Raw genomic sequence first — 47,063 nt, 5'->3', positions numbered from 1 at the left:
CCCCCGCCACGCCCGGTGGGCGTGGCGGGGGCGGCGTCGGTACTCGGGGTGTTGGCGCTCATCAGTCCTTGATCTCGGCGATGACCGCGCCATTGCTGACCGTGGCGCCGACCTCGGCGGACAGGCCGGTGATCGTGCCGGCCTTGTGGGCGTTGAGAGGCTGCTCCATCTTCATCGCCTCGAGGACGACGATCAAGTCACCCTCGGCGACCTCCTGGCCCTCCTCGACAGCGATCTTGACGATCGTGCCCTGCATGGGCGCGGTGAGGCTGTCGCCGGAGGCCGCAGCAGCGCCGCCACCTCCGCCGGAGCGCTTGGGAGCCTTCTTCTTCGCCGCGGCGCCGCCACCGCCGAGCGAGAGACCGCCCGGCAGGACGACCTCGAGGCGCTTGCCGCCGACCTCGACGGTGATCTTCTGGCGCTCGCCCTCGTCCTCGGCGGCTTCGCCGATCTCGCCACCGTAGGGCGCGATCTGGTTGTCGAACTCCGTCTCGATCCAGCGGGTGTGGATGGAGAAGGGCGCGCCGTCCGCCGGCGCGAAGGCCGGGTCGGACACGATGGTCTGGTGGAAGGGCACGACGGTCGGCATGCCCTCGACCACGAGCTCGGACAGGGCGCGGCGGGAGCGCTCGAGGGCCTGCTCACGGGTGGAGCCGGTGACGATGAGCTTGGCGATCATCGAGTCGAAGGCACCGGCGACGGTGTCTCCCTCGACGATGCCGGCGTCCCATCGCACGCCGGGGCCGGTCGGCACGGTCATCTTGGTGACGGTGCCGGGGGCCGGCATGAAGTTGCGTCCGGCGTCCTCGCCGTTGATACGGAACTCGAAGGAGTGTCCGCGGGCGATCGGGTCGTCGTAGCCGAGCTCCTCGCCGTCGGCGATGCGCAGCATCTCGCGGACGAGGTCGATGCCGGTGACCTCCTCGGACACGGGGTGCTCGACCTGCAGGCGGGTGTTGACCTCGAGGAAGGAGATCGTGCCGTCCTGGGCGACGAGGTACTCACAGGTACCGGCGCCGACGTAGCCGGCCTCCTTGAGGATCGCCTTGGAGGCGCGGACGAGCTCAGCATTCTGCTCGTCGGTGAGGAAGGGGGCCGGGGCCTCTTCCACGAGCTTCTGGTTGCGGCGCTGCAGCGAGCAGTCGCGGGTGGAGACGACGACGACATTGCCGTGCTGGTCGGCGAGGCACTGGGTCTCGACGTGACGGGGCTTGTCGAGGAACTTCTCGACGAGGCACTCGCCACGGCCGAAGGCCGTGACGGCCTCACGGACAGCGGACTCGAAGAGCTCGGGGATCTCCTCCATGGTGCGGGCGACCTTGAGACCGCGACCGCCACCGCCGTAGACCGCCTTGATGGCGATCGGCAGGCCGAACTCCTGCGCGAGTGCGACGACCTCGTCGGCGTCCTTGACCGGGTCCTTGGTACCAGGAGCAAGGGGGGCATTGGCCTTGACGGCGATGTGCTTGGCCTTGGCCTTGTCGCCGAGGGCGTCGATGGCCGCGGGGCTCGGGCCGATCCAGATCAGCCCGGCGTCGAGGACGGCCTGGGCGAACTCGGCATTCTCCGCGAGGAAGCCGTAGCCGGGGTGGACTGCGTCGGCGCCGGCGTCCTTGGCGACCTCGAGGAGCTTGTCCTGCAGGAGGTAGCTGTCGGCCGGGGTCTGACCTCCGAGCGCGTACGCCTCGTCGGCGACCTTGACGTGCAGGGCGTCGCGGTCGGGCTCGGCATAGACGGCGACGGAGCCGACTCCGGCGTCGGCGCAGGCGCGGGCGATGCGGACGGCGATCTCGCCGCGGTTGGCGATGAGGACTTTGCTGATGGCCATGGGTCGCAGACTACTGGGTGGCCGGACCACTTGATGGCCGGCCCGCATCGTGGCCCGCGCCACGTCGTGCATCGCCGGGTGCGCAGAGGAAGGGCTTCTCACCCCTTCGTCGAGCTCGGGCGGCGGTGGCAGCATGACTTGAGCCATTCCCTTACCTAGGTACAATGATCTAACTACTATGCCTGTGCCTGCCCGAGTCGATCGGACTCGAGGCCGACCGGTGAGGCAGCGGTGCGGGCCGATGGGTCCCGGAAGGAAGATCATGAGCCGAGACAACAGTGGTCTGACCGACCGCGTGGCGATCATCACCGGCGCAGGGCGGGGGCTGGGCAGGACCTACGCCCTGTCACTTGCTCAGCGCGGCGTCCGCGTCGTCGTCAACGATCCCGGTGCGGGCGTCGACGGTGCCGGCCACACCGACGACGCGGCTGGGGAGGTCGTCGCAGAGATCAGGGCTGCCGGAGGGACGGCGATCGCGAACTACGGCAGCGTGACGGACCCGTCAGCCGTGGAGTCGATGGTGGCCCAGACGGTCGACGAGTTCGGTCGCGTCGACATCCTCATCAACAACGCCGGCATCCTGCGTGACCGGTCCTTCCACAAGGTCGACCTCGCCGATGTGCTGAGCGTCCTGGATGTCCACCTGAACGGTTCACTGCGCTGCACGCATGCCGTGTGGCCCATCATGCGTGAGCAGGGTTTCGGGCGCGTCGTCCTGACGTCCTCGCAGAACGGGACCTACGGCAACTTCGGACAGGCCGGGTACGCCACGGCCAAGGCCGCCATGCTCGGGCTGATGAAGGTGCTCGCGATCGAGGGCGCGTCCAAGAACGTCAGGACCAACACGATCGTCCCGGTCGCCACGTCGCGCATGACGATGGGAACGATCATCGGCGATGCATCCGATGCCGAGCGCCTGCCGCCCGAGGCCGTCGCCGCGGGAGTGCTCTTCTTGGTGGGTGACGACGCTCCCAACGGCACGATCCTCAACGCGGGTGGCGGCAGCTTCTCGGTCACCGAGCTGCCGGAGACACGTGGAGCCTTCTTGGGCGTCGACGTGACACCGGAGGACGTCCGTGCCCGTTGGAGCGACATCACGGCGGGTGGCTTCGTCGACGTCCTCCCCGACGGTCCGGCGCAGTTCACCAAGTTCCTCGGTATGCAGGACGCGGGGGGCACGGTCACTGGGTGATCAGCGGGCGATCGTTGTCGCTCAGGTCGCACCCGGGGCGAAGGGGGTAGTCCGCGCGGATGTCGTCCGCGCGGGAACGGGCGAGGTTCCACTCCGGCCAGGCGCTGTTGCCGTCGCGGGTCGTGGAGCGGGAGATGACGCAGGCCTTCAGGTCGGCGGGCAGGTCGCTCGCGTGGATGGCGGGGACGGCGTCGTCGCCCAGCTGTGACAGGTACAGGGAGTCGATCTCTCCGGTCTGCTGGTACTGCGCGATGTTGCGCTCGGCGACGAAGCCGTTGACATTGCCCAGCGACAGGCCCGCGACGAGGACCGCGGCACTCACCAGGACCGTGCGGCCGAGCCACCGTCGACCGACGAAGAGGGAGACGAGCACGGCGAGGACGACGATGCCCAGCCAGATCTCGAAGACGTCGACGTTGACCCGCAGGGTCGTGTAGCCGAAGGCCTCCTGGTAGAGGGCCATGCGCCGCAGCGCGGAGGCGACGACGAGGAGGGTGAGGACGCAGAGGACGGCGTTCATCGCGGTCATCGTGCGGCGGTCGCGGAGGCTGTCGACGCGTCCCCAGGAGCGCACGCCGGCGATGAGGAGGAGGACGAGTGCCGTGGCCAGGGTCAGCTGGCCAAAGCCCTGGCGGGCGGACTCGGCGTAGGTGACGCCGGCCGTGCGCATGACGTAGTCGTGCCCGCCGATGGTCGCGGCGGCCTGCGCCGCGATGAAGACGGCGAACACCGCGATGACGACGCCGAGGGGGACCTGCCACTCGCGCACGGGGATGCGGGCCTGCGTGACCCGGTGGGCCTGCAGCTCGTCGACCGCCGGCGGGTTGATGGCGAGGTAGAGGCCGGTCAGGGTGATGCCGGCGAAGAAGACGAGCGTGAAGACGCGGAAGACGAACATGTCGCTGATGTCGGGGACGATCGCCGACGCCCAGGAGCCGAGGACGGCATCGGCCGAGGCGAGGAGCCCGCCGAAGACGAGGAGGAGCACGAGACTGACCGCGGCGGTGCGCAGGACAGACCAGGCCTTGCCCTGCCGGGCGAGTGCGCGGATCGTGCGGTCGAGCAGGGGCAGACCGCGCAGCGCGGACGCGGGCCAGGCCACCACTGCGGCGACCATGCCGCTGACGCGCCGGGCGTCGGTGCAGGCCGCCGCCGCGAGGATCCCGGCCATGAGGACCGCGAGGACGACGAAGCCGGGGTGGGCCCGCACGATCGTCGTCAGCCCGAGCGGCAGGGCGAGCGTCGCGGTGAACCACGACCATCGCGTGTTGCGTCGGGGCGAGGCCAGCCACAGCGCGCCGCCGCCTGCGGCCAGCACGATGAGGAGACCGACGCCGAGGTCGTTGTCGGGCAGCAGGAGCGCCGCGAGCAGGCCGACCGCAAGGGCGGCGCCGAGCAGCCGTGGCTGGCCCTCGGTGGTGCGCTCGGGCCACCACTTGGCCAGTGAGGGCGAAGGGGGCGACGCCGCCGCAGTCGGGGTGGTGGGGAGGGGCGGCGCGGACATGGTGGTCTCCTGGATCGGTGCGGTGATCGGCCGGTCGGCGACCAGTGGTGCGGGCGAGGGGGAGGGGGAAGGCAGGACCAGGGGCAGCGTCATGCGGAGCACGGCGCCCCCCGTGCCCGCTCCCTGCCCTTCGAGACGGCGCTGGCGCGCCTCCTCAGGACCCGGAGCTTGCGCAGCAAGCGTCTCGAAGGGAACCGCCTCGATCGTGCCGCCGTGCATGGTCGCGACCCACGCAGCGATGGCCAGGCCGAGGCCGGTGCCACCCCCGTCGTCCCCGCCGGGACCGAAGCGGTGGAAGAGGCGCTCGGCGCGCTCCGGCGAGAGGCCGGGCCCGTCGTCGGCGACGGTGAGGGTCCACTGGTGGGCATCGGTGCGTGCGGACAGCGTCACCGTGCCGCCGCTCGGGCTGTGCCGGACGGCGTTGTCGAGCAGGTTGGCGGTCACCTGGGCCAGGCGCGACCGGTCGCCGGCGATGGTGAGGTCTGCCGGCTCGACGTCGACGACGAGGGAGACGTCACGCCCCTGGAGGGCGGCCTCGTCGACGGCTTCGTCGAGCAGGTCCTGCACGCGGACTCGACTGGGGGAGAAGGGGACTCCGCGACCATCCGGTCGTGACAGGTCGAGCAGGTCGGTGACGAGGGAGGCGAGCCGCTCGGACTGGGCCAGCGCTGCGCGCAGGGTGCTCTCGTCGGGGGCCGTGACGCCGTCGGCCAGGTTTTCCAGCAGGGCCTGCTGGGCGCTCAGCGGGGTGCGCAGCTCGTGCGCGACGGTCGCGACGAGGCGACGACGGTGCTCCTCGCTCTGCTCGAGCTCGGTGGCCATGGAGGTGAAGGCGCGGGCGAGCACACCCACTTCGTCCTGGCTGGACGTCGTGATGGCTGCGGCGTAGTCCCCCTTGGCCATGCGTCGTGCGGCGTCGGTCATCTGCAGCAGGGGGGTGGTCATGCCCGAGGCGAGCCACCGGGTGACGACGAGGGCGACCCCGACGGTCGCCGGCAGCCCGAGCCACAGGGGGACCCCGGCGTCGGTGCCGATCGTCCCGACCACCGCGGCCACGAGCACGCTGGCGCCGACGAGCACGGCCAGGCGGGTGCGGATCGAGCTGAGCCCGCTGAGGGGCTGCGAGCGGTTCACTGTCCCGAGCCGTCGTCGAGGGCGTAGCCGACGCCGTGCACGGTCCGGATGCGGTGCGCGCCCACCTTGGTGCGCAAGGACTTGATGTGGCTGTCGAGGCTGCCGCGCCCCAGACCGTCGTCCCAGCCCCACAGGTCGGCGACGATCCGCTCTCTGCGCAGCACCGCTCCGGGCTCGCGGGCGAGGAGGGCGAGCAGGTCGAACTCGGTGGGGGTCAGGTGGACGGCCTGCCCATCCACGGTGCAGCGTCGGGTGCGCTCGTCGAGGAGCAGCCCGTCGTGCTGGACCGGCCCGTCGTCGCTGCGACCCAGCTCGGCCGCCCGCTCGACCCGGCGCAGCAGGGCGCGGACCCGGGCGACGACCTCGCGCATCCGGAAGGGCTTGGTGAGGTAGTCGTCGGCGCCGACGCCGAGCCCGACGATGATGTCGCTCTCGTCGTCGCGGGCCGTGAGCATGAGGACGGGCACCGGCCGCACGGCCTGGATGCGACGGCAGACCTCGAGCCCGTCGAAGCCGGGGAGCATGAGATCGAGGACGACGACCTCGGGGGAGTGCTCGGCGAAGGCGGTCACCGCGCTCGGTCCGTCGTGGGCCCGCGTGACCTCGAAGCCCTCGGCCACGAAGCGGTCCGTCAGGGCCTGGTTGATCGTCGGGTCGTCCTCGACGATCAGGACGTGCGGGGTGCTGGTCATGGACTCAGGCTAGGCAGCCCGACCGGGAGATCTCCGGGACGAGATCTGGAGATTGTCTGCAGATCTGCAGGGAGTGGCGTCAGCCCACCGGCAGGCGGGAGACGAACTGCCGCAGCTGCTCGATGTTGCGCACCTCGTGCATGTCGACGACTTGGGCGTACTGGCTGGCGACGGAGTCGCCGGTGTCCCACATGCCCGACCGCTCGGGGTTGAGCCAGACCGCGTGCCTGGCCCGGGAGACCAGCTCGCGCAGGGCATCCACCTGAGGGTCGGTGCCGTTGGTGCGGGCGTCGCCCAGGATGAGCACGGTCGAGCGTGGTCCCACGGCGTCGAGGTGGTGCTCGACGGCATCGACGAAGGCCGAGCCGTAGTCGCTCGAGCCGTGCCAGCGGGTCATCTGCGCCTCGCGGGAGACGCGCTCGCTGATGTCCTCGCCGAACTGAGCCTCGCGCACCAGCTCGGTGATGTCGTCGCAGGTGTTGATGAAGCCGATGAAGCGCACCCGGCGGAAGGCCCCGGCGAGCGACTGCAGCAGCAGCATCGTGAAGCGGGAGAAGCCCGCGACGGATCCCGACATGTCGCACAGCAGGACGATGTCCGCACGACTGCGGGTGCGCCGCTTGTACGCGGGCCGCACCGGCACCCCACCGGTGGACATCGCCGCGCGCAGGGTGCGCCGGATGTCGATGGTGCCCCGGGACTGGCGGCGCTGGCGGGCGGCCAGCTTGGCCGCGAGCTTGCGTGACAGGGGAGTGATGACGGCGTGCAGCTCGGCCGCCTCCGCGGTCCCGGTCAGCAGGAAGTCCTTGCGCTCCAAGGGGTCGCGCACCCCGTAGCGCGAGATCCGCTCGCGTCCCCGGACCTCGGCGTTGCGGCGGGCGGCCTCCGTCTCGATCTTGCGACGGAAGGCCCCGACCCGGCCGCGGATCTCGTCGCGGTCGTAGCGGTCGCTCAGCTGCTCGGGACGCCACGGGCTCCCCGAGCCGCCCCCGCCGCCACCGGATGCCCCACCGCGGCCGGAGCCGCTGCCACCCGAGCCCTCTCCGGCACCGCCGGTGACGTCACCGGCGTCCCTGGCCCGCTGCAGCGCAGCGGCGATCGCCGTCTGCGGGGCGAGGCGCTCGATGGTCTGGTTGGCCGACCACCCACCCGTCGACGACTCGTTGGCCAGGCGGCCCAGCTCCTGCAGCGCGCGGGAGGCGAGTCGGTCGAGCTCGGCCTCGTCGCCGCGCGCCAGCGCGTCGATGAGCTCATCACGGATGGCGGCGGCGCGCGCTCGGGCGCCGGCCGTGTCGGTCGGGGCGGGCGGCTCGTCGTCACCCGTGCGGGCCCCGACCGCAGCGGGGAAGTGGATGTCGAAGAGCTGGTCGAAGACCGCTCGGTCCGCGGACCGGCGCATCATCGTCGCTGCCAGCCCGGTGCGCAGGCGCTCGCGGTCCTCGAGCCCGAGCGTCGTTGCGGCAGAGGCAGCGTCGGTGATCTCAGAGGTCCCGACCGTCACCCCGTGGAGGCGAAGGGAGCGGGCCAGGTCGACGAGCCGCTCGCCGAGCGGATCAGGCAAGGGCCCGGTCCAGGTCCAGGGTCCGGGCCGCGAGGTCGATGTCCTCGCGGTGCTTGAGGACGACACCGAGGGTGGCTCGCACCAGGTCGGGCTGCAGGTCGCCGTCCGCGCCGAGGCTGAGCAGCGTGCGCGCCCAGTCGATCGTCTCGGCGACCGACGGCGACTTGCGCAGGCGCATCTCGCGCAGCGCGCCGACGAGTCGCACGACGGACGCAGCGAGGGTCTCCCCGAGGTCGGGCACGGTCAGGCGCACGATCCGCAGCTCGAGGTCGGCCTCGGGGTAGTCGATGTGCAGGTAGAGGCAGCGTCGGCGCAGCGCCTCGGACAGCTCACGGGTGGCATTGGAGGTCAGGACGACGAAGGGGGTCTGGCTCGCCCGGATCGTCCCGAGCTCGGGGACCGTCACCTGGAAGTCCGAGAGCACCTCGAGCAGCAGCCCCTCGATCTCGACATCGGCCTTGTCGAGCTCGTCGATGAGCAGCACGGTCGGGTGCTCGTTGCGGATCGCGGTGAGCAGGGGGCGCGAGAGGAGGAACTCGTCGGTGAAGATGTCCTCCTTGACCGAGCTCCAGTCGGCCTCGTCCGCGCCCCGCGTGTCGTGGTGGGCACCTGCAGCGGTGATGCGCAGCAGCTGCTTGGCGTGGTTCCACTCGTAGAGCGCGCGGGCCTCGTCGACGCCCTCGTAGCACTGCAGCCGCACGAGCTCGCCGTCCGTGGCATCCGCGACGGCCGCGCTGAGGGCGGTCTTGCCGACGCCGGCCGGTCCCTCGATGAGCAGCGGCTTGCCGAGCTGGTCGGCGAGGTAGACCGTCGTCGCGATCGCGTCGGAGGCGAGGTAGCCGTGGTCGGCGAGGCGCTCGCGGACATCATCGACCGAGGCGAAGCGGGGGGTGTGCGTCATGGTCGCATTCTGCCGCAGTGTCCTGAGCGAGCGCTCACCGCTGGGTGGGTAGCGTGGCGGTGCATGAGCCCCCGGGTCATCCACACCGCCCAGGCCCTCGTCGATGTCGTCGTCGAGGTGCCCGCACTCCCGCGCCGTGGCGGCAATGCCATGGCGTCGACCGCGACGCGCTACGCCGGGGGAGCGGTGACGATCCTCCTCGCGGCAGTGCGCTCCGGCGCCGAGGCCGTCCATGCCGGGGCCCACGGATGTGGCCCCAACGGCGACCTCGTGAGGAAGACCCTTGCGGCAGAAGGCGTCTCCCTGTCGGCGCCGATCACCGAGGGCCTCGACACCGGCATCTGCGTCGTCATGGTCGAGCCTTCTGCGGAGCGCACCTTCGTCACCACCCAGGAGGCCGAGCGCCAGATCACGCCGCAGTCGCTGCAGACGAGCGAGCCAACCGCAGGGGACCTGGTCTGCGTGAGCGGCTACTCCTTCGTCGGCACGACCCGGGAGCCGCTCATCACCTGGCTCGAGTCGCTTCCCGAGGAGGTCGTGGTCGTGCTCGACCCCGGTGCCCTCTTCGCGGAGCTGGGCTCCTCCCTTCGCTCCCGCATCGTGGCGCTCACCGATGTGTGGACCGGCAACGGCGAGGAGTCCGAGGACTTCGGTGGAGCACAGGGGATGGGGCCGGCGGCCGAGGCCGTCGCCGCCCTGCTGAAGCCGGGTGCCGTCGCCGTCGTGCGCGACGGCGAGGAAGGGTGTGCCGTGCATGCCGACGGCGTGACCACCGTCGTGCCGGGCTACCCGGAGAAGGCGATCGACACCAATGGCGCCGGCGACACCCACACCGGAGTCCTGCTCGCGGAGCGGACGAAGGGGACGGACTGGCCCGATGCCTGCCGCCGGGCCAATGCAGCCGGCGCCATCAAGGTCACCCGACGCGGCCCGACGAGCGCACCCACGGCTGCGGAGATCGACGCCTACCTCGCGGGTCGCTGACCCAGATCCGCGCGGCAGCGCTGCTCGAAGGTCTCCAGCTCGGACAGGGCGTCCTCGATGTCACGACGCCGCTGCTCGAGGTCCTCGCGGCGCTCGCCGATCTGCGACAGGACGTACTCCAGCTGACTGCGCCGACCGCGCGGGGCGTCGTAGAGGTTGATGATCGTGGCGATCTCGTCGAGCGGGAAGCCCAGGCGCTTGCCGCGCAGGATGAGCGCCAGGCGGGTCCGGTCACGGCGGTGGAAGAGGCGCGTGGTGCCCTGCCGCTCGGGGGAGATCAGGCCGATGTCCTCGTAGTGCCGGATCGTGCGGGTAGTCACGCCGAACTCGTCCGCGATCTCGCGGATGGTCCAGGTGGGGCTTGTCATGAACCGAGATGATGCTTTACGTTGACGTCAACGTCAAGTAGCCGACCGTCAAGGAAGACAGGCATGTTCGAGCTCTCGCAGGACCATGAGGACTTCCGCGCCAGCGTGCGCGACTTCGTCGAGAAGGAGGTCGAGCCGCACGTCGCCCAGTGGGACAAGGACCACCACTTCCCGACCGAGGTCGTCGGCCGGATGGGTCAGCTGGGTCTCTTCGGCCTGGTCGTCCCGGAGCGATGGGGAGGCTCCGCCGAGACCGTCGACGGTGTCGTGCAGTCCGACTTCACCGCCCTGTGCGTCGCGATCGAGGAGCTCGGCCGCGTCGACCAGTCGATCGGCATCACGCTGTCGGCCGGGGTCGGCCTGGGCATCAACCCGATCCTCACCTACGGCACCGACGAGCAGCGCGACACCTGGCTGCCCGACCTCGTCGCCGGCAAGGCGCTCGCCGGCTTCGGCCTGACCGAGCCCGACGCGGGCTCCGACGCGGGCGGTACCCGCACCACCGCCAAGCGTGATGGTGACGAGTGGGTCATCGACGGCGCCAAGTCCTTCATCACCAACTCCGGCACCGACATCACCTCACTGGTGACCGTCACCGCCCGCACGGGCACGAGCGACGAGGGCCGCCCGCAGATCTCGGCGATCATCGTCCCGAGCGGTACACCCGGCTTCACGGTCGAGGCCCCGTACGACAAGCTCGGCTGGAACATCTCCGACACCCACGGCCTGAGCTTCGCCGGCTGCCGCGTGCCCGCCGACAACCTCGTCGGTACCGAGGGGCAGGGCTTCCGCCAGTTCCTCAAGACCCTCGACGACGGTCGCATCGCGATCTCCGCGCTGGCCACCGGCCTGACGCAGCGGATGCTCGAGCTGTCGACCGAGTACGCCAAGACCCGCACGGCCTTCGGTCGCCCGATCGGCGTCAACCAGGGCGTGTCCTTCCAGGTGTCCGACCTCGCCGTCATGGCCGAGACCTCACGCGTGCTGACCTACAAGGCCGCCTGGCTCAAGGACGAGGCCGACCGCGGTCGTCGCTCGACCAAGGAGGTCGCCAAGGCGGCCTCGATCGCCAAGCTCTACACCTCTGAGGCCGCGGTGACCGCGACCCGCATCGCGACGCAGATCTTCGGTGGCAACGGCTTCATGGAGGAGTACCCGGTCGCACGCTTCTACCGTGACGCCAAGATCCTCGAGATCGGCGAGGGCACCTCCGAGGTCCAGCGCATGGTCATCGCCCGCCATCTCGGCCTCCCGGTCTGAGTGCCGGCCGAGCGACAAGGAGCATCATGACCAGTCATCCTCTGGACCCCAAGGTCGAGGACGTCCGTCGTCGGCTGCGCGAGGCGCACGCCGCATCGGAGCGTCCGACCGACAAGGCCGCCGCCAAGCTGGAGGCGCAGAACAAGCTCTACGTGCGTGACCGCATCGCGCTGCTCGTCGACGAGGGTTCCTTCGTCGAGGACGGGCGTTATGCCAACTCGCTCTCCGCGGGACTGCCGGCCGACGGCGTCGTCACCGGCCGCGCCCTGGTCGATGACCGACCCGTGATCATCATCGCCAATGACCCGACCGTGAAGGCCGGCTCGTGGGGCGCGCGCACCGTCGAGAAGATCGTGCGCTCGACCGAGACGGCCCTGCGCGAGGAGCTGCCGGTCTTCTGGCTCGTCGACTCCGCCGGTGCGCGGATCACCGACCAGGTCGAGATGTTTCCCGGTCGCCGAGGCGCGGGGCACATCTTCCACAACCAGGTCGCGTTGTCGGGCAAGGTCCCGCAGGTCTGCTGCCTCTTCGGCCCGAGCGCCGCAGGTGGCGCCTACATCCCGTCCTTCACCGATCTCGTCATCATGGTCGAGGGCAATGCCTCGATGTACCTCGGCAGCCCGCGGATGGCAGAAATGGTCGTCGGGGAGAAGGTCTCGCTCGACGAGATGGGTGGCGCCCGCATGCACTGCACCGTGAGCGGTGTGGGCGATGTCCTCGTCAGCGATGACACGGAGGCCATCGAGACGGCCCGGCTGTGGCTGAGCTATCTCCCGCTCAACTGGCGCAGCCCGCTCCCTTCGTACGAGCCGGAGGAGCCCTCGGCCCGGCTGACTGCCGCGACCATCCCCGAGCGGGAGTCGCAGCCCTTCGACGTCCACGAAGTCATCGCCGGGCTCGTCGACGACGACTCCTTCTTCGAGGTCAAGGCGCTCTTCGCGCCCGAGCTCGTCGTCGGGCTCGGGCGCATGGCGGGGGAGACGGTCGGCATCGTCGCCAACAACTCGATGGCCAAGGGTGGGGTCCTCTTCACCGACAGCGCCGACAAGGCAGCCCGCTTCATCTGGCTGTGCGACGCGTACTCGATCCCGCTCATCTACCTGGCTGATGTCCCCGGCTTCATGATTGGGTCCGAGGTCGAGCGCGGCGGCATCATCCGCCACGGCGCCAAGATGGTCTCGGCCGTCGCGTCGGCGACCGTCCCGCAGTTCTGCGTCATCGTCCGCAAGGCCTACGGGGCCGGCCTGTACGCGATGGGCGGGCCCGGCTTCGCGCCGGACGCGACGATCGCGCTGCCGACGGCACGCATCGCGGTCATGGGTCCCGAGGCGGCGGTCAATGCCGTCTACGCCAACAAGATCGCCCAGGTCGAGGCGGACGAGGGCGAGGCCGCTCGCGATGCCTACATCGCGGCCAAGCGTGCCGAGTACGAGGAGGACGTCGACCTCGAGCGGCTGGCTGCCGACCTCGTCCTCGACCAGATCATCGAGCCGGAGCAGCTGCGCGACGAGCTGCTCGCGCGCCTGCGCCACGCCCGCGGACGGGACCGCAACTTCTCCGAGCGCCGCCGGGGGATCCCGCCGGTCTGATCCGAGGTCGGCAGTGCCGGGCGGGTGGGCGACGGGGTGACCCGTCTCCCACCCGCTCGCGCTGCGAGGTCCGCTCTTCGTCGTTACCGTGGAGTAACCCACGTTCCCTGACGAAGGATCCCCTGATGAAGCGCTTCACCGCTCCCTTCGCCGCCGCAGCCTGTGCGATCGGCCTCGTGGCCACCGCCGGCTCCGCCGGCGCCGCCACGAATGACCCTCTCCGCGACGACCTGTGGGGCCTGGACCAGGTTCACGCCGAGCAGGCCTGGGAGAGCAGCCGCGGAGAGGGCGTCGTCGTCGCCGTCGTGGACACCGGCGTCGACCTGGGCCACCCCGACCTGGCCGGCCGTCTCGTCCCGGGCGCTGACTTCGTCTGTGGTGAGGGCGTCACCGGCTCCTGCGGCGACGGCAGCTGGAAGGGCCAGGACGGCGTGGGCCAGGAGTCCGACGTCCACGGCACCCACGTCTCCGGCACGATCGTCGGCGCCGCGGACAACGGGATGGGCGTCACCGGGGTCGCGCCCGACGCCAAGGTCATGCCGATCAAGGTGCTCGAGGACGGGGCCGGCGCCAGCGAGGACATCGCCGAGGGCATCCGCTACGCCGCCGACAACGGCGCGGACGTCATCAACCTCAGCCTCGGCGGACTGCCGGGGACCCAGATCTTCTCCATCTTCGGGCTCGACACGACGATGAAGGACGCGATCCAGTACGCCCGCGACAAGGGCACGCTGACCGTGGCGGCCGCCGGCAACACCTCGACCCTGCTGTGCAACGACCCGGCCTTCAGCAGTGACTCGATCTGCGTGGGCGCCACCGACCGCAACCAGCTGAAGTCCTACTTCTCCGAGCTGCCGGTGAAGCTCGACGGCAAGGGCGTCGCCGGACCGGGTGGCTCCGGGCGGCTCCTCGGCGGTCCCTGCTCCGACGACATCATCTCCACCGTGCCGCGCGGCACCGGCACCGACGAGTGCGGCGAGGGCAAGGACTACGCGGCCTTCGCCGGGACCTCGATGGCCACTCCGCACGTCGCGGGAGTCGCCGCGATCCTCTTCGGCCAGGGACGCAGCATGGGCAATGTCGAGCAGGCGATCCTGTCGACCTCACGTCACCCGCTGCTCGGCATCCGCGGTGGGTTCAGCGCCCTCTACGGTCGCGGCATCGTGGACGCCCAGGCGGCGGTCGCCTACCCGCGCGACTGACCTGCAGCGACATCCCACCAGTCGGCGCCGAGGTCGGCGAGGAGACGTCGCAGTACTGGCAGGCAGAGCCCGATGACGGTGCTGGGGTGCCCCTCGATCGACTCGACGAAGGGGGCGCCCAGCCCGTCGAGGGTGAAGCCGCCGGCCACGTGGAGCGGCTCTCCGGTCGCGACATAGCCCTCGATCTCGGCGTCGCCCACAGCGGCGAACCGGACGGTCGCACTCGCCGGAGCACCGGCGGTGCGGCCGTCACGCGTGTCCACCAGGTGGTGCCCGGTGTGGAGCACGGCGGAGCGGCCGCTGATCTGCTGCCACCGCTCACGGGCGACCTGCGGCGTGCCCGGCTTGCCGTGGACCTGCCCGTCGACCTCGAGGACGGAGTCGCAGGCGAGGACGAAGCGGGCATCCTGCCCGATGCGATCGGCGACCGCCGCTCCCTTCGCCTCGGCCAGCAGCTGGGCCAGCCGGGAGGGCGACAGGTGCGGGTCCTGCTGGCGGGCCACGTGCTCGACGGCGTCCTCGTCGACGGAGCTGACGACCACGCGTGGCTCGATCCCGCTGGCGCGCAGCAGGTGCAGACGTGCGGGCGAGGCGGACGCGAGGACGAGTGAGTGCATGGCCACATCATCCACCGGTTGTCAGCAGCATGACTCGCCAGTAACTTGTCCTCACCGCCACAACGACGAGGTCATCGAGTCCGGGGACACCCCCTGCGAGGTCGACGAGCTCGCCCATGCTCACGACAGGACACAGATGACCTCCCTCACCACGCGTGCCGTTGCCGCGGCGACCCTCGCGGTCGCCGTCACCCTCCCGCTCGCCGGCAACGCCAGTGCCGACCACAAGGACATCCCCGGCACCGCCGGCGCCCAGACCCTCACCAACACCCCCGAGCCCGAGCGCGACGCCTTCTACGAGCCGCCGGCCACCATCCCCGCCACGCCGGGCACCCTCATCCGGTCCGAGCCGGCACCGTTGCTGCTCGACCCGCTGGGGCTGTCCAAGAGCGTGGTCACCGCGACCCGTGTCATGTACTCGTCGACCGACGGCCAGGGCCGCCCGATCGCCGTCACCGGCACCGTCTTCGTCCCGAAGACGACGTACGTCGGCGCGTCCGCCCGCCCGCTGGTCTCCTACGCGGCCGGCACGCAGGGCATGGGCGATGCGTGCGCTCCGTCCCAGCAGATGGAAAATCTCGTCGAGTACGAGGGGCTCGGCATCGCCCCCCTGATCACCCGCGGATACGCCGTGTCGATGACCGACTACCAGGGGATGGGGACCCCGGGCACGCACACCTACATGGTGCGTGAGGCGCAGGGCCGCGCGGTCCTGGACATGGCGCGGGCTACCAAGAACCTCAAGGGCAGCGGCGTGACCAATGCCAACCCCATCGGCCTCATGGGCTACTCGCAGGGGGGTGGCGCCGCTGCGGCCGCCGCCGAGCTCGCCGGCAGCTACGCGCCGGACCTCGCGATCAAGGGCTCGGCGATCGGTGCGCCGCCCGCTGACCTGGCCAAGGTCGGCAAGAACATCGACGGCGGGCTGTACTTCGCCTTCGCGACCTTCGCGCTGCTCGGCGTCGCACAGTCCGAGGGGATCGACCCCAGCCCCTACCTCAACGCCGAGGGCAAGAAGCTGGCTGCGGGCGTGGAGAACAAGTGCGTCTTCGACCTCTTCGAGTACGCCTTCAAGGACTCGGGGACGTACACCACCAGTGGCAAGAAGCTGTCCGAGCTGCTCGACGAGCAGCCCTTCCGGGCCGCGGTCGAGCGTCAGCGGATCGGCAAGATCAAGCCGACTGCCCCCGTGGTCATCAACCACGCCATCGGTGACGACACCATCCCGTACGCAGTCGGCAAGCAGCTGGGCAGCGACTGGTGTGACAAGGGTGCCCGGGTGACCTTCAACGCCGGGATCATCCCGACCCACGTCGGCGGCATGCTGCCGCACGTGGCGAAGTCGATGGTCTTCTTCGAGGACCGCTTCGCCGGCCGCAACGAGCCCAACAGCTGCTGGCGTCTCTGACCCGTGGCACGCAGGGGGCGGGGCCGGTCGATCCGGTCCCGCCCCTGCGTCATGTGGTCAGGACAGCGTCGCTCCGATGATGGCGTCGCGCAGGCCGGCCGACACCCGCGACGTGTCCAGGTCCAGCAGGAGGATCGAGCCGTCACTGTTGCGGTAGCTCGCCGAGCCGGAGGCGCTCGAGGTGCGTGACCACGCGCCGGGGTTGGGCCCCGGACCGGAGCCGAGCACCGCCTCGACCCGGTCGTTGGCGTAGCTCCACGCGCTCGCGTCGAGCTTGCCCCAAGCCCGCACGAAGGCATCCGTGTAGGCGTTCGCGGTCTGGGGCAGGCCGTCCCCGGAGGGCGGTGTGGGCTGGTCGTCGGCGGTGAATGCGGCCGAGGTCACGGCGTGCTCGGAGCGCGTGCCGAGAGGGGTGTGATCGACGATGACCGTGAGGGAACGCGAGCCGTCCGAATAGGTGACCTCGGTACTGCCCGCATAGCCGGTCGACGACGTGCGCTTCCACCCGCTGCCACCGCTGCCGCCACCAAAGAGGGCGCTCACCGCGGCGCTCGTGCCGTAGGTCGACGCCGAGGCGCGGTCCCCGCGTCCCCACGCACGCACGAAGGCGTCCGCATAGGCGGCGGCGGTGCCGGGGAGCTGCTCGTCCTCGTCCGTGTCGTCGCTGCTCGTGCTGGAGGACGCCGAGGACGACGACGTCCCCGACGCCGACGAGCTGCTGGACGACGAGGTCCGCGATCCCTTGGTGGAGGAGGGGGAGCTGGTCACCGTCTGCGTCGTCGGCGCATTGCTCGTCGAGCTGGAGTAGGTGACCGTGACCGTCTCCGGGCCGGGGCTGACCCGGTCATCGGGTTGCGCGGAGCACCCGGCCACGACGATGGACGTGGCCAAGACGTACGCAGACCCCCGGAAAAGCTTCACGCATCGATCGTAGTTGCGTGGCGTGATCCTGCGTGAGCCATCGTGCTCACATCTGGGTCTCACCGAGGACGGCCGAGCGCAGAGTGTCCAGGCCGACGCTGCCGATGTCGAGGGCGCGTCGGTGGAAGCCCCGCAGGTCGAAGGCCTCTCCCTCGCGACGGGCGGTCTCCTCGCGCAGCTGCAGCCACAGTCGCTCGCCGATCTTGTAGCTCGGGGCCTGACCGGGCCAGCCGAGGTAGCGGTCGAGCTCGAAGCGCAGGAAGCCCTCGTCCATGTTGGCGTGCGCGGACAGGAAGTCCCAGGCCTTGTCGTAGGTCCACTCGCCGCCGCCCACCTCGGCGGGAGCCTCGAAGCCGCAGTGCACGCCGATGTCGAGGACGACCCGTGCCGCCCGCAGCGACTGCCCGTCGAGCAGGCCCATGCGGTTGCCGGGGTCGTCCATGTGCCCGAGCTCGGCCATCAGCCACTCGGCGTACAACGCCCAGCCCTCGCCGTGACCCGAGGTCCAGGAGGCGAGGCGACGCCAACGGTTGAGGAGTCCCTTGCGGTGGATCGTCTGACCCACCTGGAGGTGGTGGCCGGGGACGCCCTCGTGGTAAACGGTCGTGAGCTCCCGCCAGGTGCCGAACTCGGTGACGCCCTTGGGCACCGACCACCACATGCGACCTGGCCGGGTGAAGTCATCGCTCGGGCCGGTGTAGTAGATCCCGCCGGTCTCGGTCGGCGCGATGAGGCACTCGATGGTGCGGACCGACTCGGGGATGTCCATGTGCGGCGCGACCAGCTCGATCGCCTCGTCGGCGGTGCGCTGCATCCACTCGCGCAGGGCCTCGGTGCCGTGCAGCTGGTAGCGCTCGTCGGCGTCGAGGACGGCGATCGCCTCCTTGACGCTCGCCCCGGGGCGGATCTCCTGCGCGACCGACTCCATCTGGGCGGTGATCCGGGCGAGTTCCTCCTGACCCCAGGCATAGGTCTCCTCGAGGTCGATCCTCGCCCCGAGGAAGGCGCGGGAGCTCAGCTGGTAGGCCTCGCGCCCGCACGCGTCCGCCTCGGGAGCCTGGTCCCGCAGGGGCTCCAGACGGACCGCCAGCTCGCGGTACGCGCCCGCGGCCGTCTCGACCGCACGGGCGAGCTCGGCGGCGACGGGGGCGGGCAGGGGAGCGCCGTCATCGAGTGCAGCGCCTGCGAGCAGGCCGGCGAAGTAGCCGTCCGCGGCGGTGAGGTCCGCGCACTGCTCGATGCACCGCTCGTACTGGCGAAGGGGGGCGATCCTCCCCTGGCTCGCGGCGAGGGTCAGGGACTGCGTCCACTGCTCGAGAGCGACCGGCACCTTGCTCATGCGGGTGGCGATGGTCGCCCAGTCGTCGGCGCTCGCGGTCGCCATGATGTCGAAGACATCGCGCACCGACTGCATCGGTGAGGCGATGACATTGATCTCCTGCAGGTCCAGGCCGGCGGCGTGGATCTCCTCGGCCAGCCCCAGTCGCTCGCGCATCGCCTCGATGGTCACCCGGTCGACCTCGTCGACGGGAGTGGCCGCGTCGAGGGCGGCGAGCGTCTCCTTGCGCAGGGCGGACGCTGCCGCGAAACCGGCGGGTGAGAGGTCGTCCAGCTCGCTCTCGTGACCCGGCAGCCCGAGGTAGGACGCGGTGATCGGCGAGAGGGCGATCTCACGATCGAGGTGCTCCTCGGCGATGCGGTCGACGGCGGTCTGCGGGCGGCTCTGCTGGGTGGTCACATGCCGGACGCTACCCAACGCTCACACGAGCGTCTCGTCGATGAAGCACCAGCGCCACGCCTCGCCGGGCTCCAGCGAGCGCATCACCGGGTGGCCGGTGTCGCGATGATGGGCGGCGGCGTGCCCGTGGGAGGAGTCGCAGCAGCCGACGTGCCCGCACGAGAGGCAGACGCGCAGGTGCAGCCAGGACTGGCCGTCGGCGAGGCACTCCTCGCAGCCCTCGGGTTGGCGTGGGGTGACGCACTCCGGCAGCTCTTGCTGGTGCACGCACTCGCCGGTGATGCGGTGCGGGGCGCGCAGCGGCGCGTCGCGGACCGCCTCAACGCGCGCACCGATCGACTCGAGCGTCGACTCCTCGACGTCGAGTGCGCCCAGGACGTCCGCGAGGACCTGGTGGTCGACGACGCCGCGGTCGCGGATGCGCAGCAGCTCGGTGCGCTCGGCCTGCAGCACGGGCAGCCGAGCGCGCCGGTAGGCGTCACTCGGTGACTCGGAGTCGTTGTTGCCCAGTCGCTCCCAGACCCGGTTGACCCGCATCCGCGCCTGCTGGCGCAGGCGGTCGTCGACATCCGGGTCGATGTCCGACAGCTCGTCGAGGCGGCGCAGGCCGGCGCTCACCGCCGACTGCGTGACGGTCGCCTCCTGCAGGGCGTCCTCACGTGCGTCGGGCCCGTGGACGCCGAGCGCACGCGCCAGGAGGGGCAGGGTGGTGCCCTGGATGAGCAGGGTCCCGATGGTCACGGTCATGGCGATGAGGACCAGCGTCGGGCGGTGCGGCGTGTCCGGTGGGAGCAGGAGCGCGGCCGCCAGCGTGACGACGCCCCGCATCCCGGCCCAGCTCACGATCACGCCCTCGCCGAAGGGGCTGAGCACATCCCGCTCGCGGTGGGAGGTGCGGGAGCGCAACCAGCGGAAGGGGAAGATCCACACGGGTCGCAGGACCAGGACGGTGGCCAGGACCGCGAGCCCGGCGAGCAGGGTCGTGCCCAGACCGAGATCGGACGCCTGCACGTCCTCGACCAAGCTGCTCAGCTGCAGCCCGATGACGAGGAAGACCGCATTTTCGAGGATGAACTGGATGCTCGCCCAGTTGGAGCGCTCGGACAGGCGCGACCGGGCATTCTGCAGGAGGGGGGAGCGGTGACCGAGCAGCAGCCCGGTGGTCACCACGGCGAGGACACCCGACGCGTGGAGCAGCTCGGCAGGCAGATAGGCGGCGAAGGGGGCGATGAAGCTGATCGTCGTGTCCGCCACCGGAGAGTTGGCGTGGCGTCGTAGCACCGCGATGAGCTTGTAGGCGACGACTCCGACGACGACACCGCCGATGGCCGCCCTCAGGAAGTCGAGCGTGACGGACTGGACCGAGACGTCGAAGGCGCCGTGGCTCCCGTGCCCGGCGGCGAGGCCGGCGACGGCGAGGGCGGTGCGCAGGGAGACCAGGGCAGTCGCGTCGTTGAGCAGGGACTCGCCCTCGAGCAGGGTGACCGCACGACGGGGTAGCCCGATGCTGCGGGCCACCGCCGTCGCGGCCACGGCATCCGGCGGGGCGACGATCGCACCGAGGGCGAAGGCCAGCGCGAAGCTGATCGGGAGCAGCGTGCTCGCGACGACGGCCACCCCGAGGGCCGTGAAGAGCACGAGGGCGATCGACAGGCCCGCGATGGCCACGCGCTGCGCCTTGAGGTCGACGAGCGAGGTCGAGATGGCGGTGGCGTAGAGGAGCGGGGGCAGCAGGCCGAGGAGCACGACCTCCGACGAGAGGGTGACCTCGGGGAACCACGGGACGAAGGATGCCGCCGCACCGACTGCGAGGAGCAGCAGCGGGGTGAGCAGGCCGAGTCGTGACGCGATCCCGTGCACGAGCAGGGAGGCGACCGCGATGGCCAGGAGGGTCAGGGCGAGGTCCACCAGGTCATTGTCGTCCCCCGACGACCATCTCGGCATCCGTCGGGCACGCGGAGGAGCCGCGGACGGTGCCACGATCGGTCGATGACGTCCTATGTCCACGGCCACGCCACCCCTGTCGTCGCCGCGCACGCCGCGCGCACCCTCGACAACTCGGCCGCCTACCTCGCCGACCACCTGCACGTGGGGCTGCGCGTCCTCGACGTCGGCTGCGGGCCGGGGTCGATCACCCTGGAGATCGCGCAGCGGGTGGCGCCGGGCCAGGTCGTCGGCGTCGACGCGTCGGCGTCGGTCATCGACGTCGCCCGCGCGGCGGCCGGGTCCGCGGGGGACACGCGCACCCGCTTCGAGGTCGCGGACGCCATGCGGCTGCCCTTCGACGACGACGCCTTCGACATCGTCCACGCCCACCAGGTGTTGCAGCACGTGCCTGACCCGGTGGGGCTGCTGCGCGAGATGGCGCGTGTCACCCGACCGGGCGGACTCGTCGCTGCCCGCGACGCGGACTACGAGGCGATGACCTGGGCTCCCGCACACCCCGGGCTCGATCGGTGGCTGGAGCTCTACCGGGCAGCCGCCCGCGGCACCGGCGGGGAGCCGGATGCCGGCCGCCACCTCCTGCGCTGGGCGCACGAGTCCGGGCTCACCGATGTCACCGCGACGGCCTCGGTGTGGTGCTACGCCGACGACGACGCGCGTCAGTGGTGGGGAGGGCAGTGGCAGCGTCGCGCCGTCGAGTCGGGCTTCCACGACCAGGTCCTCGCCCAGGGCCTCGCCGACGCAGGGGAGGTCGCGGGCCTCGTCGACGCCTGGCGGGAGTGGACCTCGTCACCCGACGGATGGTTCGTCATCGTGCACGGGGAGATCCTCGCCCGCGTCTGATCGCCGGCGTCTGATACAAACAGCCGCAGCCCATACCCCCTTCGTCCCTCGGAGTGACCGCATGACCCTCACCGCCGCCGCTGACGGCTCCGCGCTCGGCAACCCCGGCCCTGCCGGCTGGGGCTGGTACATCGACGAGGACCGCTGGGACCTCGGCGGCTGGCCGCACGGCACCAACAACATGGGCGAGCTCACGGCGGTCCTCGACCTGCTGCAGCAGACGGCGCACCTCGACGAGGACCTGCACGTCATCTGCGACAGCAAGTACGTCATCAACTCGATCACCTCGTGGATGCCGGGGTGGAAGGCCAAGGGCTGGCGCAAGAAGGACGGCAAGCCGGTCCTCAACCTCGAGATCATGCAGGCGCTCGACGCGGCCATGGCCGATCGTCGGGTGACCTTCGAGTGGGTCAAGGGCCACGCGGGTCACGCCCTCAACGAGGAGGCCGACCGGCTCGCGACGACCGCGGCCGCCGCATGGTCGAAGGGGGCCGCCCCCGAGAGCGGTCCCGGCATCCCGGGTGCCCGGTCCGGCACTGCCGAGGTGATCGTCGAGCGGGCCGTCGAGCCCGTCGAGGAGGAGCCCCTGTCGCTCTTCTGAGCCTTACTGGTGGAGGAAGGGGGCGTCGCGCGCCTGGAGCCGGGTCTGGATCTTGACCTGGGCGCCTTCACGTTGCGGCTCGAGGATCGCGGTGACGACCGGGCCGTCCGCGGTCACCTTGTCGACCACGTAGGCATCGGAGAGTGCCCGGCCGTACATGTCCCTGCCGCTCGCGAAGACCTCCTTGATCGGGTCGACCGATGACTCTGCCGCGCCCTCGTCGGAGAAGTGGTAGGCCACGACCAGGCGGGGACCCCCGTCGGGCTCGAGCCAGCCGATGGCCACTGCGTCGAAGGCGTGCTCGGGCAGCGGGCCGACATGGTCTGCCGCTCTCGGGGTGCGCAGCGTGGTGCCGGCGCTGAAGTCCCCGCCCACGGCGAACTGTGCCGACACGGCGTCCTGCTCGTCGAGGGCGTCGGCCAGCGAGCTCATCGTCGGGTCGTCGGACAGCGGCATCTCCGGTCCGTCCAGCCAGTCCTCGACTGCGGCCGTGGAGGATGAGCCCCCGAGCCGTCCGTCCCGTTGCGCCATGCGCACGGGCGCTCCCGTCGGCTGCACCACCGTCGTCCTGGCGAGGTCGCCCTCACCGTCCTCGCCCTCACCGACAGTGCGCACGCCATCGCCGACCTCCGGCAGGTGATCGAGCGTCGAGTCGTCGAAGTCCCCGGTCAGTGAGGCAAAGCTCCGGGGCCGGTCGATGACCTCGGCGTACGAGGAGATGTCCACGGTGGACCACCCAGCAATGTCGTGGAACTCCTGTGCCTTCAGCCCAAACTTGGGGTTGGTCAGCTCGGGCATCGGCGCCAGGACCGGCGCGTACGAGCCGTCGGACTGCTGCCCGGAGAGTGGAGCCATCCAGGCCGAGATGGACTCCGGATCGAGATCGGTGGGCCGCTTCAGGCCGGCGGCCTCGGTCGCTGCGTCGAGGTCGACAACACGCACCATGTACTCCTCGCCCTCGGGTCGCGGGAGCTGGGCGAGGCCGGCCGTGACGGTGAATTCCTCGTCGCCTCCCCCGATCAGGTCGGGCACACCGCAGGCGCTGGTGGCCAGGACGGCGAGCGTCACCCCGGCCGCGATCGTCGTGCGCATGGTCATCTGTGCCCTCTGGTGTGCAGGTGCCGCCGCGCCCCCGACGGGCGGTCACGCTGGCAGCGTATCGGGGCTCGCGCGCGATCGGGTCAGATGCGACCAGCCAGTTCGTTCCGGCGATCGCCGCTCAGGACGCCGGAGTCGAGGGCCGTGCGGGCGGCGTCGCGATCCCCGAACCAGGCGCGCAGGTAGGTCGGCACGTCCAGTCCCGAGCCCGAGGGGATGACGGTGATCGTGTCCTCTGGGTGGATCTCGCCCGGCTCGACGACGCTCAGGTAAGCACCACTGCGACCGTGGGCGGCGAAGCGCTTGACCCAGCCTCGTTCGCCCATGCGCTCGCCGAAGGTCGCGCAGGGCACGCGGGGCCCACGGACCTCCAGGACCGCGGTCCCGACGCGCCAGCGGTCGCCGATCTCCGCGGCGTCCACGTCGAGGCCGCTGGTCGTGAGGTTCTCCCCGAACATCCCGTGCGGCAGCTCGCGCCCGAGCTCGCGCTCCCAGGCATCGAGCTCTTCGCGGGCGAAGGCGTAGACCGCTTGGTCGGACCCACCGTGGTGCCGCCCGTCGCCGACGTGGTCGCCCCCGACCCCGGAGACGCCCGCGCCGTCGACGACGCGCTTGGGCCCGGGATCGCTGACCCGGATGACGTCGACGGGCTGCTTGCCGATGCCGGTCGGCCGACCCTTGGGGATGCGTTGCAGCATCGGTCGGCCGATGTTGACGGACAGGACGTGGGGTGGGGAGACGGGCACCAGCCCGATGCTAGGTCCTGAGGGGACGGGCGTGTCCCGGTGGCCGCTCAGCGGTCGCGCGCGACGACGTCGAGGAACTGCTGGCGACGGTGCCCGGTGTAGACCTCGGCATCGAGGACTCGCCGGGCGAGATCGACATCGCCCATCTTTGCGCGCAGCACCATCGGCAGGTCGATGCCCGAGCCGCAGCGCTCGACGACGACCGGGTCGCCGGTCCGGATCTCGCCCGGCTCGACCACGCTGAGCAGGGAACCGGTGCGGCCGTGGGCCATGAAGCGCTTGACCCACCCGGGCTCACCCATCCATTCACCAAAAGTGGCGCACGGCTGTCGCGTCCAGCGCACCTCGAGGACCGCGCTGCCGACGCGCCACCGGTCGCCGACCTCGGCTGCGTCCACGTCGAGCCCGGTCGTCGTGAGGTTCTCCCCGAAGTGCCCGTCGGGCAGCTCGCGCCCCAGTGCCTCGGCCCACAGGTCCAGCTCCTCGCGAGCGTAGGCATAGACGGCGCGGTCGGACCCGCCGTGGAAGCGACCGTCGCCGACGTGATCGCCCTCGACCCCGGAGACACCAGCCCCATCAAGGATCCGCCTCGGCCCGGGGTCGCTCACGCGCAGGACCTCCACGGGCCGCTTGTCGATCCCGGTCGGCCGGCCCTCGGGGACGCGCTGCAGCATCGGTCGGCCGATGTTGACGGAGAGGACGCGTGGGAGGTCGGTGGGCACGTCGTGAGGTTACGTCGTCCCCTTCGCGCCCGGGATCTCACCCGTCGGCTGACGATCCACGCAGGACCGCGACGTAAGGTCGCGGTCCTGCGTGGACCAGGTGTCCGGGATGGGTCAGCGGGGAAGGCCGGAGGCCACCCAGCCACCGAAGGAGGGATGGACCGCAGGTCGCAGCATCCGCTCGGGGGAGGACCAGCGCGAAGGGGGTCCCGCCGGGGCCTCCTCCTCGCCACCACCGAGGCCGGACAGGACCGCGACGAGCGCGGCGACCTGCTCCGGGGAGGCGTCACCGAGGACTTCGATGCGCGGACCCACGGGAACTTGCGCCTGCTCGCCAGCCGTCTGCTCGTCGATCTGCTCGGGTGCGGTACTCACAGCGTGGAGCCGATCAGACGTCTGAGCCTGCGAAGACGTCATAGCGGAATGTTTCCGTGCTTCTTGGCCGGCAGGGTCTCCCGCTTGGTGCGCAGGGCCCGCAGCGCCTTGGAGACATTCATTCGCGTGTTGCTCGGTGTGATGACCGTGTCGATGTAGCCGCGCTCGGCCGCCACGTACGGGTTGGCCAGCGCGTCCTCGTAGGCGCTGATGAACTCCTGGCGCGCTGCGTCGACATCGCGACCCTCGGACTCCGCGGCAGCCAGCTGCTTGCGGTAGAGGATGTTGACCGCGCCCTGGGCACCCATGACCGCGATCTGGGCGGTCGGCCACGCGAGGTTGATGTCGGCGCCGAGGTGCTTGGAGCCCATGACGTCGTAGGCGCCGCCGTAGGCCTTGCGGGTGATGACGGTGACGAGGGGCACCGTCGCCTCGGCGTAGGCGTAGATGAGCTTGGCGCCACGGCGGATGATGCCGTTCCACTCCTGGTCGGTGCCGGGGAGGAAGCCGGGGACGTCGACGAGGGTGAGGACCGGGACGTTGAAGGCGTCGCAGGTGCGCACGAAGCGCGCGGCCTTCTCCGACGCATCGATGTCGAGGGTCCCGGCGAACTGCATCGGGTTGTTGGCCACGATGCCGATGGACTGGCCCTCGACGCGGCCGAAGCCGCAGATCATGTTGGGGGCGAAGAGCGGGTGCACCTCGAGGAACTCGCCGTCGTCGACGATCGTCTCGATGACGGCCTTCATGTCGTAGGGCATGTTGGCCGAGTCGGGGATGATCGTGTCGAGCGCCAGGTCGGTGTCGTTGACCGCCAGGTCGAGCTCGCCACCGAAGGAGGGGGCGGTCTCGAGGTTGTTGCTCGGCAAGTAGGACAGGAGCGCCTTGACGTAGTCGATGGCGTCTTCTTCGTCGGTGCCCATGTAGTGGGCGACACCGGACTTGGTGTTGTGCGAGCGGGCGCCACCGAGGTCCTCGAACTCCACGTCCTCACCGGTGACGGTCTTGATGACGTCAGGGCCGGTGATGAACATGTGCGACGTCTGGTCGACCATCACGGTGAAGTCGGTGACGGCGGGGGAGTAGACCGCGCCGCCGGCGCAGGGACCCAGGATGAGCGAGATCTGCGGGATGACACCCGATGCGTGGACATTGCGCTTGAAGATCTCGCCGTAGAGACCGAGGGAGACCACACCCTCCTGGATGCGTGCACCGCCGGAGTCGTTGAGGCCGATGACCGGGCAGCCGATCTTCATGGCGAAGTCCATGACCTTGGTGATCTTTTCGCCGAAGACCTCACCGAGCGACCCGCCGAAGACCGTGAAGTCCTGGGCGAAGATCGCGACCTGCCGGCCGTCGACCGTGCCGTAGCCCGTGACGACACCGTCGCCGTAGGGACGGTTGGCCTCCTGGCCGAAGGCGGTCGAGCGGTGGCGCGCGTACTTGTCCATCTCGACGAAGCTGTCGTCGTCGAGGAGGAGGGCGATGCGCTCACGAGCGGTCTTCTTGCCGCGGGCGTGCTGCTTCTCGACAGCACGCTCGGACCCGGCATTGGCCACCTCGGCCACCCGACGCTTGAGATCGGCGAGCTTGCCGGCCGTCGTGTGGATGTTGATGTCAGCGGGGACGTCGGTGCCACCGATCGCCTGAGCGTCTGTGGTCTCGGTGCTCTGGGACATGAGCCGCAGCCTAGCCTTGCCGACATGCTCACTTCGCTCGACGTCCAGCGTCTGACCACAGAGTTGCCGAGGTCACAGGACTGGGGCGAGGTCGTCCACCTCGACGTCACCGGCTCCACCAATTCTCAGGCGGCAGACCGCGCCCAGCTGTGGTCCCCGGTCCTCGCGGAGCTGCAGACCGCGGGGCGGGGACGTCTCGGGAGGGACTGGCAGGAGGTGCCGAGCGCAGGCCTTGCCGTGTCGATGCTCGTCCCGACCCCGCCGTCGCCGGGATGGCTCTCCCTGGCAGCCGGGCTCGCCGTCCGAGCCGCACTGTCCGACGCGGGTGTCGCGGTCGGTCTGAAGTGGCCCAACGACGTGCTCGCGACCGACGACGACGATCGCAAGCTCTGCGGGATCCTCTGCCAGATGTTGCCGGGCGCGGCCGGTGTGGTGGTCGGCATCGGGATCAATGTCCATCACGACCGGGACCAGCTGCCCGTCCCGACGGCGACCTCCCTTCGCCTCGTCGGTGCCGACGTCGACCGGACGGACCTCGCCGTCGCCGTGCTGCGTCACCTGCGTGCCCTGCACGGGGACCTCTCTGCCGGCGACGAGTGGGCGAAGGGGGTGCGCTCGGCCTATCGCGAGGCGTGCACCACGATCGGCCGGCAGGTCGACGTGCACCGACCGGACGGCTCGGTGGAGACCGTGACCGCCACCGGCGTCGACGACGAGGGCCGCCTCGTGGTCCATGGGCCCGAGGGCTCGGATACCGTGGCCGCTGGTGACGTCCAGCACATCCGCCCCGCGGGCGTGCCGCCGCGACCCTGACGGGAGCAGCCCTCTCCCGCCCTGTCCGACCCGACCCGCGGAGGTGCCGTTGCCCTACGACGCAGCCCACGGCCGTCCTGACGAGCACGCGACCCCCGCAGATGACGCCGTCGACCTCGAGGACTTCGAGCGGGCCCTCCTCGGACGACCGGCCTCGATGGGGCGCCGCGAGGTCTCTCGGGGCGCGGGCGTCTCGATCCGGTCGGCACGCAAGTTCTGGCACGCGATGGGCTTCCCGGTCGTCCAGGAGGGCGACGCGATGTTCACCGAGGCGGACCTCGCGGCCCTGAGCAGCGTGGCCGCGATGGTCCGCGACGAAGGGGTTCCCGAGGACTTCGCCCTGTCCATGACTCGGGCCATCGCCCGCACCATGGACCGTCTCGCCGCATGGCAGGTGCAGCTCGTCAGCGAGGAGATCGGGCGCCTGCGCCACGGGGATGTCCCCGATGAGATGGCTGAGGGTGACTCCGCGGCGGCCGCAGCCTGGCTGACCTCGCTGACCGACGAGCTGGAGCCGCTCGTCGTGTACGTGTGGCGACGTCAGCTCACCGCGTCCATCCAACGGCTGCTCACCGTCGAGGACGACAGCACCAGGGCCTCGACCATCGGCTTTGCCGATCTCGTCAACTTCACGTCCGTGGTCCGCCGGCTCACGGAGAGCGACCTGGCGCGGATGGTCCAGCGCTTCGAGGACCTGTGCACGGATGTGGTGACCGCCCATGGTGGTCGCGTCGTCAAGACCGTCGGTGACGAGGTGCTCTTCCAGACCTTCGAGGTTGCTCCGGCAGCGGCCATCGCGCTCGACCTCGTCGAGGCCATGAGTGAGGACGACCTGCTGCCCTCGGCCCGCGTGGGCATGGCCCACGGGCCGGTCGTGCGGCGGCTCGGTGATGTCTTCGGTACGACGGTCAACCGGGCGAGTCGACTGACGGCCGTGGCCCCGCCCGGAGGAGTTTTTGTCGACGACGCGCTGGCCCGGCTGCTCGAGCCCCTGAGTGGCTTCTCCACCCTCCCGACCCGGCCACGGGCCCTGCGTGGCATCGGGGAGGTCGCCCCGAGTCGCCTCGTCCGGGTGACAGGTGTGCGTCGATCTCGGGATGTCACCGCGCACGTCTGAGGATCTGTTCCTATGATCCGACCATGACGCGAGTGCTGCTGGCCGAGGACGACGCCGCCATCTCAGACCCGTTGGCGCGGGCCCTCATCCGTGAGGGATATGACGTGACGGTGCACGAGGACGGACGAGATGCGCTCGACTCCGCACTGGGGACACCACCCGATCTGCTGGTGCTCGACCTGGGCCTGCCGACACTCGACGGCCTCGAGGTCTGCCGTCGACTGCGGGCCACCGGCTCCGACGTCCCGGTGCTCGTCCTGACCGCTCGGGCCGACGAGGTCGACACCGTGGTCGGGCTCGACGCCGGCGCCGACGACTACGTCACCAAGCCCTTCCGGCTCGCCGAGCTGATGGCTCGGGTGCGCGCCCTGCTGCGCCGCAGCAGCGACGATGCCGTCGAGCCGACCGGCCCGCTGCGCATCGACCTCGACAGCCGACGCGTCTGGTTCCACGGCGACGAGCTGTCGCTGACGGCCAAGGAGTTCGCCGTCCTCAGCGTCCTCGTCCGCGAGAGTGGCCGCGTGGTCACCCGCGAGCAGCTCATGGGTGAGGTCTGGGAGACGGAGTGGTACGGCTCCACCAAGGCCCTGGACATGCACATCTCGGTCCTGCGTCGCAAGCTCGGCGACGACGTCGCTGACCCCCGCCACATCGCCACGGTGCGCGGAGTCGGGTTCCGCTTCGACTCGTGACCTATTCGGCCCACGTCTACCGGATGGTGGCCACGGCCGTCGTCGGCGCTGCGGTCGCGACCGCGATCGTGCTGGGCGTCGTCTCCGTGGCAGCCACTGGCGCCCAGGGAGTGCGCGTCCTCGGGATCGACCTGCTGGCGTGGATCCTCATCGCCCCCGCTCTCGGCGTGGCGCTCGCCGGCGGTCTGGTCCTGGTCTTCCTCCGCGTCATCGACGAACGACGAGACCGAGGGCTGGCCTACATCCACGACCAGGTCGCCGCGATCCGTGACGGCGGTGGCGCCCTGCCCCGGTCGGTTGTCGGTCTCAGCGAGGTCGACGACGTCGCGGGGGACCTGGCGCGGCTGGCCGGTGAGCTGGCCCAGCAGCGGGCCGTGGACCGTGACTTCGCCGCCGACGCGTCCCACCAGCTGCGGACGCCGCTCACCGCGCTCCTCATGCGTCTGGAGGAGATCGGGCAGACCGATGACCTCGAGGTCGTGAGGGACGAGGCTGCAGTGGCGGTCACCCAGGTCGAGCGGCTCACCGGGGTGGTCGACACCATGCGCACCCGGTCCAAGGGGGAGAAGTCCCAGCTGCCCGAGATCTCCCTCGACTCCGTCCTGGCCGGATTGCAGCGCGAGTACCAGCCGGCCTTCACCGCGGCGCATCGCACCATGCGGGTGCAAGGCCCTCCCGGCCTCGCGGTGCGCGCAGCGCCCGTCGACCTTGCTCAGATCCTGCAGATCCTCATCGAAAACTCTCTCGACCACGGTGCTGGTCGAGTGGAGATCGAGATGCGCAGCTCTGGGGGGTCGGTCGTCATCGAGGTCCGGGACGAGGGCGAAGGCGTGCCGAGCGCGATCGCACCGCACATCTTCGAGCGCTCGGTGACCTCGCACGGCTCGGGGCTCGGTCTGGGGCTGGCCCGCCAGCTCGCGGAGCGCAATGGTGGGCGCCTGGAGCTGGTCCGCGCGCAGCCGGCCGTCTTCGCCGTCTTCTTGTCGGGCCCGGGCAGCCGCTGACCCTCAGGCCGTGGTCTCGTCCTCGTCGTGTGTCCTCGGCGAGGTGTCCTCGTCCATCGGCTCGTTGGCGAAGACGAACTTCCGGTAGGCCCAGAAGCGGAACAGCGTGCCGAGCCCGATGCCGATCACCGTGGCGATGTTGTCCGCGATCCGGGTGGTGAAGTCGAAGCCGTAGTGGGAGATCACCAGCGCGGCGGTCGAGATCACCAGGGCCAGCCCGTTGACGACGAAGAACAGCGTGACCTCGTGATGCACGGGGCGTGAGCGTCGATGCGCGAAGGTCCAGCTGCGGTTGCCGAACCACGCGAAGGCGGTGGCCGCCACGCCACTGAGGATGCGGGCGGTCGTCACCTTGCCCTCGAGCACCGTGTGCGTCAGGAGGTTCATGCCACCGAGGTCGATGACGAAGGAGATGGCGCCGATGAGGCCGAACTTCGCGATCTCGTGCCACACGCTGTCGACAAGGCGTGCGAAGCCCCCTCGCCGGGGCGCGGACGGCGCGCCTGCGGAGGCGTCACGGGAGGCTTGCGTGGGTTCGGACATCTCGAGCAGCGTAATCGCGGGCGTGCCGAATGCGCGCAACGTATCCTTCGGCACGTGTCGATCCCCCCACGCGCCCCCGGAGGCTTTCCCGTCGTCGGCATCATCGGCGGTGGCCAGCTCGCACGCATGTGCGCAGGCCCTGCTGCCGAGCTCGGCGTGACCCTGGCAGTCCTTGCTGAGGCGCCCGACGCCTCCGCAGCGCTCGTCACCCCCTTCGCCCCGGTCGGTGACCACACCGACGTCGCGACGGTCCGCGAGTTCGCGAGCCATTGCGATGTCATCACCTTCGACCACGAGCACGTGCCGGCCGAGGTGACCGATGCGCTCCTCGCGGACGGTGTGGCCGTTCACCCCGGCCCGGAAGCCCTCCTGCATGCCCAGGACAAGCTCGTCATGCGCGCTGCCCTCACCGAGGCCGGTGTGCCGTGCCCCCGGTGGGCGGCGGCGAGCAGCGAGGAGGACGTGATCGCCTTCGCCGACGAGCTGGGTTGGCCGGTCGTCGTCAAGACCCCCCGGGGTGGCTACGACGGCAAGGGGGTGCTCCTCGCCGAGCGCATCGACGACGTCCGTGAGTGGCTGACCGCGGCCGCCGAGCGTGGTGAGCAGCTGCTGCTCGAGCAGCGCGTCCCCTTCGTCCGCGAGCTGTCCGTCCTCCTCGCGCGCAGCCCCTCGGGACAGGCCGCCGCCTGGCCCGTCGTCGAGACCGTGCAGACGCACGGGGTCTGCACCGAGGTCATCGCGCCGGCACCAGGTCTGGACCCCGAAGCGGCGCGGGCCGCGACCGTCATCGGCCTGGACATCGCAGGCGCCCTCGGGGTCACCGGCGTCATGGCCGTCGAGCTCTTCGAGCTCGAGGACGGCTCGGTCGTCGTCAACGAGCTGGCGATGAGACCGCACAACTCTGGTCACTGGAGCATGGACGGCGCGGTGACGGGACAGTTCGAGCAGCACCTGCGTGCCGTGCTGGACCTGCCGCTCGGGTCACCCCGCGCCCGGGAGCCGTGGACGGTCATGGGCAATGTGCTCGGTGGGGAGCCGACCGACCTCTACCCGACCTATCGCCACCTCATGGCCCGCGACCCGGAGCTCAAGGTGCACCTGTACGGCAAGGCAGTGCGCCCCGGGCGCAAGATCGGACATGTCAACGTCAGCGGCAGCGACCTGACGGACCTGCGCGAGCGGGCCCAGCACGCCGCCGACTACATCCAGGGAGTGATCACCGAATGAGCGCAGCCACCAGTGCCGGCACGACCGCCAGGGTCGGTCTCGTCATGGGCAGCGACAGCGACTGGCCCACGATGGAGGCCGCCGCGCTCGTCCTCGACGAGTTCGCGATCACCTACGAGGCCGATGTCGTCTCCGCGCACCGGATGCCGACCGAGATGATCGCCTACGGGCAGGAGGCCGCCGGTCGTGGGTTGCAGGTCATCATCGCGGGAGCCGGGGGAGCGGCTCACCTACCGGGCATGCTCGCCTCGGTCACGACCCTGCCGGTCGTGGGTGTGCCGGTGCCGCTGAAGCACTTGGACGGCATGGACTCGTTGTTGTCAATCGTCCAGATGCCGGCGGGGATCCCGGTGGCCACAATGGCCGTCGGAGGCGCTCGCAACGCCGGCCTGATGGCCGCGCGCATCCTTGCTGCAGGCGAGGGTGAGGAGGCCGCGCGTCTGCGACGGGCCCTGGCTGATTTTGCCGCCGATCTCGCCGCGCAGGCCCACGCCAAGGGGGAGCGTCTGCGCCAGCAGGTCGCTGGCAGCTGACGCCCCGGCGGGCCGTCAGCGAGAGGCGCCCTCGTTGCGCAGCTGACGCCACTCGATCTTGGGGCAGGTGTCCATCACGACGAGGAGACCGGCCTCGCGGGCACGGTCGGCGGCGGCCGGGTCCTCGACGCCCAGCTGCATCCAGACGGCGTCGATCTGCAGTCGGTCCTTGTTGGCGATGACCTCGTCGACGACGGCGCCGACCTCGCTGCTGTTGACGAAGAGATCGACCACCTTGACGTCGCCGTCCGGGATGTCGGAGATCGTCGCGTAACCGGTGTCCCCGTCGACCTCCTCGGCCTCGTGGTGCACCGGGATGATCGCCTTGTGCATCTCGTGCTTCAGCCATCGGGCGACGCGGTGGGCATCGCGGTCGGTGTTGTTGCTCAGGCCCACGACCACCCAGGTGCCGGGGTCGGCGATCAGACGTCGCATGGTCTCTGTGTCGTTCTTGTGCGTGAGGCTCATGTGACCCATCCAACGCGTCCACGCGCCGGGAATCAACGGTCTACGCGCTCGTGTTCACGGAATGTCTGTGCCCGTCGGTCATAATGCGGCGGGGACCCGCCCAACGCCAAGCTCCGTGAGGATCATGTGACTACCAAGATCGCCGTCGTCGGCACGGGCTATGTGGGCCTGTCCATGGCTGTCCTGCTGGCCCAGCACAACGAGGTGGTCGGCTTCGACATCGACGCCCGCCGCGTGGAGGTGCTCAACTCCGGCCAGAGCCCGATCCACGACGAGCAGATCGTCGACTTCCTGGTCAACCGGGATCTGGACCTGACCTTCACGCTCGACAAGGAGCAGGCCTACGCCGACGCTGACTTCGTCGTCATCGCGACCCCGACGGACTACGACCCGGACACCAACTACTTCAACACCTCGTCGGTCGAGGGCGTGGTGCGTGATGTCATGCGGATCAACCCGCAGGCCGTCATGGTCGTCAAGTCCACGATCCCCGTCGGCTTCACCGCCAGCCTCAGCGAGCAGATGGGCACCGACAACCTGATCTTCAGCCCCGAGTTCCTGCGCGAGGGCCAGGCGCTGCGCGACAACCTCCACCCCAGCCGGATCGTCGTCGGCGAGGTCAGCGACCGCGGCCGGCAGTTCGCCGACCTGCTGCTCGGCGGCGCCGAGGACGACGACACCCCCGTGCTGCTGACCCACTCCACCGAGGCCGAGGCGATCAAGCTCTTCGCCAACACCTTCCTGGCGATGCGCGTGGCCTACTTCAACGAGCTGGACACCTTCGCCGCGCGCCTGGGGCTCGACACCCGGCAGATCATCGATGGCGTCGGCCTGGACCCGCGCATCGGCACGCACTACAACAACCCCTCCTTCGGTTACGGCGGCTACTGCCTGCCCAAGGACACCAAGCAGCTGCTGGCCAACTACGAGGACGTCCCGCAAAACCTCATGCAGGCCATCGTCGACTCCAACCGCACGCGCAAGGACTTCGTCGCCGAGGACATCCTGCGCCGCGAGCCCAAGGTCGTGGGCGTGCACCGCCTGATCATGAAGGCCGGCTCGGACAACTTCCGCGCCTCCTCCATCCAAGGGATCATGAAGCGGCTGAAGGGCAAGGGCGTCGAGGTCATCCTCTTCGAGCCCGAACTGCACGAGGAGACCTTCTTCGGCTCCCGTGTCGTCCGCGACGCCGAGGCCTTCAAGCGCGAGGCCGACGTCATCATCGCCAACCGTCGCACCGCCGACCTCGCGGACGTGGCCGACAAGGTCTACACCCGCGACCTCTTCGGCACCGACTCCTGACCCGAACCGAGATCCAGCAGCGGGGCACTGCGGGCCACGGGTAGCATCAGGCTCCGTGAGCGCGAACCCAGACTTTGACCTGTTCCGGACCAACGAGGACCACGAAGCGATCCGCGAGGCGGTGCGGGCCGTCGCCGAGGCGAAGATCAAGCCCTTCGCCGCCGAGGTCGACGAGGAGTCCCGCTTCCCGACCGAGGCCAACCAGGCGCTCATCGCGAGCGACTTCCACGCGGCGCACGTCGCCGAGGAGCACGGCGGGGTGGGCGCGGACGCGCTGGCCGTCTGCATCATCATCGAAGAGGTCGCGCGGGTCTGCGCCTCGTCCTCCCTCATCCCGGCCGTCAACAAGCTCGGCTCGATGCCCGTCATCCTCGGCGGGTCCGACGAGATCAACGCCAAGTACATGCCGCGCCTGGCCAAGGGCGAGGGCTTCAGCTACGGACTCTCCGAGCGCGAGGCCGGCTCCGACACCGCAGGCATGAAGTGCAAGGCCACCAAGGACGGCGACGACTGGATCCTCAACGGGCAGAAGGCGTGGATCACCAACGCTGGCGAGTCCGAGCTCTACACGGTCCTCGCGGTCACCGACCCCGACGGCCCCCGCGGCAACAACATCTCGGCCTTCGTCGTCGAGAAGTCCGACGAGGGCTTCGGCTTCTCCGAGAAGGAGCGCAAGCTCGGTATCAAGGGCTCACCCACCCGTGAGCTCCACTTCGACAACTGCCGCATCCCCGGTGACCGCATCGTCGGCGCCGAGGGCGAGGGGCTGAAGATCGCGCTGCGCACGCTCGACCACACGCGCGTCACCATCGGCGCACAGGCTGTCGGCATCGCCCAGGGCGCCCTCGACGAGGCGTTGGCCTATGTCAAGGAGCGCAAGCAGTTCGGCAAGAACATCGCTGAGTTCCAAGGCATCCAGTTCATGCTCGCCGACATGGCGATGGAGCTGGAGGCCGCACGCCAGATGGTCTACGTCGCCGCCGCCAAGTCCGAGCGCCACGACGCCGACCTGTCCTTCTTCGGTGCGGCTGCCAAGTGCTTCGCCTCCGATGTCGCCATGAAGGTCACGACGGACGCCGTCCAGCTCCTCGGCGGCGCCGGATACACCCGGGACTTCCCGCTCGAGCGGATGATGCGCGACGCCAAGATCACCCAGATCTACGAAGGCACCAACCAGGTCCAGCGGGTCGTCATGGCCCGTCAGCTCCTCAAGGGCCTGCCGGCCGCTCGCTGAGCCCCTTCGCTGGCCCCGACCCAGCGTCGGCGCCGGTTGGTCGTGCGAAGGCCCCGCTCCTCAGGGAGCGGGGCCTTCGTCATCGTGGTGGGTTGTCAGCCCTCGTAGGTGTAGAAGCCGCGGCCGGACTTGCGGCCCATGAGGCCGGCGTCGACCATGCGCTGCAGGAGCGGCGGCGGAGCGTAGAGCGGCTCCTTGAACTCCTCGTAGAGCGACTGGGCGACGGCCATCGTCGTGTCGAGCCCGATGAGGTCAGCGAGAGCAAGGGGGCCCTGCGGGTGCGCGGCACCCAGGACAAAGCCCTGGTCGATGTCCTCGGCCGTCGCGAAGCCGGACTCGTACATGCGGATCGCGCTGAGGATGAAGGGGATCAGCAGGCTGTTGACGACGAAGCCGGCGCGGTCCTGGCAGGTGATCGCGTGCTTGCCGAGCTCACCGTCGACATAGGTACGGGCCCGCTCGACCGTCTCGTCCGCCGTCATGAGCGAGGGGACGAGCTCGACGAGCTTGAGGACCGGCACCGGGTTGAAGAAGTGCACACCCAGGACGTTGGACGGTCGCTTGGTGACCGTGGCGAGCTTCATGATCGGGATCGAGCTGGTGTTGGAGGCGAGGATGGCGTCCGGGGAGGTGACGATCTCGTCGAGCTGCTTGAAGAGCTCGACCTTGGCGCCCTCGTCCTCGACGATCGCCTCGACGACCATGTCCCGATCAGCGAGGTCACCCAACTCGGTGACCACGCGGATGCGGCCGAGCACCTCGTCGGCGCTGTCGAGCCGGCCGCGCTCCTCCGCGCGGCGCAGCGACTTCTCCAGTCGCCCTCGTCCGGCGTCAGCACGCTCCTGACTCGACTCGACGACGATGACGTCGGACCCAGCCCGCGCGCAGACCTCGGCGATGCCGGCACCCATGAGGCCGCATCCCACGACCCCGATCCTGTGCAGTGTGTTGTCCATGGACAGCACGATATGTCCGTGTGATGCGACGCACATCATTGGGGTTGTGGGGCATAGCCTGTGGCCTGGACCGCTGTACACCGACGAAGGGGGCCACCTGTGCGGGTCGCGCTCATGGCCACATGCATCGGGGACACGATGTTTCCCGATGTCGCCAAAGCCGCCGTCACGGTGCTCGAGAGGCTGGGGGTGGACGTCGATTTCCCTGCCGCACAGACCTGCTGCGGCCAGCCGATGATCAACACCGGCTACTTCGACGAGGCCGAGCCGGTGGTGCGGGCCTACCACCGTGCCTTCGCCGACCACGATGCCGTGGTGCTCCCTTCGGGCTCGTGCGCGGGGTCGGTGCGGCACCAGCACGAGATCATTGCCCGACGATCGGGGGACGCCGGACTCGTGGCCACCGTCGAGCGTCAGTCCCCGCGCGCCTATGAGTTGAGCGAGTTCCTCGTCGACGTGCTGGGAGTGACCGATGTCGGTGCCTCCTTCCCCCACACGGTGGCCTACCACCCGACCTGCCACTCCCTGCGGATGCTCGGGCTCGGCGATCGTCCCCGGCGACTGCTGGAAGCCGTCCAGGGTCTCGACCTCGTCGAGCTGCCCGACGAGACGGAGTGCTGCGGGTTCGGCGGGACCTTCGCCCTCAAGAACGCCGAGGTCTCCAGCGCCATGGGTCAGGACAAGGCGGACAATGTCGTCGCGTCGGGCGCCGAGGTCCTCGTCGCGGGGGACTCCTCGTGCCTGATGCAGATCGGTGGCGTGCTCTCCCGGCAGCGCGCCGGGGTGCGCACCATGCACCTGGCCGAGATCCTGGCCGCGCAGGAGAGCGGAGAGAGCACATGAGCACCGACGCCCCCACCTTCCTCGGGATGCCGCCCTTTCCTGAGGCTGCTCACGAGGCGCTGGGCAATGACCAGCTGCGCCGCAACCTCCACCGCGCGACGCACACCATCCGAGACAAGCGGGCGCACGTCATCGGTGAGCTCGACGACTGGGAGGGCCTGCGCACCCGCGCGGCCGCCATCAAGGACACGACGCTGCACGAGCTCGACCGGTACCTCGTCGAGCTCGAGGAGCAGCTCACAGCACGTGGCGTGAGCGTCCATTGGGCTCGCACCGCAGAGGAGGCCTGCGAGATCGTCGGGGACATCGCGGCGTCCCACGAGGTCGACGAGGTCGTCAAGATCAAGTCCATGGCCACCCAGGAGATCGGCCTCAACGAGGCCCTGCAGGAACGCGGGATCGCCGCGTGGGAGACGGACCTCGCGGAGCTCATCGTCCAGCTCGGTCACGACCTGCCGAGTCACATCCTGGTCCCCGCGATCCACCGCAACCGCACCGAGATCCGCGACATCTTCCTCGCCGAGATGGGGCAGGTCGGTCGAGCAGCCCCCGAGGACCTGACCGACGACCCGGCAGAGCTCGCCGAGGCGAGTCGGCTGCATCTACGCGAAAAGTTCCTGCGCGCGCGGATGGCCGTCTCCGGAGCCAACTTCGCCGTCGCCGAGACCGGAACCCTCGTCGTGGTGGAGTCCGAGGGCAATGGCCGCATGTGCCTGACCCTGCCCGAGGTCCTCGTCAGTGTCGTCGGGATCGAAAAGCTCGTGCCCACCTGGGACGACCTCGACGTCTTCCTCCAGTTGCTCCCGCGGTCCAGCACCGGTGAGCGGATGAACCCCTACACCTCGACGTGGTCCGGTGTGACCGAGGGAGACGGGCCGCAGGAGTGCCACGTCGTCCTGCTGGACAACGGCCGCACCCGGGCCCTCGCCGACGAGGTGGGCCGTCAGGCATTGCGGTGCATCCGCTGCTCTGCATGCCTCAACATCTGCCCTGTCTACGAGCGCACGGGTGGCCATGCGTACGGCTCGGTCTACCCGGGGCCGATCGGCGCCATCCTCAACCCGCTGCTCAAGGGGGTCGGGCACGACGAGCAGGTCGACTCCCTGCCCTTCGCGTCGAGTCTGTGCGGCGCCTGCTACGAGGTCTGCCCGGTGGCGATCGACATCCCGAGCGTGCTCGTCGACCAGCGTGCGCAGGTGGTCGATGCCCACCGTGAGGACCGGCTTCCCAACGCCGAGGCTGCGGCCATGCGCGCCAGCGCGTGGGCCTTCAGCCGATCCGGCCGGATGGCTCTGGGCCAACGGGCGAGCGGTCTTGCGGGAGCGGTCCTGGGGAGGCTCGGCCGCCGGACTGATGCGTCCGGTCGAGCGGTCCTGGGGTGGCTCCCTTCGCCCGGCTCTGCCTGGACCCGCACCCGGGACCTGCCGGTTCCGCCCACCGAATCCTTCCGACGCTGGTGGAAGAGGACACGATGACAGCACGCGACGAGATCCTCGCCGCCGTCCGCGAGGCCGTGCGAGAGGCTCCACGGGGGCACCGGCCGGCTCCCCAGCCCACGACGCCCGTGAGCGATCGCGCGGTGCTGCTCGACCGCTTTGCCGAGCGTGTGGCCGACTACCGGGCGAAGGTCATCAGGTGTGAGGCGTCCGAGGTGCCCGTCCATGTCCTGTCGGCACTGCGCGATGCGCGCCGGGTCCTGCTTCCCGCAGGACTGCCGGAGGCGGTCGTCGACTCCGTCACCGACAGGTTCGGCGAGGGGATGGTGGCTTCTGACAGCACGGACTGCGCCGACCTCGAGGGCTTCGACGCGGTCGTCACCACCTGCGCCGCGGGCATCGCGGCCACGGGCACCGTCGTCCTCGACCACGGGGACGGGCAGGGACGGCGTGCTCTGACCCTGTTGCCTGATCTCCACGTGTGCATCGTGCGCTCCGGCCAGGTGGTCCAGGACGTCCCGCACGCGGTCCGCCGACTGGACCCTCGGCGGCCACAGACATGGATCAGCGGGCCCAGCGCGACGAGCGACATCGAGCTGGATCGTGTCGAGGGCGTGCACGGGCCGCGCACCCTCGTCGTGCTGCTCGTGGGGGATCGCTGATCAGGAGTCGTCGGGCTCCACGGTGATGGGACGGTCCTCGCGCAGGTCGTCGAAGAGCTGCTTGGACTTCGCCTCGTCCCACTGGACTGCGGTGCCGGAGGGAGTGGGCAGCGCGTTGTTGGAGACCGGGACGGTGACCGAGTACCCGTCGCCCTTGGCGATCGACCGGAAGGCCCAGAAGGCGCGAGCGGTGCCGAAGAGCGAGTCGTCCTCACCCACGGTCAGAGCGCCGGCACTCTTGGTGCCGATGGAGTGCACCTTCCACGGCTGGAGGACGGTGCTCGGCGTGGCGATCTTGCCCATGAGGGCGCCGAGGAACTGACGCTGGCGCTTGGCCCGTCCCAGGTCGCCCTCGGGGTCGGAGTAACGCGCGCGGACGTAGCCGAGGGCGTTCTTGCCGTCGAGGACCTGGCAGCCCTTCTTGAGGTTGATGTGTGCCTTCTCGTCGTTCATGTCGTTCTTGACGCAGATGTTGACCCCACCGACGGCGTCGACCACATTGGCGAACCCGGCGAATCCGATCTCCATGTAGCCGTCGATCTTCAGGCCGGTGCTGTGCTCGATCGTCTGGGCCAGCAGCTTGGGCCCACCGATGCTGAAGGCCGCGTTGATCTTGTTCATCCCGTGGCCGGGGACCTCGACATAGGAGTCACGAGGGATCGACATGAGGGTCGACTTCCCGCTGCCCGTGTGCAGCACGAGGATCGAGTCCGTGCGCGCGCCGCCGGTGTCCGGGCCCGTGCCCAGCCGCCTGCGGTCCTCCGCGCTCAGACCCGCGCGTGAGTCGCTGCCCACGAGCAGCACATTGCGCCCGTCGCCGCCTTGGGGGCGGTCACCGTCGGGTGTCGCGTCGACCCGCGCGACCTCGTTCCATGCGGCGTTGACCGCCCACGCCATGCTGCCGCCCCAGACGAGCAGGAGCACCATAACGACCGTGAGGAAGGTCCGCATCGGACGTCGACGCGGTCCCGGCCGACGTTCGGGGCGATCCGCCGGCCGACGTGGACCCCCTCCGCCGGGCGGGGGCGTGCGGCGCTGCGGCCGACCGGGACGATCTGGCGTGGGGCGGGAAGCAGGAGTCCCGGCCGGCATCACCCGCGTGCGGGGCTCCTCCACGGGCCGGCGAGCCGATGCGCTCGGGCGAGAGGACGTGGGGCGTGGCCGTCCCTCGCCCTTCGGGAGGGGCTGGCGTGGGCGCTCGCGCTTGCCGGTGGGGATGGCCCGTGCATCCTCGCTCCCGCGGCGACCCTTGCGGACGTCGAAGGTCATCGCGTCGTCGTCGGGGCGGCTGCCGGTGGGGCGGTCGCCGGAGGGCCGACGGGGGCGGTGGGGACGATCAGGCATGCCAAGGAGGATAGGAGCAAAGGCTGGTACGCCGCCGGACGAGCGCGGCGAGTCCTGAGAGATCCGGGGGTGACCTTGTCCATACTGGAGCGCGTGTCCCCCCGTGTCAGCGTCGTCATGCCCGTGCTCAACGAGGAACGCCATCTCGCCGACTCAGTGGCGATGGTGCTGGGCCAGGACTGGCCCGGTGAGCTCGAGCTGGTGCTGGCGCTCGGTCCGTCGGAGGACGCGACCGATGAGATCGCGGCCCGACTGAGCGAGCAGGACTCGCGGGTGCGGACCGTCGCCAACCCCTCGGGACGGACGCCGGAGGGGCTCAACGCCGCCATCGCGGCCTCCAGTGGGTCGATCATCGCCCGCGTCGACGCGCACGCAGAGATCCCCTCCGACTACCTGCGCACGGCCGTCGCGGTGCTCGAGGAGACCGGCGCGGACAACGTCGGTGGGATCATGGACGCCGTCGGTGTCAGTGCCCTCGAGCGGGCGATCGCGTGCGCGATGAAGAGCCCGCTCGGCGTCGGCGGTTCCCGGTTCCACGTCGGGGGGCAGGCGGGGGAGTCCGACACCGTGTACCTCGGGGTCTTCCGGCGCGAGGCCTTGGAGCGGGTGGGGGGATACGACGCGCACTTCTCGCGGGCCCAGGACTGGGAGATGAACCACCGCATCCGCACCACCGGGGGCCGGGTGTGGTTCACGCCGGACCTGGTGGTCACCTATCGACCTCGATCGAGCCTGTCGAAGCTCGCCGACCAGTACTTCAACTACGGCCGGTGGCGCCGGGTCGTCGCGCGCCTCCACCCCGGGACGGCCAACCCCCGCTACCTGGCACCGCCCACGATGGTCGTGGGCACCGTCGCCGCGACCCTGCTGGGGCTCGCCTGGCGTCCCGCCTGGCTCGTCCCGGCGGGATATGCAGCGGGCGTCACGCTCGGTGGGTGGGCGATCTCGAAGGGGGAGGAGCCGGTGGTCCGCGTGCGGGTCCCGGTCGCGATCGCGACGATGCACTGGTCGTGGGGGATCGGCTTCCTCACCAGCCCGTCCCACCTGTCGAAGGGGCTGTTCACGCCGCGCTGACCGGGGCACAATCCACTCATGCCGGACATCCCGCCTCGCCGCGTCTCCATCACTGCCCTGCTGGCCGTCGTGAGCGCGCTCTCCGTCACCCTCGCGCTTGCCCCGTCCGCTGACGCGCGAGCCACCAGCGTGCCGGTGACGTCCAGCCGAGCAACCGCATCGTCGGTACCCGCCGGTCCGTGGACCTTCAGCGGGGCGGGCTTCGGCCACGGCGTCGGTATGAGCCAGTACGGCGCGCTCGCGCAGGCGAAGGCCGGTCGCAGCGCGCAGCAGATCCTTGCCTTCTACTACCGGGGAACGACCTACGACGCCGTTCCGGACACCCAGACGATCCGGGTCAACATCGTGCGTGGGCAGAGCTCGACATCCGTCGTGGGCCGGGCGCGCTCGACCGGGGGCGGTGCCGTGCGGGTGACGGCGGGGTCGATGAGCCTGCGCGCGGAGGCGGGGGAGGCGATCTCCGTCCGGCGCTCGGGCACCGTCGTCATCGCCACCTGCTCCACGTGCACCCCGACGTCGATCCGCGGCACCTCGATCACCACGACCTGGGACGAGCGCCGCACCGACCTGTCCCTCTCGGGCCGGAGCTACCGCCACGCGCCGCTGGTCTTCACGCCCACCCCGGGTGCCGCCACCCTCGAGGGGGTCTTGCACCTGCGGCTGTCGGACGAGTACCTCGACCAGGTGCGCGAGGTGCCGTGGTCCTGGCCCACCGCCGCGCAGCAGGCCCAAGCGGCAGCGGCCCGCTCCTACGCGCTGCGCAAGGTGACGGCCGGGGTCCGCTCGTCCTGCGCCTGCCACGTGACCGACGGACAGGCAGACCAGGTCTACGGACCGGTGCCGGAGGGCAGCGAGGCCACGTACTGGTCACGGTGGCGAGAGGCCGTGGCTGTCGGGGGGAGCGCCACCACGGGATTCGTGCCTCGGTACCAGGGCCAGGTCATCGAGGCGCTCTACTCGTCGTCCTCGAGCGGCCGCACGGTCAACAACGAGGACATCTGGCCGGGCGCCCCCGTGCCGTACCTGCGGGGAGTCGCCGACTCGTGGAGCACCACCGCGGACAACCCCCGACGCGCGTGGAGCGTCTCGGTGACCTCGGCGCGCCTGGCCTCAGCCTTCGGGCTGCCCGACGTCGTCTCGCTCGACCTGTCCGAGCGCACATCCGCCGGTACGGTGCGTGTCGCCCGAGCGACCTCCTCCACCGGCACGACCCGCAGCCTGCGCGGCGACGACATGCGCCGTGCGCTGGGGTTGTCCTCGGCCTTCGTGCGCCGACCGGTCACCCGTGTCTCCGGTGGCACCCCCGCCGACCTGGCCGCGGTGTCGGCGCACACCGCCCCCGACACCGCGAACACCGTCATCATCGCGAGTGGCGCCGAGGACCATGCCGCCCATCTGGTGATGTCCCGGCCGCTCGCCGGTTCCCTCGCCGCGCCACTGCTCCTCACCGACCCGACACGGCTGCCGTCGCCGACCACGCGGGAGCTGGACCGCCGGGGCTCGAGGATCACGAAGGCCTATGTCGTCGGAGGGGCGTCCATGGTCGCGTCGTCGGTGGCCACACAGCTGCGGGCACGCGGGATCGTCGTGAAGAGGGTCGGGTCGGACAACGAGGACGTGACGGCCGCCGCGATCGTGGACCTCATGGCGGGCACCGGCCGCATCATCCGGGCGGGCGTCTTCACCCGGTCGACGATCAACGAGGCCAGCGCCTTCTCCTCGGTGGCCGCCCTGCGTCGCGAGCCCATCGTGTGGTCCAGCTCCACTGCCGTGGGGTACCGGGCCAAGGCCGCGCTGAGACGCGCGGGCGTGGGCAATGTGCGACTCCTCGGGTCGACCACTCGGATACCCACCGCCGTGTCGAAGGACCTGACGGCCGGCGGGTTCCGGTCGATGCGGTTCGCCGGGCCGCACTCGCACCAGGTGTCGGCGCAGATCGCCGAATACTTCCGGCCCTACCTGCGCGCCACCGAGGTGGTGCTGGCCCGTACCTCGCCGGAGGGGACCGTTGACGCGGCGCTCGCGGCGGGCTACGGCTCGCCCGTGCTCCTCGTGGGGACGGGAGTCCATCCTGCCGTCACGCAGGCGGTCCAGAGCACCCCCCAGTGGTCGTCGGTGCGCGCCTTCGGCCCCTACGCGCGGGTGTCGACGACGACGCTGGCCCGGGTCAGGAATGCCTGAGCCGGGCCAGCGGGAGCAGTCGGACGCTCGTCAGTCGAGGTCGACGCGCAGGTCAGCGCCGGTCTTGTCGATGACCTCGTCCGCAGTGACCCCGGGGGCGAGCTCGCGCAGGACGAGGCCGTCGTCGGTGACGTCGATGACGGCGAGGTCGGTGATGATGCGTTGGACGACGCCCTTGCCGGTCAGGGGCAGGGCGCACTCGCGGACGATTTTGTGTGATCCGTCCTTGGCGACGTGTTCCATGAGGACGATGACCTTCTTGGCGCCGTGGACGAGGTCCATCGCGCCACCCATGCCCTTGACCATCTTGCCGGGGATCATCCAGTTGGCGATGTCGCCGTTCTCGGCGACCTGCATCGCGCCGAGGATCGCGGCGTCGACCTTGCCGCCACGGATCATGCCGAAGCTGGTGGCGGAGTCGAAGATCGAGGCGCCCTTGCGCAGGGTGACGGTCTCCTTGCCGGCATTGATCAGGTCGGCGTCGACGGCGTCGTCGCTGGGGTAGGCGCCTACGCCCAGGATGCCGTTCTCCGACTGGAGGACGATCTCGACCTCGTCGGGGACGTAGTTGGGCACGAGGGTCGGCAGGCCGATGCCCAGGTTGACGTAGTCGCCGTCGGTCAGCTCGCTGGCCGCACGGGCGGCCATCTCCTCACGGGTGAGTGCCATGTCAGGCCTCCTTCTTGGTCGTGACGGTGCGCTTCTCGATGCGCTTGTCGGCGGCCTGCTCGGGGGTGAGCTGGACGACCCGGTGCACGTAGATGCCAGGCAGGTGGATCGAGTCGGGGTCGAGGTCGCCCGGCTCGACGAGCTCCTCGACCTCGGCGATCGTCACGCGGCCTGCCATGGCGCACAGGGGGTTGAAGTTGCGGGAGGTGGTGCGGAAGACGAGGTTGCCGTGGCGGTCGCCCTTCCAGGCGCGTACCAGGGCGTAGTCGGTCGCGATGGCCTCCTCGAGGACGAACTCGTGCTCCTGCGTGGTGGTGGTCCCGTCCGCTCCGCGGCTGGCGACGGCGAAGGTGCGCGTCTCCTTGGCGGGTGAGGAGATCGCGATCTCACCCTTGTCGTCGTAGCGCCAGGGCAGCCCGCCGTCGGCGATCTGGGTGCCGACACCGGTGCGGGTCCAGAAGCCGGCGATGCCGGCGCCGCCGGCACGCAGCTTTTCGGCGAGGGTGCCCTGGGGCGTCAGCTCGACCTCGAGCTCGCCGGAGAGGTACTGCCGCGCGAACTCCTTGTTTTCTCCGACGTAGGAGGAGACCATCCGGCGGATCTGGCCACCGGCGAGCAGGAGGCCCAGGCCCCAGTCGTCGACCCCGCAGTTGTTCGAGACGCACTCGAGGTCGCGCACCCCCTTCGCTTTGAGCTGCGCGATGAGCACGCTCGGGATGCCACACAACCCGAACCCACCCACCGCCAGAGTTGCACCGTCCGGAATGTCCGCGACGGCCTCGGCTGGGGAACTGACGACCTTGTCCATGGCGTCACCGTATCGGCCTCGTGTGCTCCGCAGGGTGTGGGGGGAGGACACGGGTTGTGCCTCGAAACGGGTGCTCGATACACCTCGTGCAGAGGCCTGGTGGCACGCGCCGCCTGTCACCGGGAGTGAGTTACAGGGACGTAATTACCCCTGTGGGGCTGGCGTGTCTGGTGTGACTCGTGGAATAAGAGTGACTGGTTGTGATGTCTGGGAGCGCTGTGACAAGTGTGACGAGGCGGACCGCCATCCCTGATCGGGTTCCCCGCCCGCGTCCACACAAGGAGCCTCGCGTGTCTCGTTCCGTCCGCATCGTCGGCGCTGTTCTCATCCCGGCCTTCACCCTGCCCCTGGCTGGCACCGCCACTGCTGGCACGGCTGCCATCCCCAAGCCGCCGACGAACAACAACCTTCCGAATGACCTGGATGTCGCGTCGCCGTACATCCCCCAATCGGTGTGCGATCCGACGCCGAAGGCCGGGGTGACCGCATTCGCCCGGCTGATGGCCAACCACTACGACGAGTTCAACTACGGGATCTCTCGTGCGTGCAACTACGGCCTGACGGAGCACTCCGAGGGCCGTGCCCTGGACTGGATGCTCAACGCCAATGACGCGCACGAGCGGGCGGTCGCCGATGGCGTCATCTCCTGGCTCCTGGCCCCGGACGCGCAGGGGCGTCCGGCGGCCATGGCCCGCCGCTTCGGAATCATGTACATCATCTGGAACCGGCAGATCTGGGGCACGTACCAGATGGATGAGGGATGGCGCGCCTACAACGGCTCCAGCCCCCACACCGACCACATCCACTTCAGCTTCAGCTGGGACGGCGCGATGCAGCGCACGTCCTGGTGGACCGGCACCGCATGGACGGGCGTCACCCGGACCCCCGGCGGGCCCGTGGCGCCGATGCCGGACCCGACGTCGTACCCGACCCTGCGACAGGGCGCGTCCGGACCGGACGTCCAGCTGGCCCAGAAGGTCATCGGAACCCCGGCCGACGGCATCTTCGGCTCGGGGACTGCGGCGGCGCTGCGGACCTGGCAGGGCAAGAACTCGGTCAAGGTCACCGGGGTCCTGGACCAGGCCACCTGGGACAAGATGGTGGCGAAGGGGGACATCCCCGCGCGCGGTGCTGCGAAGCCCGGTGGTGACCTCGACCCTTACCTGAAGAGCACGGTTCGTCTGGGGTCGACCGGCTCCGGGGTCAAGGCCTTGCAGCGTGAGCTGAAGGTCTCGGCCGACGGTGCCTTC

Annotated in this window: 43 protein-coding genes; 22 read left to right on the top strand and 21 right to left on the bottom strand. The window is 70.2% G+C overall.

What is annotated here, in order from left to right; all coding sequences use genetic code 11:
* Positions 1–61 precede the first annotated feature (61 nt).
* Positions 62–1,828, bottom strand: coding sequence for an acetyl/propionyl/methylcrotonyl-CoA carboxylase subunit alpha (locus JLI01S_RS11060; RefSeq protein WP_068264449.1), 1,767 nt, complete (start codon positions 1,826–1,828; stop codon positions 62–64).
* A gap of 262 nt (positions 1,829–2,090) precedes the next feature.
* Between JLI01S_RS11060 and JLI01S_RS11055 the strand changes: the two genes are divergently transcribed.
* Positions 2,091–3,020: an SDR family NAD(P)-dependent oxidoreductase gene (locus tag JLI01S_RS11055; RefSeq protein WP_068264447.1), complete on the top strand. Its 930-nt coding sequence runs from the start codon at positions 2,091–2,093 to the stop codon at positions 3,018–3,020.
* Here the strand turns inward: JLI01S_RS11055 and JLI01S_RS11050 are convergent.
* From JLI01S_RS11050 to JLI01S_RS11035, 4 genes are all read right to left on the bottom strand, one after another.
* Complete coding sequence (locus JLI01S_RS11050) at positions 3,010–5,658, bottom strand: DUF4153 domain-containing protein (protein ID WP_068264441.1); 2,649 nt, start codon at positions 5,656–5,658, stop codon at positions 3,010–3,012. The two genes, JLI01S_RS11055 and JLI01S_RS11050, sit on opposite strands and share 11 nt — an antisense overlap.
* Complete coding sequence (locus JLI01S_RS11045) at positions 5,655–6,350, bottom strand: response regulator transcription factor (protein ID WP_068264439.1); 696 nt, start codon at positions 6,348–6,350, stop codon at positions 5,655–5,657. The genes JLI01S_RS11050 and JLI01S_RS11045 overlap by 4 nt, the downstream gene beginning before the upstream one ends.
* A 79-nt stretch (positions 6,351–6,429) precedes the next feature.
* Complete coding sequence (locus JLI01S_RS11040) at positions 6,430–7,911, bottom strand: VWA domain-containing protein (protein WP_068264438.1); 1,482 nt, start codon at positions 7,909–7,911, stop codon at positions 6,430–6,432.
* Entirely contained in the window at positions 7,904–8,812 is a 909-nt protein-coding gene (locus tag JLI01S_RS11035; RefSeq protein ID WP_068264436.1) for an AAA family ATPase, read from the bottom strand. The genes JLI01S_RS11040 and JLI01S_RS11035 overlap by 8 nt, the downstream gene beginning before the upstream one ends.
* A 63-nt stretch (positions 8,813–8,875) precedes the next feature.
* Here JLI01S_RS11035 and JLI01S_RS11030 point away from each other — a divergent pair, with 63 nt between their 5' ends.
* Entirely contained in the window at positions 8,876–9,796 is a 921-nt protein-coding gene (locus JLI01S_RS11030) for a PfkB family carbohydrate kinase (protein WP_068264434.1), read from the top strand.
* Here JLI01S_RS11030 and JLI01S_RS11025 read toward each other — a convergent pair.
* Positions 9,778–10,164 (bottom strand): MerR family transcriptional regulator, encoded by a 387-nt coding sequence (locus tag JLI01S_RS11025; protein WP_068264432.1) that lies wholly within the window; start codon positions 10,162–10,164, stop codon positions 9,778–9,780. The genes JLI01S_RS11030 and JLI01S_RS11025 overlap by 19 nt on opposite strands.
* 63 nt (positions 10,165–10,227) lie before the next feature.
* Here JLI01S_RS11025 and JLI01S_RS11020 point away from each other — a divergent pair, with 63 nt between their 5' ends.
* The 3 genes from JLI01S_RS11020 (at position 10,228) to JLI01S_RS11010 (ending at position 14,215) form a co-directional block, all read left to right on the top strand.
* Positions 10,228–11,424, top strand: a complete 1,197-nt coding sequence (locus JLI01S_RS11020; RefSeq protein WP_068264430.1) for an acyl-CoA dehydrogenase family protein — start codon at positions 10,228–10,230, stop codon at positions 11,422–11,424.
* A 26-nt stretch (positions 11,425–11,450) separates the two neighbouring features.
* Entirely contained in the window at positions 11,451–13,013 is a 1,563-nt protein-coding gene (locus tag JLI01S_RS11015; protein ID WP_068264428.1) for an acyl-CoA carboxylase subunit beta, read from the top strand.
* Between the two features lie 125 nt (positions 13,014–13,138).
* Positions 13,139–14,215 (top strand): S8 family serine peptidase, encoded by a 1,077-nt coding sequence (locus tag JLI01S_RS11010; RefSeq protein ID WP_068264426.1) that lies wholly within the window; start codon positions 13,139–13,141, stop codon positions 14,213–14,215.
* Here the strand turns inward: JLI01S_RS11010 and JLI01S_RS11005 are convergent.
* Positions 14,200–14,832: a Maf family protein gene (locus JLI01S_RS11005; RefSeq protein ID WP_068264465.1), complete on the bottom strand. Its 633-nt coding sequence runs from the start codon at positions 14,830–14,832 to the stop codon at positions 14,200–14,202. The genes JLI01S_RS11010 and JLI01S_RS11005 overlap by 16 nt on opposite strands.
* 136 nt (positions 14,833–14,968) lie before the next feature.
* On the opposite strand from JLI01S_RS11005, the gene JLI01S_RS11000 reads away from it, so the two are divergent.
* Positions 14,969–16,240, top strand: a complete 1,272-nt coding sequence (locus tag JLI01S_RS11000) for a lipase family protein (RefSeq protein ID WP_068264424.1) — start codon at positions 14,969–14,971, stop codon at positions 16,238–16,240.
* A gap of 57 nt (positions 16,241–16,297) precedes the next feature.
* Here JLI01S_RS11000 and JLI01S_RS16970 read toward each other — a convergent pair whose 3' ends face one another.
* The 3 genes from JLI01S_RS16970 to JLI01S_RS10985 are packed head-to-tail and all read right to left on the bottom strand — an operon-like array spanning position 16,298 to position 20,807.
* Positions 16,298–17,161, bottom strand: coding sequence for a hypothetical protein (locus JLI01S_RS16970; protein ID WP_157074923.1), 864 nt, complete (start codon positions 17,159–17,161; stop codon positions 16,298–16,300).
* 46 nt (positions 17,162–17,207) lie between these two features.
* Positions 17,208–18,899 carry a DUF885 domain-containing protein gene (locus JLI01S_RS10990; protein WP_068264418.1) on the bottom strand — a complete coding sequence of 564 codons (1,692 nt, stop codon included), beginning with the start codon at positions 18,897–18,899 and terminating at the stop codon, positions 17,208–17,210.
* 21 nt (positions 18,900–18,920) lie between these two features.
* Positions 18,921–20,807 (bottom strand): Na+/H+ antiporter, encoded by a 1,887-nt coding sequence (locus JLI01S_RS10985; protein ID WP_068264416.1) that lies wholly within the window; start codon positions 20,805–20,807, stop codon positions 18,921–18,923.
* Positions 20,808–20,888: 81 nt separating this feature from the next.
* Between JLI01S_RS10985 and JLI01S_RS10980 the strand changes: the two genes are divergently transcribed.
* A complete protein-coding gene (locus tag JLI01S_RS10980; protein WP_068264413.1) occupies positions 20,889–21,686 on the top strand; it encodes a methyltransferase domain-containing protein in 798 nt (265 codons plus the stop codon).
* 61 nt (positions 21,687–21,747) lie between these two features.
* The gene (locus JLI01S_RS10975; protein WP_068264410.1) at positions 21,748–22,287 is read left to right on the top strand and encodes a ribonuclease H family protein; all 540 of its coding nucleotides are present in this window, start codon (positions 21,748–21,750) and stop codon (positions 22,285–22,287) included.
* Between the two features lie 3 nt (positions 22,288–22,290).
* Here JLI01S_RS10975 and JLI01S_RS10970 read toward each other — a convergent pair whose 3' ends face one another.
* The 5 genes from JLI01S_RS10970 to JLI01S_RS10950 form a co-directional block, all read right to left on the bottom strand.
* The gene (locus JLI01S_RS10970; RefSeq protein ID WP_157074922.1) at positions 22,291–23,385 is read right to left on the bottom strand and encodes a hypothetical protein; all 1,095 of its coding nucleotides are present in this window, start codon (positions 23,383–23,385) and stop codon (positions 22,291–22,293) included.
* 83 nt (positions 23,386–23,468) lie between these two features.
* The gene (locus tag JLI01S_RS10965; RefSeq protein WP_245634592.1) at positions 23,469–24,131 is read right to left on the bottom strand and encodes an MOSC domain-containing protein; all 663 of its coding nucleotides are present in this window, start codon (positions 24,129–24,131) and stop codon (positions 23,469–23,471) included.
* Between the two features lie 47 nt (positions 24,132–24,178).
* Entirely contained in the window at positions 24,179–24,853 is a 675-nt protein-coding gene (locus JLI01S_RS10960) for an MOSC domain-containing protein (protein ID WP_245634591.1), read from the bottom strand.
* 114 nt (positions 24,854–24,967) lie between these two features.
* A complete protein-coding gene (locus JLI01S_RS10955; protein ID WP_068264408.1) occupies positions 24,968–25,228 on the bottom strand; it encodes an acyl-CoA carboxylase subunit epsilon in 261 nt (86 codons plus the stop codon).
* Between the two features lie 38 nt (positions 25,229–25,266).
* Positions 25,267–26,907, bottom strand: a complete 1,641-nt coding sequence (locus JLI01S_RS10950) for an acyl-CoA carboxylase subunit beta (RefSeq protein WP_068264406.1) — start codon at positions 26,905–26,907, stop codon at positions 25,267–25,269.
* 24 nt (positions 26,908–26,931) lie between these two features.
* Here JLI01S_RS10950 and JLI01S_RS10945 point away from each other — a divergent pair, with 24 nt between their 5' ends.
* From JLI01S_RS10945 to JLI01S_RS10930, 4 genes are read left to right on the top strand one after another with little or no spacing between them, the layout of a single operon-like run.
* The gene (locus JLI01S_RS10945) at positions 26,932–27,720 is read left to right on the top strand and encodes a biotin--[acetyl-CoA-carboxylase] ligase (RefSeq protein ID WP_068264404.1); all 789 of its coding nucleotides are present in this window, start codon (positions 26,932–26,934) and stop codon (positions 27,718–27,720) included.
* 43 nt (positions 27,721–27,763) lie between these two features.
* Positions 27,764–28,837 carry an adenylate/guanylate cyclase domain-containing protein gene (locus JLI01S_RS10940; protein WP_068264402.1) on the top strand — a complete coding sequence of 358 codons (1,074 nt, stop codon included), beginning with the start codon at positions 27,764–27,766 and terminating at the stop codon, positions 28,835–28,837.
* A gap of 23 nt (positions 28,838–28,860) precedes the next feature.
* Entirely contained in the window at positions 28,861–29,529 is a 669-nt protein-coding gene (locus JLI01S_RS10935; protein WP_068264399.1) for a response regulator transcription factor, read from the top strand.
* Positions 29,526–30,533 (top strand): sensor histidine kinase, encoded by a 1,008-nt coding sequence (locus JLI01S_RS10930; protein ID WP_068264397.1) that lies wholly within the window; start codon positions 29,526–29,528, stop codon positions 30,531–30,533. The genes JLI01S_RS10935 and JLI01S_RS10930 overlap by 4 nt, the downstream gene beginning before the upstream one ends.
* Before the next feature lie 3 nt (positions 30,534–30,536).
* Here the strand turns inward: JLI01S_RS10930 and JLI01S_RS10925 are convergent, their stop codons facing one another.
* The gene (locus JLI01S_RS10925; RefSeq protein ID WP_068264395.1) at positions 30,537–31,076 is read right to left on the bottom strand and encodes a GtrA family protein; all 540 of its coding nucleotides are present in this window, start codon (positions 31,074–31,076) and stop codon (positions 30,537–30,539) included.
* A gap of 54 nt (positions 31,077–31,130) precedes the next feature.
* Here JLI01S_RS10925 and JLI01S_RS10920 point away from each other — a divergent pair, with 54 nt between their 5' ends.
* Both JLI01S_RS10920 and purE read left to right on the top strand, forming a co-directional pair.
* Entirely contained in the window at positions 31,131–32,303 is a 1,173-nt protein-coding gene (locus JLI01S_RS10920; RefSeq protein WP_068264393.1) for a 5-(carboxyamino)imidazole ribonucleotide synthase, read from the top strand.
* Positions 32,300–32,836 carry a 5-(carboxyamino)imidazole ribonucleotide mutase gene (purE, locus tag JLI01S_RS10915; RefSeq protein WP_068264391.1) on the top strand — a complete coding sequence of 179 codons (537 nt, stop codon included), beginning with the start codon at positions 32,300–32,302 and terminating at the stop codon, positions 32,834–32,836. The genes JLI01S_RS10920 and purE overlap by 4 nt, the downstream gene beginning before the upstream one ends.
* A 15-nt stretch (positions 32,837–32,851) precedes the next feature.
* On the opposite strand, the gene JLI01S_RS10910 is transcribed toward purE, so the two are convergent.
* Positions 32,852–33,304 (bottom strand): CoA-binding protein, encoded by a 453-nt coding sequence (locus tag JLI01S_RS10910; protein WP_068264459.1) that lies wholly within the window; start codon positions 33,302–33,304, stop codon positions 32,852–32,854.
* Positions 33,305–33,430: 126 nt separating this feature from the next.
* Here JLI01S_RS10910 and JLI01S_RS10905 point away from each other — a divergent pair, with 126 nt between their 5' ends.
* The gene (locus JLI01S_RS10905; RefSeq protein ID WP_218005501.1) at positions 33,431–34,606 is read left to right on the top strand and encodes a nucleotide sugar dehydrogenase; all 1,176 of its coding nucleotides are present in this window, start codon (positions 33,431–33,433) and stop codon (positions 34,604–34,606) included.
* A 55-nt stretch (positions 34,607–34,661) separates the two neighbouring features.
* Positions 34,662–35,840: an acyl-CoA dehydrogenase family protein gene (locus tag JLI01S_RS10900; protein ID WP_068264389.1), complete on the top strand. Its 1,179-nt coding sequence runs from the start codon at positions 34,662–34,664 to the stop codon at positions 35,838–35,840.
* Between the two features lie 95 nt (positions 35,841–35,935).
* Here JLI01S_RS10900 and JLI01S_RS10895 read toward each other — a convergent pair whose 3' ends face one another.
* Positions 35,936–36,796, bottom strand: coding sequence for a 3-hydroxybutyryl-CoA dehydrogenase (locus JLI01S_RS10895; protein WP_068264387.1), 861 nt, complete (start codon positions 36,794–36,796; stop codon positions 35,936–35,938).
* A 114-nt stretch (positions 36,797–36,910) separates the two neighbouring features.
* Between JLI01S_RS10895 and JLI01S_RS10890 the strand changes: the two genes are divergently transcribed.
* The 3 genes from JLI01S_RS10890 to JLI01S_RS10880 are packed head-to-tail and all read left to right on the top strand — an operon-like array spanning position 36,911 to position 39,737.
* Positions 36,911–37,639, top strand: a complete 729-nt coding sequence (locus JLI01S_RS10890) for a (Fe-S)-binding protein (protein WP_068264455.1) — start codon at positions 36,911–36,913, stop codon at positions 37,637–37,639.
* A complete protein-coding gene (locus tag JLI01S_RS10885) occupies positions 37,636–39,114 on the top strand; it encodes a lactate utilization protein B (protein ID WP_068264385.1) in 1,479 nt (492 codons plus the stop codon). The genes JLI01S_RS10890 and JLI01S_RS10885 overlap by 4 nt, the downstream gene beginning before the upstream one ends.
* On the top strand, positions 39,111–39,737 hold the full coding sequence (locus JLI01S_RS10880) for a LutC/YkgG family protein (protein WP_068264383.1): 627 nt from the start codon (positions 39,111–39,113) through the stop codon (positions 39,735–39,737). The genes JLI01S_RS10885 and JLI01S_RS10880 overlap by 4 nt, the downstream gene beginning before the upstream one ends.
* Here JLI01S_RS10880 and JLI01S_RS10875 read toward each other — a convergent pair whose 3' ends face one another.
* Positions 39,738–40,688, bottom strand: coding sequence for an LCP family protein (locus JLI01S_RS10875; RefSeq protein ID WP_245634590.1), 951 nt, complete (start codon positions 40,686–40,688; stop codon positions 39,738–39,740).
* A gap of 486 nt (positions 40,689–41,174) precedes the next feature.
* Here JLI01S_RS10875 and JLI01S_RS10870 point away from each other — a divergent pair, with 486 nt between their 5' ends.
* Positions 41,175–42,155, top strand: a complete 981-nt coding sequence (locus JLI01S_RS10870; RefSeq protein ID WP_281177463.1) for a glycosyltransferase family 2 protein — start codon at positions 41,175–41,177, stop codon at positions 42,153–42,155.
* 18 nt (positions 42,156–42,173) lie between these two features.
* Positions 42,174–44,336, top strand: a complete 2,163-nt coding sequence (locus tag JLI01S_RS10865; RefSeq protein WP_068264381.1) for a SpoIID/LytB domain-containing protein — start codon at positions 42,174–42,176, stop codon at positions 44,334–44,336.
* A gap of 30 nt (positions 44,337–44,366) precedes the next feature.
* On the opposite strand, the gene JLI01S_RS10860 is transcribed toward JLI01S_RS10865, so the two are convergent.
* Positions 44,367–45,005 (bottom strand): CoA transferase subunit B, encoded by a 639-nt coding sequence (locus tag JLI01S_RS10860; protein WP_068264379.1) that lies wholly within the window; start codon positions 45,003–45,005, stop codon positions 44,367–44,369.
* Between the two features lies 1 nt (position 45,006).
* Positions 45,007–45,813: a CoA transferase subunit A gene (locus JLI01S_RS10855; RefSeq protein WP_068264377.1), complete on the bottom strand. Its 807-nt coding sequence runs from the start codon at positions 45,811–45,813 to the stop codon at positions 45,007–45,009.
* Positions 45,814–46,103: 290 nt separating this feature from the next.
* Between JLI01S_RS10855 and JLI01S_RS10850 the strand changes: the two genes are divergently transcribed.
* Positions 46,104–47,063 (top strand): peptidoglycan-binding domain-containing protein (locus JLI01S_RS10850; protein ID WP_169797318.1); only part of this gene is annotated, 960 nt, incomplete at its 3' end.

Source organism: Janibacter limosus NBRC 16128, from assembly GCF_001570985.1.
GTDB classification, from domain to species: Bacteria; Actinomycetota; Actinomycetes; order Actinomycetales; family Dermatophilaceae; genus Janibacter; species Janibacter limosus.
Note: the sequence above shows the minus strand (reverse complement) of the source record. Positions and strands in the feature narration are given on the sequence as shown.

Excerpts from the sequence above, each read along its gene's own strand:
- JLI01S_RS11045 (WP_068264439.1), bottom strand. The coding sequence starts at position 6,350 with ATGACCAGCACCCCGCACGTCCTGATCGTCGAGGACGACCCGACGATC.
- JLI01S_RS11060 (WP_068264449.1), bottom strand. The coding sequence starts at position 1,828 with ATGGCCATCAGCAAAGTCCTCATCGCCAACCGCGGCGAGATCGCCGTC.
- JLI01S_RS10860 (WP_068264379.1), bottom strand. The coding sequence starts at position 45,005 with ATGGCACTCACCCGTGAGGAGATGGCCGCCCGTGCGGCCAGCGAGCTG.
- JLI01S_RS11055 (WP_068264447.1), top strand. The coding sequence starts at position 2,091 with ATGAGCCGAGACAACAGTGGTCTGACCGACCGCGTGGCGATCATCACC.
- JLI01S_RS11020 (WP_068264430.1), top strand. The coding sequence starts at position 10,228 with ATGTTCGAGCTCTCGCAGGACCATGAGGACTTCCGCGCCAGCGTGCGC.
- JLI01S_RS11015 (WP_068264428.1), top strand. The coding sequence starts at position 11,451 with ATGACCAGTCATCCTCTGGACCCCAAGGTCGAGGACGTCCGTCGTCGG.
- JLI01S_RS11010 (WP_068264426.1), top strand. The coding sequence starts at position 13,139 with ATGAAGCGCTTCACCGCTCCCTTCGCCGCCGCAGCCTGTGCGATCGGC.
- JLI01S_RS10925 (WP_068264395.1), bottom strand. The coding sequence starts at position 31,076 with ATGTCCGAACCCACGCAAGCCTCCCGTGACGCCTCCGCAGGCGCGCCG.
- JLI01S_RS10865 (WP_068264381.1), top strand. The coding sequence starts at position 42,174 with ATGCCGGACATCCCGCCTCGCCGCGTCTCCATCACTGCCCTGCTGGCC.
- JLI01S_RS10855 (WP_068264377.1), bottom strand. The coding sequence starts at position 45,813 with ATGGACAAGGTCGTCAGTTCCCCAGCCGAGGCCGTCGCGGACATTCCG.
- JLI01S_RS11000 (WP_068264424.1), top strand. The coding sequence starts at position 14,969 with ATGACCTCCCTCACCACGCGTGCCGTTGCCGCGGCGACCCTCGCGGTC.
- JLI01S_RS10950 (WP_068264406.1), bottom strand. The coding sequence starts at position 26,907 with ATGTCCCAGAGCACCGAGACCACAGACGCTCAGGCGATCGGTGGCACC.
- JLI01S_RS10970 (WP_157074922.1), bottom strand. The coding sequence starts at position 23,385 with ATGACCATGCGCACGACGATCGCGGCCGGGGTGACGCTCGCCGTCCTG.
- JLI01S_RS10935 (WP_068264399.1), top strand. The coding sequence starts at position 28,861 with ATGACGCGAGTGCTGCTGGCCGAGGACGACGCCGCCATCTCAGACCCG.
- JLI01S_RS10895 (WP_068264387.1), bottom strand. The coding sequence starts at position 36,796 with ATGGACAACACACTGCACAGGATCGGGGTCGTGGGATGCGGCCTCATG.
- JLI01S_RS10890 (WP_068264455.1), top strand. The coding sequence starts at position 36,911 with ATGGCCACATGCATCGGGGACACGATGTTTCCCGATGTCGCCAAAGCC.
- JLI01S_RS10945 (WP_068264404.1), top strand. The coding sequence starts at position 26,932 with ATGCTCACTTCGCTCGACGTCCAGCGTCTGACCACAGAGTTGCCGAGG.
- JLI01S_RS11005 (WP_068264465.1), bottom strand. The coding sequence starts at position 14,832 with ATGCACTCACTCGTCCTCGCGTCCGCCTCGCCCGCACGTCTGCACCTG.
- JLI01S_RS10980 (WP_068264413.1), top strand. The coding sequence starts at position 20,889 with ATGACGTCCTATGTCCACGGCCACGCCACCCCTGTCGTCGCCGCGCAC.
- JLI01S_RS10880 (WP_068264383.1), top strand. The coding sequence starts at position 39,111 with ATGACAGCACGCGACGAGATCCTCGCCGCCGTCCGCGAGGCCGTGCGA.
- JLI01S_RS10875 (WP_245634590.1), bottom strand. The coding sequence starts at position 40,688 with ATGCGGACCTTCCTCACGGTCGTTATGGTGCTCCTGCTCGTCTGGGGC.
- JLI01S_RS11035 (WP_068264436.1), bottom strand. The coding sequence starts at position 8,812 with ATGACGCACACCCCCCGCTTCGCCTCGGTCGATGATGTCCGCGAGCGC.
- JLI01S_RS11025 (WP_068264432.1), bottom strand. The coding sequence starts at position 10,164 with ATGACAAGCCCCACCTGGACCATCCGCGAGATCGCGGACGAGTTCGGC.
- JLI01S_RS10910 (WP_068264459.1), bottom strand. The coding sequence starts at position 33,304 with ATGAGCCTCACGCACAAGAACGACACAGAGACCATGCGACGTCTGATC.
- purE (WP_068264391.1), top strand. The coding sequence starts at position 32,300 with ATGAGCGCAGCCACCAGTGCCGGCACGACCGCCAGGGTCGGTCTCGTC.
- JLI01S_RS11030 (WP_068264434.1), top strand. The coding sequence starts at position 8,876 with ATGAGCCCCCGGGTCATCCACACCGCCCAGGCCCTCGTCGATGTCGTC.
- JLI01S_RS10885 (WP_068264385.1), top strand. The coding sequence starts at position 37,636 with ATGAGCACCGACGCCCCCACCTTCCTCGGGATGCCGCCCTTTCCTGAG.
- JLI01S_RS10975 (WP_068264410.1), top strand. The coding sequence starts at position 21,748 with ATGACCCTCACCGCCGCCGCTGACGGCTCCGCGCTCGGCAACCCCGGC.